Here is a 56,451-nt window from a genome sequence, read left to right as displayed (position 1 = left end):
GTACCGCGCGATGGTCCTGACGCGCACTTTCGACACCAAGGCGATCGCGCTGCAGCGCACCGGCAAGCTCGGCACGTTCGCGTCGGCGCTCGGGCAGGAGGCGATCGGCGTCGGCGTCGCAGCGGCGATGGGCGCCGAGGACGTGCTCGTGCCCTCGTACCGCGACCACGCGGCGCAGTTGATGCGTGGCGTCACGATGGCCGAAAGCCTGCTCTACTGGGGCGGGGACGAGCGCGGCAGCGATTTCGCCGGGCCGCGCGACGATTTCCCGATCTGCGTGCCGATCGCGACGCAAGTCTGTCACGCAGCTGGCGCCGCATATGCATTCCAGTTGCGCCAGGAAGCGCGCGTCGCGGTGTGCTTTCTCGGCGACGGCGGCACGTCGAAAGGCGACTTCTACGAAGCGCTGAACTTCGGCGCGGTATGGAAAGCGCCGCTGGTCGTGGTCGTCAACAACAACCAGTGGGCGATCTCGGTTCCGCGCAGCATGCAGAGCGCCGCGCAGACGCTGGCGCAAAAGGCGATCGCGGCCGGGATCGAAGGCTGCCAAGTCGACGGCAACGACATCGTCGCCGTCCACCACGCGGCGCGGCAGGCGATCGAGAAAGCGCGCAGCGGCGGCGGCCCGAGCCTCATCGAGGCGCTCAGCTACCGCCTCGGCGACCACACCACTGCCGACGACGCGAGCCGTTACCGCGATCCGGAAGTCGTGCAGGAGCACTGGACGTTCGAACCGGTCGTGCGCCTGCGCAATTACCTCGTGCAGCTGAACGCGTGGGATCCGCAGCGGGAAGAACAACTCGTCAGGGAATGCAACGAGGCGGTCAATGCGGCGGTCGAGACTTATCTCGCGACGCCGCCACCGACGCCCGGAGCGATGTTCGATCACCTGTACCGCACGCTGCCCGCGGCGCTGCACGAACAGCGCGACATGGCGCTGCGGTTGGCACCGCAGCAGGGAGGCGGCCATGGCTGAGCTCAATCTGATCGAAGCGATCAACCATGCGCTGGCGCACGAACTGGCCCGGGACCCGGCAGTCGTGCTGCTCGGGGAAGACATCGGCATCAATGGCGGCGTCTTCCGCGCCACTGCGGGCCTGCAGCAGCGCTTCGGCGCGGCGCGCATCGTCGATACGCCGCTGGCGGAAACCGCGATCGCCGGCACTGCGATCGGCATGGCAGCGATGGGGCTGAAACCGGTCGCGGAGATCCAGTTCTCGGGCTTCATCTACCCGACGTTCGATCACGTCATCAACCACGCATCGCGCCTGCGCCACCGCACGCGCGGCAGGCTGTCGTGCCCGCTGGTGCTGCGCTCGCCGTGCGGCGCCGGCATCCACGCGCCGGAGCACCACTCGGAAAGCCCGGAAGCGCTGTTCGCGCACGTGCCCGGATTGCGCGTCGTGATCCCGTCGTCGCCGTCGCGGGCCTACGGCCTGCTGCTGGCGGCGATACGCGACCCCGATCCAGTGATTTTTCTCGAACCGACGCGGCTGTATCGCCTGTTCAAACAGGAAGTCGCCGACGACGGCGAGGCGCTGCCGCTCGACGTGTGCTTCACGCTGCGCTCGGGCAGCGACGTGACGCTGGTCAGCTGGGGCGCGATGGTGCACGAAACGCAGACCGCGGCCGACACGCTGGCGCAGCAGGGAATCATGGCCGAAGTCATCGACGTGGCGACGCTCAAGCCGCTCGACATGGGAACGATACTCGAATCGGTCGGCCGCACCGGGCGCTGCGTGATTGTCCACGAAGCTGCGCGTACGGGCGGTTTTGGCGCCGAAATCGCCGCCAATCTCGCCGAAGAGGGCCTCTACACGCTGCTCGCGCCGGTGCAGCGCGTCACCGGATACGACACGGTGGTGCCGCTGGCACGCCTCGAATACCAGTACCTGCCGAGCGTCGAACGCATCGTCGCGGCAGTCCACAAGACGCTGGAGGGCGCATGAAGATCTTCAAACTGCCCGACCTGGGCGAAGGCCTGCAGGAAGCGGAGATCGTCGAATGGCACGTCGCGGCCGGCGACGAGATCGAGGCGGACCGGCCGCTGCTGTCGGTGGAGACGGCCAAGGCGATCGTCGAGATCCCTTCGCCGCATTCGGGCCGCATCGAGAAGCTGTTCGGCCAGCCGGGACAGATCGTGCATGTCGGCGCGCCGCTGGTCGGTTTTGCCGGCACCGCCGAAGACAGCGACGCCGGCACCGTGGTCGGTGAAGTGCAGGTCGGCCACCAGCTCGCGCAGGAAGCTCCGGCACCTGTCGGCGGCGGCACGGCGGCGATCAAGGCGACGCCTGCAGTGCGCGCGCTCGCGCGCCAGCTCAACGTCGAACTCGAGATGGTCACACCGTCGGGGCCTGACGGCCTGATCACGACGGCGGACGTGCAGCGGGTCGCGAAGATCCTCGCCGACGTCGGGCCGCCGGAGATTCTGCGCGGCGTGCGGCGGGCGATGGCGCGCAACATGGCGCTCGCGCAAAGCGAAGTGGCGGGCGCGACGGTCGTCGACGACGCCGACATCGACGCGTGGCTGCCGGACAGCGACGTCACGATCCGCCTCGTGCGCGCGCTGGTCGCAGGCTGCCGGGCCGAGCCGGCGCTCAACGCGTGGTACGAGAGCCACACGATGGGGCGCCGCTTGCTCGAGAAGATCGACGTCGGCATCGCGATCGACCTCGCCGAAGGACTGTTCGTGCCGGTGTTGCGCGACGTCGCGAACCGCGACGCGAACGACCTGCGCCGCGGCCTGGACCGGATGCGCGCCGACGTCATCGCACGCAAAATCCCGGCCGACGAACTGCGCGGCAACACGATCACCCTGTCGAACTTCGGCATGATCGCCGGCAAGTACGCGGCGCCGATCGTCATGCCGCCGACCGTCGCGATTCTCGGCGCCGGCCGCGTGCACCAGCAGGTGCTCGCGATCGACGGCACCCCGGCCGTGCGCCGCGTGCTGCCGCTGAGTCTCACGTTCGACCACCGCGCCGTGACCGGCGGCGAAGCGGCGCGGTTCCTCGCCGCGGTGATCGCGGACCTCGCACTGCCGGAGTGAATCAGGACGCCGGCGCGTTGAAGGGCAGCTGGCCGCAGGCGCTGATCAGGCGGCGGGGCGTGTCCCGCACTGTCGCGCAGGTCGCTGCCCGCGACGTTCGACCCGCGCGCGGACTGACCGAAAAAGCGCAGGTCGCTGTCGAGTTCCGTTTTGGCGCATGTCGGCAACGGCCGATAATGGTCGTAGCGCCCGGCTGGCGCCGCACCCGCGCTCCATCCCCCGTTCGAGCCCCCAACCTGCCCCAGGGACAAGCATGAATTACGAGACGATCCTGTACGACATGACGGACGGCATTGCCGAGATCCGGCTGAACCGCCCGCACCGGCTCAACGCGGTGACCGCGCAGCTATATGACGAACTCAACGCGGCACTGAGCCGCGCCGAAGCCGACCCCGATGCGCGCGTCGTGCTGCTCACCGGCGAAGGCCGCGCGTTCTGCGTCGGCGCCGACCTCAAGGAACACAAGGCGGGCCGCACGCCGTTCGAGCGCCGCCAGTACCTGCAGGGCGAGCAGAAAGTGTGCAAGCGGCTGTTGCAGCTCGGCAAGCCGGTGATCGCCGCGGTCAACGGCTTCGCGCTCGGCGCCGGAGCCGAAATGGCGATCGCTTCTGACTTCGTGCTGATGGCCGAAAGCGCACAGATCGGCTTGCCGGAAATCTCGATCGGCAACTTCCTCGGCGGCGGCGTCACCTACCTGCTGCCACGCCTCGTCGGGCTGGCGAAAGCGCGCGAGCTGGTATTCCTCGGCGAGCGCATCGGCGGCGCCGAAGCGGTGCGCATCGGACTCGCGAACCGCGCCCTGCCCGACGAAGGCTTCCTCGACTCCGCGCGCGACTTCGCGCGCCGGATCGCGGGCAAGGCGCCGTTTTCGATGCAGCTCGCGAAGGAGCAACTGAACATGGCGGCCGAGCGCACGCTCGATGCCGCGCTGACTGCCGAGCTCGAAGGCATGATGTTCGTCGGCACGACGCGCGACTGGCAGGAGGGCGTGGACGCCTTCGCCGAAAAGCGCGCGCCGGTTTTCCGGGGAGAATGACATGGACCTCGCCCCGCCGTTGCCCAGAACCAGCCCCCTGCACGATTTCCTCGCCCCCGGCTCGATCGCGATCATCGGCGCTTCGACCGATCCCACCAAGCGCGGCTACAAGGCGATGGTCGGGTTGATCAAGGATGGCTACCCGGGCGCGATCTACCCGATCAACCCGAAAGTGGACAATTTGCTCGGCGTCAGGACCTATGCGACGCTCGACGACATTCCCGGCCCGGTCGACCTCGCGCTGATCTGCACGCCGGCCGCGACGGTGCCGGGCCTCGTCGCCGATTGCGGCCGCAAAGGCGTCAAGGGCGCGGCCATCCTCGCGAGCGGTTTCCGCGAGACCGGCCCGGCCGGCGCGCGGCTCGAACAGCAGGTGCTGGCCGCGGCGCGCGAAGGCGGCGTGCGCCTCATCGGGCCCAACACTTCGGGCATGTTCAACCTGCACAAGAAGGTCAATCTGCTCGCGCTGGCGAACGTCAAGCCGGGCAACATCGGCTTCATCTCGCAGTCCGGCAACATGCTGCTGTCGCTGGTGCTCGAAGCCGAGCACAACGGCCATGTCGGCTTCAGCACCTATGTCGGCCCGGGCAACCAGACCGATATCGGCTTCAACGACTATCTGCGCTACCTCGGTGAGGATCCCGACACCCGGGTCGCGACGTTCTACGTCGAAGGCTTCCGCGACGGCCAACGCTTCCTGCATAACGCGCGCGAAATCACCGCCGTCAAGCCGGTCGTCGTGTACAAATCCGGCGCGACCGAGCAGGGCAAGAAGGCGGCGAGCTCCCATACCGGCGCGCTCGCCGGCAGCTACGCGATGACGGTCGACCTGCTGCGGCAGGTCGGCGTCAGCGTCGTGCAGCATTCGAACGAGATCCTGCCGGTCGCCGAAGGGCTGGGCCTGTTGCAGCAGGCGCCGGGCAAGCGCGTGGCGGTGGTTTCGGATGGCGGTGGCCAGGCGACGATCGCCTCCGACCGCATTATCGAAGCCGGGCTGGAGCTCGCAGAACTGGGCGAGGCGACGAAAAAGCGCCTCGGCGCGATCCTGCTGCCGCAGGCTTCGCCGGTGAACCCGGTGGATGTGGCCGGCAGCAGCGACGCCAACCCTGCGCTGCTTGCCGACTGCCTGGCGATCGTCGCCGACGACGACAACGTCGACGCGGTGTTCCTCGTCGGCATGTTCGGCGGCTACCACATCCGTTTTGCCGAGGACCTGCTCGGCGGCGAAATGCGCGGCGCCGAGTCGATGATCGAGCTCGCGCGCCGGATCGACAAGCCGGTCGTCGTGTATAGCCTCTACGCGCCGGTCAAACCGCCAGCGCTGCGCCGCCTGCACGAAGCCGGCCTACCGGTGTACACGTCGATCGAATACGCGGTGCGCGTCCTCGCGGCGCTCGGCGAACGCGGCGTGTATCTCCGGGATGCCGCGAACGAGGCGCCGCTGCCGGCAATGATGCCGAACGATGCGACGCTGGGGATTTTCGCCGCCGCCCAGGCGGAGGCCCGCGACCTGTTCGAGTTCGAAGCCAAGACGCTGTTGCGGGCGCACGGCGTCGACGTGCCCGCCGAAGCGCTGGTGCGCGATCTCGACGAACTCGACGAAGTCGCCGGCCGCTTCGGCGACCGGCCGCTCGTGATGAAAGTCGTGTCGAAGGACATCCTGCACAAGTCCGACGCCGGCGGCGTCAAGCTGAATCTGCACGGCAGGGCGGCCTTGCGCGAAGCCTTCGACCAGATCATCGGCTCCTGCCATGCGTACAAACCCTCTGCCGACATCAAGGGCGTGCTGGTCACGCCGATGGCACGCAAGGGTATCGAAGTCATCATCGGCGTCAGCCGCGACCCGATCTTCGGCCCGGTGCTGATGTTCGGCCTCGGCGGCATATTCGTCGAGATCCTAGAAGACGTCGCCTTCCGCGCGATTCCACTGTCGCGTTATGCCGCGCGGTCGATGGTCGATCAGATCAGGTCGCGCCGGATCCTCGAGGGCGCGCGCGGCGACGCGCCCATCGACAAGGAAGCGCTCGTCGACCTGCTGCTGAAAGTGTCTAGCATCGTCGCCGCGTATCCGCAGCTCGCCGAGCTCGATCTCAACCCGGTGATCCTCTACGAGGACGGGTATGCGATCGTCGACGCGCGCGTGATCGTCAACCAAGCGGTGCTGAACCCGAAGGACGAGGCCTGAAGACGCTGACAATTTTCATCGAGGTGCGCCGCTGCCTCGAAACCCCGGTGCGGACGACGCTCGACGTCGAATCGCGAATCGGGCTCGGCATTGGCGCGCCAGCCCTTACACTCCCACCCTCCGGAAGGCCCCGTCACGTTGCCGGCCTGTTTGCTCCTCCGTACCGTCACGTTCGGCGCGCTGCGCCGGACAGTTTTTCTTCCGCAGGTTTTCAAAGGTTTTTCGATGCACCCCGTCCACGATGTTGATGCGCTCCTCCTGCTCGCCCTGGCCCTGTCTTCGAAACGACGGCCGGCCGAACTCGCCGAAATCATGGCCGCGGCCGATCTGATCCAAGGCTCCATCCCTTCCGAAACGAAACTGGGCGACGCCTTTCACCGCCTCTCGACACACGGCCTGATCGATGAGGTGGACGGCCGCTTCACGCTGACGCCGGACGCGCAGAAGATCATGGCCGGCCAACCGAGGAAAGCCGAAACCGCAGAACGCATCTTCAGCGTGCGGGAAAAGCTCTCGGCGTACGAGCCTGCCGGGAAACACGCTCCGATCGTGCTCACCGAGGAGCAACTGGCGCAAGCGATCCTCACGCACCGCAGCGCGGGACAAGGCGCGGGCAAGAACATGCTGGTGCCGAAACCCAAGACCGCGGACGACGACACGCAACGCCCGGCCAAGCGCCCCGGCCAATGGCGCCGTCCTTTCGCGTCGCGCAAACGCAAGGCTTGAACAGTTTCGGCGGGCAGAACCTGCAGAGAGCGCTTTGCCCGCCCGAGTCGCGTCAATGCGACTGCTGAATCCCGGCGACGACCCAACCCCGGCTGCCGTCGAAAGCTTTCGCGAGATGCCACCGTTCGTCGAACTCGACCGGCGCCGCTCCCGCTTCTTCGCGGATCAGGCCGTGGAAACGCACGCTGACGAGGTGACGCTGCGCCTCCTCGGCGTAGCCGACGACCTCGGCATGCAAGTCGACGACTTCAGTGCGCTGAACGGCGTCGCCGCGCTCCTGGATCTGCATTTGCAGCTCCGCGAACATCTCCGGCGTGACGAACTCACGAAGGTCATCGAGGTTGCGCGCGTCGTTCGCCGCCTGCAAGCGCACGAAGTTGAGCTTCGCCTGGCGCACGAACGCCTCCGCGTCGAATCCTGCGGGAAGCATGCCGACGTCGGAACGCGCAGGCGCAGCCGCAGCCGGTGACGAAGCCGGCCCCGGCATCGAGACCGTGCCGCCGCCCGCCGCCGCTCCGGCATACTGCATCGCCGGCGCTGTCGAGCGTTTGCGCATCACGAGGCGGAAGACGGCGAACGCGGCCATCGCCAGCAGCGCGATCATCAGAATGTTCGCAAGTCCCTCGCCCATGCCCAGATGCGAAGCGAGCGCCGCGAGGCCGAGGCCTGCGGCGAGGCCGGCCAGCGGACCCATCCAGCTGCTCTTCTTTGCGGCCTGCCCCGCCGTCGCGGCCGCATTCGGGGTCGTGTCGGCGCCACGTGCCATCGGCGCCGTGGGAGCCTGCGTCGTCGCATCACGCTGAGTGCCGAAGGATTTTCCGCTGCCGAGACGTTTTGCCTCGGCGTCGGGCAACGCCAGGCCCATGCTCAGCACGAGGGCGAAAAAGGTGAGGAAAACGCGTTTCATGTAGCAGGAACTCCTGTCGATTGAATTCGGGAAAACTGTAGGGCGCCAACGGCCTTCGTGGCGCGTCGGTCGCGCGTCACGCGGCGTACGTGCGCCGGTATTGCCGCTCGAGCCGTCGCACCGCGCCTTTCAACGCGTCATCGATCGACTGCAACCAGTCGCGCGCGATCGCGCTGACCACGACATCCCGCGTGCCGACCACTTTCAGCCTGACCTCACAGCACTTGTCCGGGCTTCCGGCGTCCCGCTCCAGGTCGGACAGGCGCACGGTCGCATGGGGAACGAGCCATGACAGGCGGCGCAGCGCAAAACGCAGCCGGGCCTCGATCGCGTTCCTCAACCGCATGCCGGCAGCGCGGCCGGATTCGATTTGCACCTCCATCGTAATCCTCCTGGGGGGTAATGACCCGACGACAATAGTTCACATCCAACTTCCTTTGAAGCTTAATTTGGCGTAGCTTCACTTCGTAAAAAAGGAAGTCAACGATGTATCCCATCAATTTTCGACACCTCTACTATTTCTGGGTCGCCTCCAAGGAAGGCGGGATCGCGCGCGCTGCGGAGCGCCTCGACATGGCGATCCAGACCGTCAGCACGCAAGTGCGAGAGCTCGAGCATTCGCTTGGTCACACCCTTTTCCGCTCGGCGGGCCGCGGCATCGAGCTGACCGAAGCCGGCGCGACCGCCGTGCGCTACGCCGAGCAGATTTTCCAACTCGCCGAAGCGCTGCCGGCGGCGGTGCGGGAAGCGGCTGCGGAACCCGGCGTGCGGCTCAGCGTCGGCATTGCCGACAGCCTGCCGAAGCTCGCCGTGCGGCATCTGCTGCAGCCGGCGGTGCAGACTCCCGGCCTGCGGCTGCTGTGCCACGAAAGCAGCTTCGACGACCTGCTCGCCGACCTCGCGCGCCACCGGCTCGACGTCGTGCTCGCCGACCGCCCCGCGCCGACGAATCCGAACCTCAGGGTATTCAGCCATCGCCTCGGAAAAGCTTCGCTCGCATGGTATGCACCGGCGACGCTGCTCGACGGTCGCGAAGGTGACTTCCCGGCCTGTCTCGCGCATTTGCCACTGCTGCTGCCGACGACCCACTCTGCGGTCCGGGCGCGGCTCGACGACTGGCTCGCGCGCCACGCAATCCGCCCGAGAATCGTCGGGGAATTCGAGGACAGCGCGCTCCTCGCCACGTTCGGTGAAAGCGGGCTGGGCGCGTTCCCGGCACCCGAATGGTCGTTCGACGAACTGCCGCGGGCGCGCGGACTCACGCTGCTCGGGCGTTGCCCGGACGTCGTCGAACATTTCTATGCAATCCTCGCTCACCGCAAGGTCGAACATCCGGTGGTACGCAAACTGCTGCTTCCCGCCGAGCGGTCCTGACCTGCGCTCCTGAGACGTTCGCTTCCAATTCCGCTTTGATTCCCCGCTTTCGCTGTGCCAGATTGAACTTTCGCAGTTTCGCCTGCACCGGGGCGATATCACGACGCTCGCGGTCGAGGCGCTGCCGGCGAAGTGCTCGCTCGCGCTGATCGACGCCGACCTCACCGAACCGACGTACGTTGCCCTGAAGTTCCTGCGGCCACGCATGGCCACGGGCGGCGTGATTCTGATCGACGACTGCCCGCCCATATCGAGTTGGAAGGCGCGCGACGGATACATCCGGTTCTGCAACGAATAAGGGGTGGAGCAGAAATATCTTTAAGGAATGGGAATTGTCGCGGACTGAGAATCGGACAGGGATGAAGATCCATATCACCCCATCTGATGAAACACGAAGAAGGTCAGACTGCCACGGTTCGGGCACCACCGCGGCGATGCTGCTGCCGGACCGGCGAAACCGGTCCGGCGAACAGGCTGCAACAGCGGCGCTCGCCGCTACTGCCGCTTTCCCGTTCAGGTGTTGCCGCGGCTCGAACCGCCCTGTCCCTGACCAGGCTGCTTTTGGGTGCCCTGGCTTTGCTCTTCCTGCCGTTGACCACCCTGTCCGGCCTGTCCTTGGCCGGGTTGCCGCTGCGTGCCCATGCCCTGCTCGTGTTGCTGCTGCTGACCGCCCTGACCTTGGCCAGGCTGCTTCTGGGCGCCTTGGCTCTGTTCCTGCTGCTTTTGACCGCCTTGGCTGCCCTGACCTTGGCCGGGTTGCTTCTGGGTACCCTGGCTTTGCTCCTGCTGCCTTTGACCGCCCTGACCGCCTTGGCCCTGGCCGGGCTGCTGCTTCTGGATGTCCTGCTGTTGCTGCTCGCTCTGGTTCTGACCACGCTGGTTCTTCTGTTCCATGATTTTCTCCATGTACAGGGCGACGGGAGGTCGCCTGTCGAACTCGTAGCAATGCGCGGGCCTGGGGAAGCGAAGGTTTCCTCATTGCGCTGGCCCCTGGAACGTGTCGGCATCCCCGGACCTGACCTGCCGTCACGACTGCCCGGCGCGGGGCGCGAACTCCTGCCCCTTGGCCTCGAGCGAGCGGATCAGGCCGTCGATCCCGCCGAGGCGTATCTGCTGCGAGAACGTCCCGCGATAATTCGTCACGAGACTGACGCCGGTGACGACGATGTCGAAGATCTTCCATCCGTCGGCGCGCTGCTCGAGGACGTAGTCGACCGTCACCGGCTGTCCCCCCGGCTGACGGATTTCGGTCTGGACTTTGACGATCTTGTCCGACGGACTCATGCGCACCGGGCGAACCTCGACGGTCTGGTCGCGATACTGCGTCAGCGCATTCGAATAGGTCCGCACCAGCATGTTGTAGAACGCGTCCATCAGCCGCTTCTGCTGCTCGGGCGACGCGTCGCGCCAGTCGCGCCCTACTGCCAGCATCGTCATCCGCCGGAAGTTGAAATGCGGCAGCACCACGTGTTCGACGAGCCCTACGACCTCGGTCGTTTCGCCCGCGCGCAGTGACTCGTTGGTCTGGAGGATTTCCAGTACATCGCCGGAGAGCTTGTCGATCAATTGGTCGGGAGCCGGCCCGCCCGCCGAAACGCCGCTTGGCAGGAACGAGAGAACCGAGATGTACAGTGCAAAGAAAGCCGATTTCATGTTGATCACCTCATCGTGAGCAGGCCCGGGAGCAAATCGCTCGGGACATGCGGGTTAATCGGAGGGCTCGGCAACCGAGCGCTCGTCACTTGCGGATTGCGCCGCGGCAGGCACGGACGATGCCTCCTCGTCGCGCTCGAAGTCCTCGTATTCCAGCGGCGGCTTGCCGTCGTGCACCTTGGCGCGGCGCTGCTGCAGATGGAAATTGCGGGTAAAGGTGTATTTGTCCAGCGTGCCTTCGTCGAGCGTCTTCTCGAATCCGAGCAGGCGCGCGCGCTTGTCGGCAATGCGCAGCCCGACCAGCGAATTGCGCGTCGGGACGTGAGCGATCCGCCACACCGGGTCGGCTGCGCCGTCGAGCGGAAGCATCGCCGCGTCGCGCAACGTGCTCGGGCCGAAAAACGGCACGACGAAATACGGGCCCTCGCCCACTCCCCAAACGGCGAGCGTCTGGCCGAAATCCTCATCGTTCTTCTGCAACTCGAGCTCGGACGCGACGTCCAGCAGTCCGAAAATTCCGAACGTCGAGTTCACGAGGAAACGCGCCCAGTCGGACAAGCCGGCGCCGACCTTGCCCTGGAGAAGGTTGTTGAAGCCGATCCAGATATCGGCGAGATTGCCGAAGAAATTGCCGACGCCGGTCTGCACGGGGGTGGGTGCGAACGTGTCGTAGACGGTCGCAAGCGGCCGGGCCACGGCCTTGTCGATTCGCTCGTTGAAGCTGAACACCACCTGGTTGTAGCGCTCGAGCGGATCCTCCGGGTCGCGCGGCACGCTCGCACATCCACCTGCGACCAGAAGCGCACAGGCGATGAGCAGCGCAAATGCCCGGGACCGCGATTGGAATGCTCTCATGCTGATCTCTTGTTGTTCCGTTCGTCACTTGAAAGGCGAAGCTGCCGAGTTTCTTACAGCCAGATACATGCCAGAACGTACAAGCCGTTGATTAGCAATATATTGCTTGGAAAAACCAGGAAATGCACGATAGTGCACGGATGAGGCGAACGTTCAGTTCTGAACGTCGAGCGTTCAGTGATGAACGTTCAGTCCTGCCCGGCGGGAGTTCGCTGAGCTGAACGGGCGTGAGTCACTGCGGCGCTCGGAAGCCCCTCGCGACCACGCAACACTCCGGGAAAACGCACAATTGACGTGAAAAATCTGCTTTGTGGCTCTGCGTCCTTACTCGTCCACGGCAGCGGCTACGTAAAAACGGCGGCCGAGCTCCTGCCCGGCCGCCGTTCGCGAAAGTCGCGCCTCGGATTCAGGAGCAAGCGGGGCGTCGATCTGCACCGGCCTGCGGTGAACCCGGAGCGCGATGTCTCCGCTTAACGAGTCGTCGTCCCGCGATCGGTCGGAGAAGTGTCCTGTCCCCGCGTCGCGTCCGGAGTCGACGGGCTGCGCATGGTGTCTCCAGCGCCCGGCGTCGTGGTTGCCGGCGAGGACGGCGTCACGCTACGTGACTTCGACTCGTCCGTTTCGAACGCCGAAAACTCGCTGATCGGGCGGTCCGTCGGTTCGAGCTCGACATACTGCTCCGATTGGTACTCGGGCTTCGCCTTCAGCTCATCCTCGGTGGCGCTGATGTGCAGCTTGCCGTCCCGGTAGCTCAGTTGATCGAGCGGCACTGCGACTTCCTTGTCGCCCATCCCCATCACGCCACCGGCAGAAATCACTACCTGAATGTTCCGCTCGTCACGGCTGCGCACCACTTCCTTCACGGATCCAATGTCTTTGCCGGTCTGGCTGACGACTTCCTTGCCTTCGAGCTCGCGCGGCGTCATGTTCTGAAGCTGGGTGGCAGCGGCGGTGCTTCCGGTTCCGGCTGCCGCGCCGGTCGTGCCCGACTGGTTCATCTGCTGCGACGTGCCCGATTCGGAGGACTTGTAACTTTTATCCCCTTCCGCCCATACGGGCGACGCGACGAATACGGCAATCGCACTGGCTATCAGCGACTTGCGATAGATCGGGTTCATGGCACTCTCCTCTGTCAAGGTTCTTGATCCGACCGGTCCACCCTGCGCAGGTTACGAAGGGCTCGGAACCGGTCCGAGGTGAGCGTTGCAAAAACCGATCCCGCCTCCGCAATGCGAAGGGAGTTTTCGGCTTCGATGCCGGATTTTCGACTTTAACGGCCGGAACTGCACCCGACCCGAGCGTCACTCCACCGTCACCGACTTCGCCAGGTTTCTCGGTTTATCGACGTCCGTGCCTTTGACGAGCGCGGCGTGGTACGACAGCAGCTGCAGCGACACGACGTGCAGTACCGGCGACAGCATGCCGTAGTGCTCGGGCATCGGCAGGATATGCACGCCTTCGGATTCGGCGATCTCGCTGCCGGCGTCGGCGAAGACGTAGAGTTCGCCGCCGCGCGCGCGGACTTCCTGCAGGTTCGACTTGAGCTTTTCGAGCAGTTCGTCGGCGGGCGCGATCGCGATGACCGGCATGTCGCGGTCGACGAGCGCGAGCGGGCCGTGCTTGAGCTCGCCGGCAGCGTAGGCTTCGGCGTGGATGTACGAGATTTCCTTGAGCTTCAGCGCGCCTTCCATCGCGATCGGCCAGTGGCGGCCGCGGCCGAGGAACAGCGCGTGGTGCTTGGCGGCGAAGCGCTGCGCCCAGGCTTCGATCTGCGGCTCGAGTTCGAGCACTTTCTGCACGGCGACCGGCAGGTGGCGCAGCGCGACGAGGTAGCGCGCCTCCTCGGCTTCGGGCAGGCGGCCGGCGAGCTTCGCGAGCGCAAGCGTCAACAGCGCGAGCGCGGCGAGCTGCGTCGTGAACGCTTTCGTCGACGCGACGCCGATCTCGGGACCGGCGCGCGTGATGAAGCGCAAGCAGGCTTCGCGCACGATCGCCGACTCCGGCACGTTGCAGATCGCCAGCGTGCGCGTCATGCCGAGGCTCTGCGCGTGCTTCAGCGCGGCGAGCGTGTCGGCCGTCTCGCCGGACTGCGAGATCACGACGACGAGCGTGTCGGGATCGGGCACCGAATCGCGGTAGCGGTATTCGCTCGCGATCTCGACGGTGCACGGCACTTTCGCGACCGATTCCAGCCAGTAGCGCGCGACGAGGCCAGCGTGGTAGCTCGTGCCGCACGCGAGCACCAGCACGCGGCGCACGCCACCGAACACGTCCGCAGCCTGGCTGCCGAACAGCTGTGGGCTGATCGAGCCGCCACCGGCGATGAGCTCGAGCGTGCTCGCGAGCGCCTGCGGCTGCTCGAAGATTTCTTTCTGCATGTAGTGGCGGTACTGGCCGAGCTCGACCGCGTCGGCCGACAGGCTCGACACGTGCACATCGCGCTCGACCGGCGTACCGTCGGGCCGGACGATGCGATAGGTATCGACGCGCAGCTCGGCGAGGTCGCCGTCTTCGAGGTAAATCACGTTGCGCGTGACCTGCAGCAGTGCCGCAGTGTCGGACGCGGCATACATGCCGTCCTCGCCGACGCCCAGCAGCAGCGGCGAGCCGCGTCGCGCGACGATCACGCGCTCGGGCTCGGCTTCGGCGATCACGCCGATCGCGTAGGCACCGACGAGCTCGTTCGTCGCGAGCCGCACCGCTTCGAAAAGGTCCGCGCCCGATTCGAGCTTGGCGTGGACCAGATGGGCAATCGCCTCGGTGTCGGTCTCGGATTCGAAACGGTAGCCGCGCGCCTCGAGCGTTTCCTTGATCGCCTCGAAGTTCTCGATGATGCCGTTATGCACGACCGCGAGCCCGCCGGAGATGTGCGGATGCGCGTTGCGCTCCGACGGCACGCCGTGCGTCGCCCAGCGCGTGTGCGCGATGCCGAGCGTGGCCCGGAGTTCCTTTGATTCGGCGAGCGCCGCGAGCTCGGCGACGCGCCCGGTCGAGCGCAGCCGCTTCAATCCGCCGGCGAGCACCGCCAGCCCGGCCGAGTCGTAGCCGCGGTACTCGAGCTTGCGCAGGCCTTCGAGGAGGACCGGGACGACGTTGCCGGTCGCAATCGCAGTGACGATGCCGCACATGATTATTCTCCCGCCTTTTTCTTTACCGGCCGCTTCCAGCCCGGAATGCTGATCTGTCTGGTGCGCGACACCGTGAGCTGGTCTTGGGGGGCGTCTTTCGTCAGCGTCGTGCCGGCCCCGAGCGTCGCGCCGCGCCCGACCCGGACCGGTGCGACGAGCTGGCTGTCGGAGCCGATGAAGACGTCGTCGCCGATCGTCGTGCGGTACTTGTTCGCGCCATCGTAGTTGCAGGTGATGGTGCCCGCGCCGACGTTCACGCGCCGACCGATGTCGGCGTCGCCGATGTAGGCGAGGTGATTGGCCTTCGAGTCGTCGGCGATCGCGCTGTTCTTGACCTCGACGAAGTTGCCCAGATGAACGCCGTCGCCGAGCGTCGTGCCCGGGCGCGTGCGGGCATACGGCCCGATGACGCAGTCGCGCCCGGTCACGGTGTCCTCGACGTGCGAGAACGGCGCGAGACGCGTGCCCGCGCCGATACGGGCGTTGCGGATCACGCAGTTCGCGCCGATGCGCACGTCGTCGGCGAGCTCGACGCGGCCTTCGAACACGCAGTTGACGTCGATTTCGACGTCGCGGCCGCACAACAGCTCGCCGCGCACGTCGATGCGCGCCGGGTCGAACAGCGTGACGCCGTCCTCCATCAGCCGCGTCGCGATGTTGCGCTGGTGGATGCGTTCGAGTTCGGCGAGTTGTGGCTTGCTGTTGACGCCGAGCGTCTCCCACGCCGCGTCAGGCTGCACGCTCGTGACTTCGACGCCTTCGGCGACCGCCATGCCGATGATGTCGGTGAGGTAGTACTCGCGCTGCGCGTTGTCGTTGCCGAGCCGCGCGAGCCAGCCGCGCAGACGCGCGACCGGGGCGACGAGGATGCCGGTGTTGACTTCGCGCACGCGGCGCTCGTCGGCGCTCGCGTCCTTTTCCTCGACGATGCGCACGACGCGGCCGGTGGCATCGCGAAGGATGCGGCCGTAGCCGGCGGGATCGGCGAGTTCGACCGTCAACAGCGCGAGGCGCTCGCCACGCGCCGCGGCTTCGAGCCGGCGCAGCGTCGGCACGCCGATCAGCGGCACGTCGCCATACAGCACCAGCGCCATGTCGCCGTCGGTCAGATGCGGCAAGGCCTGCAGCACGGCGTGGCCGGTGCCGAGCTGCGGTTCCTGCAACGCCCACTGCACCGGAGCATGCTGCAGCCGCGTCCGCACCGCTTCGCCGCCGTGGCCATGGACGACGCAGATGTGCCGCGCCTCCAGCGCTTGCGCTGCCGCAATGACATGCTCCAGCATCGGCCGGCCGGCAATCGGCTGCAGCACCTTGGGCAATGCCGACCGCATCCGTTTGCCCTGCCCTGCGGCGAGAATCACGACTTCCATGAACACTCCGGTAACCATCGAAAACCGCGCGGATTCTATCATGCAGCCCCCGTCCGGCCCGGTTACCATCTGCATCGCCGAAGCCGCCTGCGGCATTTTTGCGCATCGCACCAAAAATAATCGCGAATGCCGCATGCCGCCTGAACGTGCCCGCTAGAATCCCGCTTTTGCACCGCCAAGAGGGCAGGACCGATCATGATGCAAGTCGCCACCCAGTTCATCCAGAACCGCGTCTTCGACGAGATCCAGGTAGGCGATCGCGCGGAGCTGGTGCGGACGCTGCGCCCGGATGACATCCATCTGTTCGCGATCATGTCCGGCGATGTCAATCCGACCCACGTCGATACCGAATACGCGCGCTCGAGCCAGTTCCGCGAAGTGGTCGGCCACAGCATGTGGGGCAGCACGCTGATCTCGACCATCCTCGGCACCGAGTTTCCAGGGCCCGGCACCGTCTATGTTTCGCAGGGGCTGAATTTCTGGCGCCCGATCACGATCGGCGACACCTTGACGATCACCGTGACGTGCCGCGAGAAGTTCGAGCATAACCACCACATCGTCTTCGACTGCCTCGCGCTCAACCAGGACGGGCTGAAAGTCATCGACGGCGTCGCCGAAGTCCAGGCGCCGACCGAAAAGGTCAAGCGCCCGCGGATCTCGCTGCCGGAAGTGACGATTTCCGACCGCGAACTGCGTTATGGCCACCTGTTGTCGATCACCGCCGGCAGGGCGCCGATCCCGATCGCGGTGGCCCATCCATGCGACGCCGAGTCGCTGCGCGGACCGCTGCAGGCCGCTGCGGCCGGGCTCGTCCTCCCGGTGCTGGTCGGCCCCGAGGCGAAGATTCGCGCCGTCGCGGAACAGGAAGGGCTGGACCTGAAAGGCTTTCGCATCGTCAATGTGCCGCACAGCCACGCTGCCGCCGAAACGGCCGTCGCCCTCGCACGCGACGGCGTCGTCGAGGCGCTGATGAAAGGGTCGCTCCACACCGACGAGCTGATGAGCGCGGTACTGTCGAAAGTCGGCGGCCTGCGCACCGCGCGCCGCGTCAGCCATGTCTTCATCGCCGACGTGCCGACGTATCCGCACCCGCTCCTGATCACCGATGCGGCGATCAACATCGAGCCGACGCTCGAGGACAAGGCCGACATCGTCCAGAACGCGATCGACCTCGCGCACGTGCTCGGCCTCGTCGAGCCGAAAGTCGCGATCCTGTCGGCAGTCGAGACCGTGACCTCGAAGCTGCGTTCGACGATCGACGCCGCGGCGCTGTGCAAGATGGCCGACCGCGGCCAGATCCGGGGCGGGCTGCTCGACGGGCCGCTCGCGTTCGACAACGCGATCTCGCTCGTCGCGGCCAAGACGAAGGGCATCAACTCGCTGGTCGCCGGCAACGCCGACATCCTCGTCGTGCCGGACCTCGAATCCGGCAACATGGTCGCGAAGCAGCTCGAATACCTCGCGGACGCGCTGATGGCGGGCGTGGTGCTCGGCGCGCGCGTGCCGATCGTGCTGACGAGCCGCGCCGACACCGCCGAGACGCGCACCGCGTCATGCGCGATCGTGCAACTGATGGCGCACAAGAAGCGCGAGGCAAGACTCGCATGAAAGCGATCCTGGTCATCAACGCGGGTTCGAGCAGCGTCAAGTTCGCGCTGTACGCGACCGAACCGGAACTGGCCGCGAAGCCCGCGCTGTCGGGGCAGATCGAGGGAATCGGCGCGACGCCGATGCTGTCCGCGCAGGACGCCGCGCGCCTTCGCTACCGCGAGCCGGTGCATACCGCGGGGGGGCAGGCCGAGCAACATCGCGACGCCCTCAACCACCTGTTTTCCTGGCTCGCTGCGCACAACCCGACGCTCGACATCGTCGCAGCCGGGCATCGCATCGTGCATGGCGGCGACCTCCACAGCGCGCCGGTGCGGCTGAACGAGTTCGTGCTGGGCGACCTCGACAGCTTCGTGCCGCTCGCGCCGCTGCACCAGCCGCACAACCTGCGCGCCGTGCGCGCAGTGGCCGTGCTGCTGCCCGGCATCCCGCAGGTCGGCTGCTTCGACACCGCTTTCCATCGCACGCAACCCGCGCTCGCGCAGGCGTTCGCGCTGCCGCGCGCGATCACCGCTCGCGGCGTCAAGCGCTACGGCTTCCACGGCCTGTCGTACGACTACGTCGCCCGGCAGCTTCCCGACGTCATCGGCGCGCAGGCGAGCGGCGCGGTGCTGATCGCGCATCTGGGCAACGGCGCGTCGATGTGCGCGCTGCGCGACGGCAGGAGCATCGCCTCGACGATGGGCTTCACCGCCGTCGACGGCCTGATGATGGGCACACGCACCGGCAGCCTCGACCCGGGCGTGCTGCTGTACCTGATGGAACAGCAGCACATGGACGCAAAGGCGCTGACGAACCTGCTGTACAAGGAATCCGGGCTGCTCGGCGTATCCGGCATCAGCCAGGACATGCGCACGCTGCTGGCGTCGCCGGCGCGCGAAGCGAAAGAAGCGGTCGACCTATTCTGCTACCGCATCGCGCGCGAGATCGGCTCGCTCGCAGCGGCAGCGGGCGGGCTCGACGCGCTGGTATTCACTGGCGGCATCGGCGAACACGCCGCGCCGGTGCGCGCGCAGGTCGCCGAACTGTCGGCCTGGCTCGGCGTGAAAATCGACGCGCAGGCGAATGCCGCCGATGCCACCCGCATCGACGCCGCTGACAGCCGCGTCGCGGTCGCGGTCATACCGACGAACGAGGAGCGGATGATCGCGCGCTACACGGCCGAGTTGCTGAAGCTGTAAGCGGCGCGGGTACGTACACACAAACGACAGGGGCGACCCGCAGGCCGCCCCCTTCCAATAGTCCAGCCGCTCGCCTCAGCGCGGCAGCACGCTCTGCCCCATGAGGAACTGGTCGACTTCGCGGGCGCATTGACGACCCTCGCGGATCGCCCACACGACCAGCGACTGTCCGCGGCGCACGTCGCCCGCCGCGAACACTTTCGGCGACGTCGTCGCATAGCAACCTTCGCCGTCGGTCGTCGCCTTCGCGTTGCCGCGGCCGTCCCTGTCGACGCCGAACGCCTCGAGCAGGCTGCCGACCGGGTTCGTGAAGCCCATCGCGAAGAACACCAGATCGGCCCTGACGTCGAATTCCGAACCCGGCACTTCCGCCATCCGCCCGTCCTTCCATTCGAGGCGGACCGCCTTCAAGCCTTCGACCTTGCCGTTCGTGCCGTAGAAAGCTTTCGTCGCGACCGCGAAATCGCGCTCGCAGCCTTCCTCGTGCGACGACGAGGTGCGGAACTTGATCGGCCAGTACGGCCACGTCAACGCCTTGTTTTCCTGCTCAGGCGGCATCGGCATCAGTTCGAACTGCGTCACGCTCGCCGCGCCGTGGCGGTTCGACGTGCCGACGCAGTCCGAGCCGGTGTCGCCGCCGCCGATGACCACGACGTGCTTGCCGGTCGCCGAGATCGGGTTCGGCGCGCCGCCGGCGACCGCCTTGTTCTGCGGAATCAGGAATTCCAGCGCGAAATGCACCCCGTCGAGCTCGCGCCCAGGGACCGGCAGGTCGCGCGGCACTTCCGAGCCGGCGGCGAGGATCACGGCGTCGAACTCCTCCGTGATCGCCTCGGCACTGACGACTTCCTTCGCGTCATTCGCGATACCGGCGGGCAGGTCCGCCGAGCCGACGACGACGCCGGTGCGGAAAGCCACGCCTTCGGCCTGCATCTGCTCGATGCGGCGGTCGATCAGCGACTTCTCCATCTTGAAGTCGGGGATGCCGTAGCGCAGCAGGCCGCCGATGCGGTCGCTCTTCTCGAACACCGTCACGTCGTGCCCGGCGCGCGCGAGCTGCTGCGCGGCGGCGAGGCCGGCCGGGCCCGAGCCGACGACCGCGATCTTCCGGCCGGTCTTCGACTTCGGCGGGCGCGGCTGCACCCAGCCCTCTTCCCACGCCTTGTCGATGATCGCGTGCTCGATCGACTTGATGCCGACCGGGTCGGCGTTGATGTTCAGCGTGCAGGCGGCTTCGCACGGCGCCGGGCAGATGCGCCCGGTGAATTCCGGGAAGTTGTTCGTCGAGTGCAGCACCTCGATCGCCTGACGCCACTGGTTGCGATAAACGAGATCGTTCCAGTCCGGAATGATGTTGTTCACCGGGCAGCCGGTGTTGCAGAACGGGATGCCGCAATCCATGCAGCGCGCGCCCTGCACCGCCGCCTCTTCGTCGGTCAGGCGCAGGACGAACTCCTTGTACTTCTTCACCCGCTCCGCAACCGGCTCGTAGGCCTCGGAAAGACGCTGGTACTCCAGAAATCCGGTGGGCTTCCCCATTTTTTATGCGGCCTCCAGTTGCTTCTGCTTCTGCGCGGCCATTTCGGCCAGCGCCCGACGATATTCGTGCGGCATCACCTTGACGAACTTGCAGCGCCAGGTGGTCCAGTTTTCGATGATCTCGCGCGCATGCGCGCTGCCCGTGTAGCGCACGTGACGCTCGATCAGGCCTTTCAGGATCAGCTCGTCGCCCATCTCGAGATGGTTGATGTCGACCCGGCCGTGCGACTCGAGGTCGTCGCCGGATTCGGAGCCCTTGCGCGCTTCGATTTCTTCCGGCACCGGCTCCAGCGCGACCTGCGCCATGTTGCAGCGCTGCTCGAAAGTGCCATCGGCATCGAGCACATATGCGACGCCGCCCGACATGCCGGCAGCGAAGTTGCGCCCGGTGGGCCCGAGCACGACGACCGTGCCACCCGTCATGTATTCACAGCCATGGTCGCCGACACCTTCGACGACTGCGGTCGCGCCCGAGTTGCGCACTGCGAAGCGTTCGCCGCCGACGCCGGAGAAATACGCTTCGCCTTCGATCGCGCCGTACAGCACCGTGTTGCCGATGATGATGTTCTCGGTCGAAGCGCCGCGGAACGACGCCTGCGGGCGCACGATGACGCGACCGCCCGACAGCCCCTTGCCGACGTAGTCGTTGCCTTCGCCGACGAGTTCGAGCGTCACGCCGCGCGCAAGGAAAGCGGCGAAGCTCTGGCCTGCCGTACCGCTCAGCGTGATATGCACGGTGTCGTCCGGCAGGCCGGCGTGGCCGTATTTCGCCGCGACGCGGCCCGACAGCATCGCGCCGACAGTGCGGTTGATGTTGCGCACCGGCAGCTCGATCCGCACTTTCTCGCCACGCTCGAGCGCCGGCCGCGCGAGCTCGACGAGATGGTTGTCGAGCGCCTTCTCCAGGCCGTGATCCTGCGCCTCGACGTGGCGGCGCGACACGCTCGCCGGCACGTCTGGACGATGGAAGATGCGGCTGTAGTCGAGCCCGCGCGCTTTCCAGTGCTCGATGCCTTGCTTCATGTCGAGCAGGTCGACGCGGCCGATCAGCTCGTCGAACCTGCGCACCCCGAGCTCGGCCATCAGCTCGCGCACTTCCTCCGCGACGAAGAAGAAGTAATTGACGACGTGCTCGGGCTGGCCGGTGAAGCGCTTGCGCAGTTCCGGGTCCTGCGTCGCGACGCCGACGGGGCAGGTGTTCAGGTGGCACTTGCGCATCATGATGCAGCCTTCGACGACCAGCGGCGCGGTCGCAAAACCGAACTCGTCGGCGCCGAGCAACGCGCCTACGACGACATCGCGACCGGTCTTCATCTGGCCGTCGACCTGCACGCGGATGCGGCTTCTGAGGCGGTTCAGCACGAGCGTCTGCTGCGTCTCGGCCAGACCGAGTTCCCACGGCGAGCCGGCATGCTTGATCGAACTCCACGGAGAGGCGCCGGTGCCGCCGTCGTGGCCGGCGATCACGACATGGTCGGCTTTCGCCTTCGCGACGCCGGCAGCGACGGTGCCGACGCCGATTTCGGACACCAGCTTGACCGAGATCGCCGCGGCCGGATTGGCATTCTTCAGGTCGTGGATCAGCTGCGCGAGATCCTCGATCGAGTAGATGTCATGGTGCGGCGGCGGCGAGATCAGGCCGACGCCCGGCACAGAATGGCGCAGAAAGCCGATGTACTCGCTGACCTTGTGGCCGGGCAGCTGGCCGCCTTCGCCGGGCTTCGCGCCCTGCGCCATCTTGATCTGGATCTGGTCGGCGTTGACGAGGTATTCGGCCGTGACGCCGAAGCGGCCGGAGGCGACCTGCTTGATCGACGAGCGCAGGCTGTCGCCCGGATGCAGCTCGAGGTCGCGCGCGACGCGATGCTCGCCGATCAGCTGCGACATGCGCATCGCCTGCGTGACCGGCTTGAAGCGCATCGGGTCCTCGCCGCCTTCGCCGGTGTTCGACTTGCCGCCGATGCGGTTCATCGCGACTGCCAGCGTCGTGTGCGCCTCGGTCGAAATCGAGCCGAGCGACATCGCGCCGGTCGCGAAACGCTTGACGATCTCCTTCGCCGGCTCGACCTCGTCGAGCGGCACCGGAGCCGCCGCGGGCTTGATCTCGAACAGGCCGCGCAGCGTCATGTGGCGCCGTGTCTGGTCGTTGATCAGCTGCGCGTATTCCTTGTAAGTGTCGGACTTGCCGGAACGCGTCGCGTGCTGCAGCTTCGCGATCGCGTCGGGCGTCCACATGTGGTCGTCGCCGCGCACGCGGTAGGCGTAATCGCCGCCGGCGTCGAGCATGTCGACGAGCACCGGGTCATCGCCGAAAGCCCTTTTGTGCAGGCGCAGCGCCTCTTCCATGACCTCGAACACGCCGATGCCTTCGACCTGGCTCTTCGTGCCGGTGAAGTACTTGTCGCACAGCGCCTGCTGCAGGCCGACCGCCTCGAAGATCTGCGCGCCGGTGTAGGACATGTAGGTCGAGATGCCCATCTTCGACATCACTTTCATCAGGCCCTTGCCGATCGCCTTGACGAAATGCTTGATCGCCTTCTCGCCAGCGTCCGCGTCGCCACCGGCAAGCTGCTGCAGCGTCTCCAGCGCGAGATACGGATGCACCGCTTCGGCCCCGTAACCGGCGAGCACGGCGAAGTGATGGACTTCGCGCGCGGTGCCGGTCTCGACGACGAGGCCGGCGCGCGTGCGCAGGCCTTTCGTCACCAGATGCTGGTGGATCGCGGACGTCGCGAGCAGCGCGGGGATCGCTGCGGTCTGCGCGTCGACCTTGCGGTCGGACACGATGAGGATGTTGAAGCCTTGCAGCACCGCGTCTTCAGCTTCGGCGCACAGCGTCGCGAGCCGCGCCTCGACGCCTTCCTTGCCCCACTCGACCGGGTAACACACGTCGAGCTCGGTCGAGCGGAAGCGGCTGTCGGCGTACGCGGCGATGTTGCGGATCTTCGCCATGTCGGCGAAGTCGAGCACCGGCTGCGTGACTTCGAGGCGGTACGGTGGGTTGATCTCGTTGATCTCGAGCAGGTTCGGCCGCGGCCCAATGAACGACACGAGCGACATCACGAGCTGCTCGCGGATCGGATCGATCGGCGGGTTCGTGACCTGCGCGAAGAGCTGGCGGAAGTAGCTGTAGAGGGTCTTTTCCTTCGCCGACAGCACTGCGAGCGGCGAATCGTTGCCCATCGAGCCCGTCGCCTCTTCGCCGGTCTTGCCCATCGGCTCGAGGATGAACTTGATGTCTTCTTGGGTGTAGCCGAACGCCTGCTGGCGGTCGAGCACCGACGCGGGGCACTGCGGCGCGCCGGCATCGGCAGGCGCCTGCAGCTCGTCGAACTTGATGTTGATGCGCTGGATCCACTCGCGATAGGGCTTCGCCGTCGCCAGCGACTCCTTGAGCTCGCGGTCGTCGATGATGCGCCCCTGCTCGAGGTCGATCATGAACATCTTGCCCGGCTGCAGGCGCCATTTCTTGACGATCTTGCTGTCCGGGATCGGCAGCACGCCGGATTCGGACGCCATGACGACGAAGTCGTCGTCGGTGACGAGATAGCGCGCCGGACGCAGGCCGTTGCGATCGAGCGTGGCGCCGATCTGGCGGCCGTCGGTGAAAGCGACTGCGGCGGGGCCGTCCCACGGCTCCATCATCGCCGCGTGGTATTCGTAGAACGCGCGACGGCGCTCGTCCATCAGCGTATGCGACTCCCACGCTTCGGGGATCATCATCATCATCGCGTGCGCGAGCGAGTAGCCGCCCATGACGAGGAGTTCCAATGCGTTGTCGAACGACGCCGAGTCGGACTGACCCGGGTAGATCAGCGGCCAGATCTTCTCGAGATCGGCGCCGAGCAGCGGCGACGAGACGCCTTTCTCGCGCGCGCGCATCCAGTTGTAGTTGCCGCGCAGCGTGTTGATTTCGCCGTTGTGCGCGATGTAGCGGAACGGATGCGCGAGGTTCCACTTCGGGAACGTGTTCGTCGAGAAGCGCTGGTGCACCAGCGCCAGCGCGGAGACGGCGCGCGGATGGGCCAGGTCGTCGTAGTATTCGCCGACCTGGGTCGCGAGCAGCAGACCCTTGTAGTTGATCGTTCGCGCCGACATCGAGACGACGTAGAACTCCTTGCCGTGCTTGAGGTGCAGCGCATTGACCGCGTTCGCGGCGCGGCGGCGGATGACGTAGAGCTTGCGTTCGAGCGCGTCGGTGACCGTGACATCCGGGCCGCGGCCGATGAAGACCTGGCGCATCACCGGCTCCTTGGCCTTCACGGTCGGCGACATCGGCATGTCACGATTGACCGGCACGTCGCGCCAGCCGAGGACGACCTGGCCTTCGGCACGCACCGCGCGGCGGATCTCTTCCTCGCACGCCAGGCGCGACGCCTGCTCTTTCGGCAGGAACACCATGCCGATGCCGTACTCGCCGGCGGGCGGCAGCGTCACGCCCTGCTTCGCCATATCCTCGCGGTACAGCACATCGGGGATCTGGATGAGGATGCCGGCGCCGTCGCCCTGCAGTTCGTCGGCGCCCACCGCGCCCCGGTGATCGAGATTCTTGAGGATCTCGAGCCCTTGCGTGATGATTTCGTGGCTCTTGCTGCCCTTGATGTGGGCAATGAAACCCACGCCGCAGGCGTCATGTTCATTGGCCGGGTCGTACAGACCCTGCTTTTGGGGGAGATCCATCTCGTTGTTCCTCGACACGACATATTTGCCGGACAAAACCGGCGTTCATCGGGCGACGGGGCGCCGCATGCAAAAAACGCACCAAAATTGTGCAGACGTCAAAAAAAGCCGGGTGCACTCGCACACCGGCTCTGTTCAGCCCGTGCGCACGCACACGGCCGCTACGTACCATTCAGCGGGCTAAAGAATATACCTGCCTGAAACTCGTGATTCAAGAGTTTTTTGCGCTGCGGTAAGACTATGATGATTCAATGAATTTCGCCCACCGCGAAGAGCCGGCGATGCTCCTTGATCGCATAGCGATCCGTCATGCCGGCGATGTAGTCCGCGATCGCGCGCGGCTGGTCGGCGTGGGCGCGGAGCTGGTACTGCGGCGGCAGCAGCCGGACGTCGCTCATGAAGGCGTCGAACAGGTCGCGCACGATGCGCCGCGCCTTGTCGGTCATCCGCAGCACCTGGTAGTGCAGATAGAGCTTTTCGCGGAGAAAGGACTTCAGTTCCCGAAGCTGCGGCAACAGCGCGTCGGAGTACGCGACGAGAGCCGGCGCCCGGTGCACGTCGGTAAGGGTGACGATGCCGGCGGCAGCGATGTTCGAACGCGTCCTGTCGATCAGGTCGAGCGCCATCGCGTTGATCATGCGGCGGATCGTCTCGTGGATCAGCTTGCGCCCGGCGAGCCCCGGCCACTGCGCTTCGACTTCCCGCCGGCGGGTCGCGAAGATCGCGACCGCGTCAAGGTCGGCGAGCGAGATCAAACCCGAACGCAGACCGTCATCGACGTCGTGGTTGTTGTACGCGATTTCGTCGGCGAGGTTCGCGAGCTGCGCTTCGAGCGAAGGCTGGGTGCCTTCGATGAAGCGCTGCCCGAGCTCGCCGAGCTGCGCGGCATGGGTCCGTAAACAGTGCTTGAGGATGCCTTCGCGCGTTTCGTGGGTCAGGTTGAGCCCATCGAACGCCGCATAGTGCTCCTCGAGCACGTCGACGGTGCGCAGCGACTGGAGATTGTGCTCGAACCCGCCGTATGCCTTCATGCACGCGTTGAGCGCGTCCTGCCCGGCGTGGCCGAAAGGGGTATGTCCGAGGTCGTGCGCGAGGGCGATGGCTTCGGCGAGATCCTCGTTGAGCGCCAGCACGCGCGCGATGGTGCGCGTGATCTGCGCGACTTCGATGCTGTGCGTGAGCCGCGTGCGAAAAAGGTCGCCCTCGTGATTGACGAACACCTGCGTCTTGTATTCCAGCCGGCGAAAAGCCGTGCAGTGAACGATGCGGTCGCGGTCGCGCTGGAACTCGCTGCGTATGCCGGGCGACGGCTCCGCGTGGACGCGTCCGCGCGAATTGCCCTCGCTGACGGCATAGGGCGCGAGCGCGATCACCCGCAGCGCGCCTCGATCGACGCGCCGATCAGGTCCGGCGCCGCGCCTGCATGAAGCACCGCCTTGCCGATCGAGCGCAGCAGGACCAGGCGCAGGCGCCCCTCCTCGACTTTCTTGTCGTTCGCCATCAGCTCGAGATAGGTCGCGACCGGCAGCGGCGGCCCGAGCACTGGCAGCCCGGCGCGCACGTGCAGCGCTTCGATGCGCGCGACCTCGGCAGCGGTCAGCCAGCCCAGCCTGCGCGACAGCTCCGCAGCCATCATCGTGCCGGCGGCGACGGCTTCGCCATGCAGCCAGTTGCCGTACCCCATGCCGGTCTCGATCGCATGGCCGAACGTGTGGCCGAGGTTCAGCAGCGCGCGCTCGCCCTGTTCGGTTTCGTCCGCCGCGACGACTTCGGCCTTGTTCGCGCACGAACGCTCGATCGCGAACGCGAGCGCTTCGGGTTCGCGCGCGAGCACGCGCTCGATGTGCGCTTCGAGCCAGTCGAACAGTGCCGGGTCGCGGATCAGCCCGTACTTGATCACTTCGGCGAGGCCGGCTTTCAGCTCGCGGTCCGGCAGCGTGTCGAGCGTCGCGGTGTCCGCAAGCACGACGCGGGGCTGATAGAACGCCCCGATCATGTTCTTGCCGAGCGGATGGTTGATCGCGGTCTTGCCGCCGACCGACGAATCGACCTGCGACAGCAGCGTCGTCGGGACCTGGATGAACGGCATGCCGCGCTGGTAGGTCGCCGCGGCGAATCCGGCCATGTCGCCGACGACGCCCCCGCCGAGCGCGATCAGCGTCGTCGAGCGTTCGCAGCGCGTCGCCAGCAGCATGTCGAAGACGAGATTGAGCGTCTGCCAGTTCTTGTGCGATTCGCCATCGGGAAGGGTGACGACGTCCACCCTGACACCGTCCGCCTCGAGCGCGCGCTGCAGCCGCGCCAGGTAAAGCGGACCGACGACGTCGTTCGTGACGATCGCGACCCGCGCAGTCCTGAGGAAAGGCCGGATCAGGCCGGCGTCGTCGAGCACGCCCGGTCCGATATGGATCGGGTAGGCCCGATCACCGAGGGCGACGTTCAGTGTTCGCATGTTTTCTTGTGGAAATTCTGGATCGCTTTCTCGACCTGCCTGACCATTCCGCCCGGGTTGCCGCGCCCGCCATCGACGATGATGTCGGCGACTTCACGATACAGCGGATCCCGTTCGCGATACAGGCTCTCGATGCGCTCGCGCGGATTCGACACCTGCAGCAGCGGCCGGTTGCGGTCGTTGCGTGTGCGCTCCCACAGCACCTGCGTCGGCACGTTCAGGTATACGACGATGCCGCGCGCCGCCAGAACGGCCCGGTTCGCCGGATCGAGCACGACTCCGCCGCCGGTCGCCAGGACCAGTCCCGTCTCATGGGTGAGCTCGTCGAGGAGCTGACTCTCGCGACGCCGGAAACCCGCTTCTCCCTCGATTTCGAAGATGGTCGGGATCTTCACGCCGGTGCGAGCCTCGATTTCGTGGTCGCAGTCCACAAAGCGCATCTGATGCCGCCTCGCATACTCGCGTCCCACGGTGGTCTTTCCGGCACCCATCATGCCCACGAGAACGACTAACACCAAACCAGCATCCGGTACGTTGCGGGATCGGGCCCGCGCCCAGTGACGAGCACGCGAGCCTAACGCAGCGTCAGTGAGTCCGCAACTATCCGCGGCGTGATGAAGATCAGCAGCTCGGAGCGGTTCGAGATCTTCGTCGTGTTGCGAAACAGCGCGCCGACGACCGGGACTTCGCCGAGCAGCGGGATGCGCGCCACCGAATCGGCTTCCTCTTCCTCATAAATGCCGCCGATGACGACCGTTCCGCCATTTTCGACGAGCACTTCGCTCTGGATGTTTTTTGTATTTACGGACGGAACCGTGAACCGGGGGTCGAATACCGGCCGGTCCTTGTGGACTTGCACGAAGAGCTGGACGCGCCCATCCGGTGTTATCTGCGGCTTCACTTTCAGCGACAGCACGGCTTTCTTGAACGACACGCTCGTCGCACCGGAGCTCGTCGACTCCTGATAGGGGATCTCGGTACCCTGCTCGATCGAGGCTTCGACCTGGTTCGCGGTCAACACGCGCGGGCTCGAAATGACCCTGCCGCGCCCGTCCGACTCGAGGGCCGACAGCTCCAGGTTCAGGAAACGGGTCGCAGCGTTGTTCCACAGCACTGCGGACAGCACACCCGACCCGGCGGGCGCAGGGAGGTTCACGTTCAGTCCCCCCGGGACGTTCGTCACCGTGCCTGCGACCACCTGGCCGGCATTCGCAGCCGTGCCTTCGAGACCGCCGCCGACCGTCGCCCGCCTGATCGGCCGGCCGTTCGCGTCGAAGCCGACGGTCCTGCCGCCGACGCCGCCGACGCCGAGGCGCACGCCGAGGTCGCGTGAAAAGTCCTTGTTCGCCTCGACGATCCGCGCTTCGATCATGACCTGGCGCGGCAGCAGGTCGATTTCTGCGACGAGCCGCCGGATCGCATCGAGGCGCGAAACGACATCGGTGACGAAGATCTTGTTGCTGCGCTCGTCCATCACGACGCTGCCGCGCTTCGACAGCATCGTCTGGTCCTTGCTCTTCAGGAACTCGAAAATCTCCTTCGCCTTGTGGTAATTGATCTGGAAGCTCTCGGTCTGGACCGGTTCGAGGTCGCCGATCTGGGCCTGCGCTTCGAGCTGCAGCTTCTCGCGCATCGCGAGCTCTTCGCTCGGCGCGATCCAGATCACGTTGCCCGTCTTGCGCATGTCCAGGCCCTTCGCCTGCAGGATGATGTCGAGCGCCTGGTCCCACGGCACGTCCTTCAGACGCAGCGTGAGATTGCCCTGGACGGAGTCGCTGGTAATGATGTTGAAGTTCGTGAAGTCCGCGATGACCTGCAGCACCGACCGGACGTCGATGTTCTGGAAATTCAGTGACAGCTTCTCGCCGCTGTACTGGCCGCGTCCGCCCTGGACCAGCTTGTTCGGGTCCTCGACGACGCGCCGCACTTCGAGGACGAACTGGTTGTCGCTCTGGTACGCGTTGTGCTCCCACAAGCCGGTCGGCGCGACCAGCAGCCTGACGTTGTCGCCTTGCGGTTGGGCGGTCATCGACGTGACCGGAGTGGCGAAGTCGGTGACGTCCGAACGCCGGCGCAGATGTTCGGGCAACGACGCCCCGAGGAACTCGACGACGAGATTTTCGCCTTGCCGGCGGATGTCGATGCCGGTGTCCGGACTCGACAGCTGCACGACGATGCGCGCTTCGCCGTCCTTGCCGCGGCGGAAAGTGATATCCCGGATGCTCCGGGTTTCAGCTGCGGCATCGTGCGCTTTCGGCGCCGCGAAGTTCGCCAGCGCCTGCGACACTGGCGTCGAGGCCACGGCATCGGGCGTGATCGGCGAAAGCGTGATGATGACGTCGCGCCCCTCGACGCGCGCCTCGTACGGCGTCGCCCGAGTCAGGTTGAGCACGAGCCGCGTGCGGTCGCCCGCCTGGACGATGTTCGCGCTGCGCAGGTCCCCCTGGCCGATGTCCTGCTGCGTGCGCCCGAGTCCGTTCACGGTGCCAGGGAAGTCGAACGCGATGCGGGGCGGGGTCGCTACGCTGAAACTCGGCGGCAGGCTCGCAGGCGCTTCCTTGAGCGTGAGCCGGACATAGACGCTTCCGCCCTGCTGGGAAACCTCCATGCCCTCGATCCGGTTCGACATCTCGGCCACGGCTGCCGGTGCCTGGGCGAGCGCCATCGGGACGGCCACCAGCAGCGCCAGCACTGCGTAAAACAGCGCCATCATGCTCTTGCGTTTCATCGTTTCGCCTCCTGGCGCTCCTGCAACAGCAACTTGCTGGTGCGTTCCACCCAGTCGCCATCCAAGTCTTCAACGAGTTCTTTGAGGGTGAGGTCGGCGTCGGAAATGCCGCTCACCACACCGAAGTTCTGCCCCAGGTAGTTGCCGACCCTGACCTGATAGAGGCTCTTGTCTACCCGTACCAGCGCGTGCACCCGCTCGCCCTGCCTCATCACGCCGACGAGCTCGAGCGACTCGAGCGGAAACGCCTCCAGCGGCTCGCGGCGGCGGTTCAGGTCCGGTCCGCTGCCGGGCCCGCTTTTCGTTTCGGGCTCGAGCCGTTCCGGGGCGAACGGCGGTGTCCTGTCGGCCACCGCATACTCGACGACGGGAAAAGGCCTGACTTCGGGAAGCGGCTTGACCGCGCCGCGCATCCCTTTTTCCTGCTCCGTCATCCAGCTCCGGATGTCTTCCTGGTCGCTCGAACAGGCTGCGAGTGCCGTCACGCAGGCGAGAATCAGAAGGCGCTTCATAGGCTTCTCACTTGCGTCCCTTGGCGCTCTCGGCGGCCTTGGCCTGCTGCCGCTGCCGGGCGAGTTCCTCCTCGTCCAGGTAGCGGTAGGTCGTCGCCCGGGCGTCGAGCTTGAGCGTTCCGTCCTTCTGCCCCTCGATCGCGATGTTGTTCAGCGTCACGATGCGAGGCATGCTCGCGACGTCCTCGGCGAACGTCCCCAGGTCGTGATAGGCGCCGACGATGCGCACTTCGATCGGCATCTCGGCGTAGAAGTCCTTGACCACTTCGGCGCCGGGCTTGAACAGCTCGAACTGCAGCCCGCGGCCAAGCCCGGCCTGATTGATGTCGGACAGCAGTGAGTCCATTTCCGCGCGGTTCGGCAGCTGCTTGAGGAGCGCGCCGAACTGGCGATCGGTTTCCTCGAGCTGAAGCTTGTAGGCGTCGAGATTGACGGCCAGCTTCTTCTTCGAGACCCAGCTCTGCCGCAGCTCGGCCTCCTCGGCCTCACGCGTCTCGAGCAGCGCGGCCTGGTCGCGCCAGTCGAACCACCAGGCTGCCGCGATCGTTGCGACCAGCAGCGCGACGAAGACCGCGATGCGTGGCGCGAGCGGCCAGGCACCCGGATCGTTCGGGTCGAGCCCGCGGAAGTCCTGGGACAGGCGTTCGAAGTCGATTTGCCGCAGGCTGTCGAGTTTCACGGCTTCGCCTTCTTGTCTTCTTCGGCCGGCGGGCTTTCGATGCCGATGTCGAGCGCGAACTCGCTGACGCGCCGATTGTTCAGCGTGGCCGATTTCACTTCGACCAGCCCCGGCTGCTCGAGGAACGGCGAGCCGTCGAGATTGCGCATCAGGTGCGAGACACGCGAGTTCGACTGTGCATACCCGAGCAGCCCGATCTTCGGCCCGTTCTGCTTGATCGATTTCAGATACACGCCCTCCGGCATGTGCACGGCGAGTTCGTTCAGCAGGTGCACGGACTGCGCGCGCGTGCCCTGCAGCGACTCGATTACCTGCTTGCGCGCGACGAGCGCGTCGATCTGCTCGCGCAGGCGCTTGATCTCGGCGATTTCGGCGTCGAGTTTCTTGATTTCCGCGCTGAAGAAAGCGTTCCTTTGCTCCTGGCGCTCGACGCGATCGACCATCACGGCATGTACCAGCAGGCCGATTGCCAGGCCTGCGCTGACCATCAGCGCGGAGAAGACGTAGAACTGCTGGCGCCGCTCGCGGCGCTTCGACTCGCGGTGCGGCAGCAGATTGATTCGAATCATGGATCGAATCTCCGAAGCGCCAGCCCGCATGCGACCATCAGCGACGGGGCATCGGCAAGCAGGTTCCTGGCCCTTACGCGCGGCGACAGCGCCATGGCGGCGAAGGGGTTGGCGACGGTGGTGTCGACCTGCGTTCTGCTGCTCACGACTTCCGGCAGCCCCGCAATGGCGGCACAACCGCCCGCCAGCACGATCTTGTCGACCTGGTTGTACTGGGTCGAGGTGAAGAAGAATTGCAGCGCGCGCGAGACTTCGAGCGCGAGGCTGTCCATGAACGGGCGCAGCAGGTCGCGCTCGTAATCTTCCGGCAGCCCGCCGGCGCGCTTCGCGGCTTCGGCGTCCTCCGGGCTCATGCCGTACTGCCGGGCGATTTCCTGCGTGAGCTGGTTGCCGCCGAACGCCTGCTCGCGGAAATAGATCTGCTGGCCATTGCGCAGCACCGTGACACCCATGACGTTGGCGCCGATGTCGACGACCGCGACGATCAGGTTCACCGCGCCTCCGGGCAGCTGTCGGGCGACGAGATCGAAAGCCGCTTCGGCGGCGAAGGAGTCGACGTCCACCACGACCGCCTTGAGGCCCGACGCCTCGACCACCGCGACGCGATCCTCGACTTTTTCCTTGCGCGACGCGGCGATCAGCACCTCGACTTCGTCCGGACTGCCGGGCGACGGGCCGACCGTCTGGAAATCGAGATTGACTTCGTCGAGCGCGAAAGGAATGTACTGGTTCGCCTCCGACTCGACGTGGATCTCCATTTCCTGGTCTCGCAGTCCGGCCGGCAGAATCATTTTCTTCGTGATCACCGCGGACGCGGGCAGCGCAACCGCGACCTGCTTGATGCCGGAGCCCATGCGCCGCAGCGCACGCCGGATCGACTCGCTGACGCCTTCGATGCTGTTGATGTTGCCGTCGACGACCGCGTCGCGGGGCAGCGACTCGATCGCGTAGCGCTCGATCCGGTAGCCTTCCTTCTCGCCCCCCGACAGCTCGACCATCTTCACTGATGAAGATGAGATATCGAGCCCAGCCAACTGGCGCACCTTAGGACGAAACAGGGATAGGTCGATCACAAGGGAAAAGCCTTGAATTTCTTTACGTTACGCACGATCGTCGAACAGATTCCGGGATGCTAGCAACAAGGATGGGAGGTGTAAAGAAGTGTAACCCGGAATGGGCGAAAGGGCGGCCGGAACCGGCGCGCGAGCGGGCGATCGTATAATCGCTTCCCCACACCCTAATCTGGACTTTCGATGCGTTGGGTTTTCTATCCCGTTGCTGCGCTGATCGTTTTGGTCGTTCTCGGCGTCGCAACCCTGGGAGCGATGTCTGCACTGGCCTGGCCGAACCTTCCGTCGCTGCGGGCGCTGACCGATTACCGCCCCAAAATCCCGCTCAGAGTATATACGGCGGACGGCCACCTCCTCGGCGAATTCGGCGAGGAACGGCGTGCGGTCGTGCGCATCGACGCCGTCCCGATGCAACTCAAGCAGGCGATCCTCGCGGCGGAGGACGAGCGCTTCTACGAGCATCCGGGGATTGACGTGATCGGCATCGGTCGGGCAGCGCTGGCGAACGTGGTGTCCGGCGGGCGCGGCCAGGGCGCTTCGACGATCACGATGCAGGTCGCGCGCAATTTCTTCCTTTCGCGCGAAAAGACCTACAACCGCAAGCTGTATGAAATCCTGCTCGCGCTGAAGATCGAACGCAGCCTGACCAAGGACCAGATTCTCGAGCTGTACATCAACCAGATCTACCTCGGACAGCGGGCCTACGGCTTCTCGACCGCGTCCAGGACGTACTTCGGCAAGTCGCTGCAGGAGCTGACGCTTCCCGAGTCGGCGATGCTCGCCGGACTGCCGAAAGCCCCTTCCGCGTACAACCCGATCGCGAACCTGCGCCGCGCCACGCTGCGCCAGCAGTATGTGCTGCGCCGCATGGTCGAAGCCGGCTACATCGACAACGAAACCTACGAAAAAGCCCGCGATACTCCGCTGCAGATCACGACTGCGCGCTCGACGACGAATCCGATGCGCGGCGATTACGTCGCGGAGATGGCCCGGCAGATCGCCGTCGAGCAGTTCGGCGATGAGGCCTACCATGCCGGCATCCGCATCATCACTACCGTGATGCACGAGGATCAGGCCGCGGCCCAGCGCGCAGTGCGACAGGGCGTGCTCGATTACGACCGGCGTCGTGGCTACCGCGGCCCTGAAGGCTTCGTCGATCTAAGTGGCGTCGCAGCCGACGACGAGGAGCGCCTCGACGAGTTGCTGTCGGAGTTCGAGGAGTACGACGACCTGCTCCCGGCGCTGGTTCTCGAGGCTTCGCCGAAGCGCGTTCGCGTCTATCGCCACGGCGAAACGATCACGATCAGCGGCAGCGGACTGAGTTTCGCGGCGCCGATGCTCAACCAGCGCGCACCGCAGAGTCGGCGGATCCGCCCGGGGGCGGTCGTGCGCGTCCGCGACAACGGCGAGAAAGGCTGGGAAATCCTGCAGGTACCCGAAGTCCAGGCGGCGCTGGTGTCACTCGACGCGAACACCGGCGCGGTTCGGGCGCTGATCGGCGGCTTCGACTTCGGTCACAGCAAGTTCAATCACGTGACGCAGGCCTTGCGCCAGCCGGGCTCGAGCTTCAAGCCGTTCATCTATTCGGCCGCGCTCGAACGGGGTTTTTCGCCGAGCAGCGTCGAAGACGACGCGCCGCTCTTCTTCCCCGCCGGCGTCACCGGCAGCAAGGACTGGGAACCGCGGAACTACGACGGCAAATACAACGGGCCGATGACGTTGCGCGACGGCCTGGCGCGCTCGAAGAACATGATCTCGATCCGCGTGCTGCAGTCGATCACGCCGCACTATGCACAGGACTACATCACGCGCTTCGGCTTCGACGCACAGCGCCATCCGCCGTACCTGACCATGGCCTTGGGGGCAGGCAGCGTGACGCCCTGGGAAATGGCGGGAGCGTATGCCGTGTTCGCCAATGGCGGCTACCGCATCGATCCGTACATCGTGAAGGAGATCATCGACGGCGACGGCCGCGTGGTGGCGAAAGTCGATCCTCCGATCGCCGGCGAAAGCGCCCCGCGCGTCATCGACCCGCGCAACGCGTGGCTGATGAATTCGATGCTGCAGGACGTGATCCGGCGCGGCACCGGCACCCGCGCCCTGGTGCTCAAGCGCGGCGATCTCGCTGGCAAAACCGGCACCACGAACGACTACGTCGATGCGTGGTTCACCGGCTACAACCCGGATCTCGTCGCCGTGAGTTGGATGGGCTACGATCAGCCGCGCAATCTCGGCCGTGGCGAAACCGGCGGTTCGGCAGCGCTGCCGATATGGGTGAACTACATGCGCACGGCGCTCAAGGGCGTCCCGGAGAAGGCCCTCGCGCGGCCCGACGGACTGCTCGCGATCCACTTGGCCGGCAGCGGCCGCGAAGAGTACATCTATCGCGAGAACCTGCCCCCGCAGCCCCTGGAGGTTCCGACGCTGCCGGTCGGCCTCTTCCCGCCGGCCGAAGCGCCCGACGAAGCGGTGCCGGTGGCGCCGATGCAAACTCCGTACAACGCTCCCGCCCCGGTCGTCGAACGCACGCCGACGCCTGTAAACCCTTAAGCAGCGGCGTCTTTTCAGTCGGCCGAAAGGCTGACAGCAACGCCGGACTGCTGCCGCACCAGGTCGGACAGCATCGCGTACAGTTCCGCCCCGTCGCGCGTCGCCAGCCAGCGACCGCTGTCGGGGCGGAAGTGGAAGCCTCCCGATTTCGCCGCGACCCAGATCTCGCGCGCCGCCGTGTGGCGGTTGATGATCATCTTCGTGCCGTTCTCGAATTCGATCTCAAGCACGCCGCCAGGCTTCGGTTCGATGTCGATGTCGGCGCCGCAGTTGTCGAGGGCGGCTTCGATGCGTGCGAGTTCCGCATCGGCAAGGGCGTTGAATGCGGACTCTTCCATGATCTCTCCTTCTGTTAGGATTCCCGTTTTTCCAATCGGCGACACCATGCGAGCGACTCTCATTGCGGCCGTGCTGGGCAGCACGCTGTTCCTGTCCGGATGCGGCATCAAGGGGCCGCTGTACCTGCCCGAAATTCCGGTCGCCCCGCCGCAGCCGGCGCCCGCAGTCGACGCCGATCATAGCAAAGCCCCTTCCGCCCCGGCCGACTCGAAATGAATTCCGACTTTCCGATCCCCACGCTGCGCCCCGGCTCCGCCGGGCTGCAGATCGAAGACGTTCCGCTCACGGCGATCGCCGAACGCTTCGGCACACCGACCTACGTTTATTCGCGCCAGGCGCTCGAGCAGGCTTTCGACGCGTACCGTCGCGCGCTCGCCGGACGTCGTGCATTGGTGTGCTACGCCGTCAAGGCGAACTCCAACCTCGGCGTGCTCGCAGTGTTCGCGAAACTCGGCGCCGGGTTCGACATCGTTTCGGGCGGGGAGTTGTCGCGCGTGCTGGCGGCGGGCGGCGACCCGCGCAAAGTGGTGTTTTCCGGCGTCGGCAAAAGCGGGGCCGAGATGCGCCAAGCGCTCGCAGCCGGCATCCGCTGCTTCAACGTCGAATCCGAGGCCGAGCTGGAGCGGCTCGACATGCTCGCCGGCGAGCTCGGAGTGCGGGCACCGATCGCGCTGCGCGTGAACCCGGACGTCGACCCCAAGACCCACCCCTACATTTCCACCGGGCTGAAGAACAACAAGTTCGGCGTCGCGTTCGACACCGCGCTCGCGTTGTACCGCCGTGCCGCGGGAATGGCGAATGTGCGCATCAGCGGCATCGCCTGCCACATCGGGTCGCAGCTGCTCGATTCCGCGCCGATCGCCGAAGCGGCCGAAAAAGTGCTCGGACTCGTCGATGAGCTCGCAGCGGAAGGGATCCATCTCGACCACATCGATCTCGGCGGCGGCCTCGGCATTCGTTACCGCGACGAGGCGCCTCCGTCGGTCGCCGCGTATCTCGCCCCGCTGCTGCGCCTGCTCGACCGTCGCAGTGAGGAAATCTGCTTCGAGCCGGGCCGCTCGCTGATCGGCAATGCGGGGCTGCTGCTGACTCGCGTCGAATACCTGAAGCCGGGTGCGGAGCGGAATTTCGCGATCGTCGACGCAGCAATGAACGACCTCGCGCGCCCGGCCCTGTACGACGCCTATCACGAAGCGGTCGCGGTGGCCCCGCGCGACGTGCCGGAATGCAGTTACGAGATCGTCGGGCCGATCTGCGAGAGCGGCGACTTCCTCGCGCACGACCGCCCGCTGGCGGTCGCGGCCGGCGACCTGGTCGCGCTGCTGTCGGCCGGCGCGTATGGCATGGCGATGAGCTCGAACTACAACACGCGCCCGCGCGCCGCCGAAGTCATCGTCGACGGCGCCCGCACGCACCTCGTGCGACAGCGCGAAACAGTGGCGGCGCTCTACGCGCTGGAGTCGCCGCTACCCTGAAAGCGGGCCGCGCCCCGACTCTTCGATCAGCGCGCGGCCGAAGGCTTTCCAGGCCGGCCCGCCATGCGTGTGCAGGCCCGTTTCGGCACTCTCGGTCATCGTGCGCAACATCAGCACCGCAAACGCGAACAGCTCGCCCCGCGCCTTGAGCTGCGGGTCCGGATCGTGCAACAGCGCGTTGGTGTGCTCGGGGCCGCCTTCGAGCGCCTCGCGCGCGAGCCGGCGCATCGCTGCCGCGTCCGCCCAGTCGAGCCCGAGGAGGATGCCGCGTTTCAGGATCTCGCGCTCGAGCTCGATCGCATCGCGCTCGAAGTGCTCGAAGCCGCTCATCGCGCCGCCCTCCCGCTGACGCTTCCGTCACCGCGCGCACTTCCCCGCCGCTCACTGTCCCGCGAGATCATCGAGGCAGCGCGCGAGCGCATCGTCCCATCGCGGCATGACGATGCCGAACCGCGCCTGCAGTTTGCTCGCGGTGAGGCGTGAATTCACCGGCCGCGCCGCCGGCATCGGATACGCGGATGACGGAATCGGCGTCACCGCGGCGACTTTCAGGCCGACGCCGGGCAGCTGCGCTCGTGCGCCGGCGAAAATCGCCTCGGCAAAACCGTGCCAGCTGGTTTCCCCGCGGGACGCGAGGTTGAACACGCCCGACGAGAAGCTGTGCTGTTGCCGCTCCGCCTGCGCCCGGGCGACCGCGAGCGCCGTCGCATCGGCAATGTTGCGCGCCCAGGTCGGAGCGCCGATCTGATCCGCGACGACCCGCAGAGTGTCACGCTCGGCGCCCAGGCGCAGCATCGTGCGCACGAAATTGCCGCCGCGCGCCGCGAACACCCAGGTCGTGCGGAAAATCAGGTGATCACAGCCGCTGTCGCGAATCGCCACTTCGCCGGCGAGCTTGCTTCGGCCGTAGGCGTTGATCGGCGCGACCGGATCGTCCTCGTCGTACGGCGCGGACTTCGTGCCGTCGAACACGTAGTCGGTCGAATAATGCACGAGCAGCGCGCCGTTGCGCTTCGCGATGCGCGCGAGCTCGCCCGGCGCGATCCCGTTGATCACCGTCGCCGCGGCTTCGTCGGTTTCGGCGCGGTCGACGGCCGTGTAGGCCGCGGCGTTGACAATGACGTCCGGCTTGATCTCTTCCATCAGCGAGGCGAGCGCAGCCGGCCGGGACAGGTCGCAGCGGCTGCGGTCGAGCGCTATCACGTCGCCGAGCGGCATCAGGCTGCGCGCGAGCTCCCAGCCGACCTGGCCGTTCGCGCCGGTCACCAGCAGCTTCATTCGAACACCTCGCACGTGGCGAGCAGCTTGCCTTCGCGGTCCTTCCCCGACAGCAGCGGCGGGACGTCGAGCGGCCACTCGATGCCGACCGCCGGGTCGTTCCACGCCAGGCAGCGCTCGTGCTCCGGCGCGTAGTAATCCGTGGTTTTGTAGAGGAAATCGGCCGATTCCGACAGCACGACGAAGCCGTGCGCGAAACCGGGTGGAATCCACAGCTGGCGGTGGTTGTCTTCGGACAGCTCGACGCCTGCCCAGCGGCCGAAGGTTGGCGACGCCCGGCGCAGGTCGACGGCGACGTCGAACACCGCGCCGCGCACGACTCGCACGAGCTTGCCCTGCGGTTGGCGGATCTGGTAGTGCAGGCCGCGCAGCACGCCGCGTGCCGAGCGCGAGTGGTTGTCCTGCACGAAAGTCTCGTCGAGGCCGGTCGCGTCGCGGAAAGCCCGCGCGTTGAAACTCTCGAAGAAGAAGCCGCGCGCATCGCCGAACACTTTCGGCTCCATCAGCAGCACGTCGGGAATCGAAGTCGGAGTTGCCTTCATCAGAACACCCGCTCGTCGAGGAGTCGCTGCAGATAGTGGCCGTAGCCGTTCTTCGCCAGCGGCCGGGCGAGCCCCTGCAGCTGGTCGGCGTCGATCCAGCCCGCGCGCCATGCGATTTCCTCCGGACACGCGATCTTCAGCCCCTGGCGCTTCTCGATCGTCTGGATGAAGAGGCTCGCGTCGAGCAGGCTTTCGTGCGTGCCGGTGTCGAGCCACGCATGGCCCCGCCCCATGACTTCGACGTCGAGCGCGCCGGCCGCGAGATACTCGCGATTGACGTCGGTGATCTCGAGTTCGCCGCGCGCGCTCGGCCTAAGCGAGCGCGCGATGTCGACGACGCGCTCGTCGTAGAAGTACAGGCCGGTCACCGCGTAACGGCTCTTCGGCCGCGCCGGCTTCTCCTCCAGGCTCACCGCCCGGCCATCGGCATCGAATTCGACGACGCCGTAGCGCTCCGGATCGTGCACTGGATACGCGAACACGGTCGCACCCTGCGCCCGCTGGCCCGCTTGCCGCAGCGAGTCGGAGAACTCATGGCCATAGAACAGGTTGTCGCCGAGCACCAGCGCCGAGCGGCCGCCGGCGAGGAACTCCTCGCCGATCAGAAAGGCCTGCGCGAGCCCGTCCGGGCTCGGCTGCACCGCATACCGCAGGCTCAGCCCCCAGCGCTTGCCGTCGCCGAGCAGCTGCTCGAAACGCGGCGTGTCCTGCGGCGTCGAGATGATCAGGATGTCGCGGATGCCGGCCAGCATCAGTGTGCTGAGCGGGTAATAGATCATCGGCTTGTCATAGACCGGGAGCAGCTGCTTGGATACCGCCAGGGTGGCCGGATGCAGCCGGGTGCCGGAACCGCCGGCGAGGATGATGCCTTTGCGTGCGCTCATCGCGTCAAGTCCTTCCTATCGTTGGCCATAGTTGCGGTCGACCCACTCGCGGTACGCGCCGCTCTGCACGTGCGCGACCCAGTCCTGATGGTCGAGGTACCACGCGATGGTCTTGCGGATTCCCGATTCGAACGTCTCGACGGGCCGCCAGCCGAGTTCGCGCTCGATCTTGCGCGCGTCGATCGCGTAGCGCCGGTCGTGTCCGGGCCGGTCGGCGACATAGGTGATCAGACGCGCATGCGGGCCGGCGGGGTCGGGCCGCAGCTCGTCGAGCAGCGTGCACACCGTATGCACGATGTCGAGATTGGGCTTCTCGTTCCAGCCGCCGACGTTGTAAGTCTCGCCTGCGCGCCCGCGCGCGAGCACTTCGCGGATCGCCGCGCAATGGTCGCCGACGTACAGCCAGTCGCGCACGTTCTGCCCGTCGCCATAGACCGGCAACGGCTTGCCGGCGAGCGCGTTGGCGATCATCAGCGGGATCAGCTTCTCGGGGAACTGGTACGGGCCGTAGTTGTTCGAGCAGTTCGTCGTCACCACCGGCAGGCCGTAGGTGTGGTGCCAGGCGCGCACGAGGTGGTCGGATGCGGCCTTGCTCGCGGAATACGGACTGTTCGGCTCGAAGCCTTTCGTCTCGGTGAACGCCGGGTCGGTGGGGCCGAGCGAGCCGTACACTTCATCGGTCGACACGTGCAGGAAACGGAATCCCGCTTTCGCGTCGCTGTCGAGCCCCAACCAGTACGCGCGCGCCGCTTCGAGCAGCGTGAACGTGCCTTCGACGTTGGTGCGCACGAACGCGGCCGGCCCGTGGATCGAGCGGTCGACGTGGCTCTCGGCGGCGAAATGCACGATCGCGCGCGGGTGATGTTCGGCCAGCAGGCGGTCGAGCAGCGCGCGATCGCAGATGTCGCCGTGGACGAACACGTGGCGCGCGTCGCCTGCCAGCGAAGCGAGGTTCTCGCGGTTGCCGGCGTAGGTCAGCGCATCGAGATTGACGACCGGTTCGTCGGTCTGGCCCAGCCAGTCGAGCACGAAGTTGGCACCGATGAAGCCGGCGCCGCCGGTTACCAGGATCATGGAACTCCCCTATGGACGGAATCGCCGTCCGCGCGGCCAGCGTAGAATGTCGGGCCCGCGAACGATCAGGAGGCCGAATTGTATCCTGCCGACAAGCGGCACGCGCCGCGCCGGCCGTCAAAGCACCGCAATCCGACGTTTTATTGATGACAATCGCATTGTTGCGCACGCTTTGCGCGATGTTCCTCGCCGGCTGGCTCGCCACCGCCCACCCTTCCCCCGCTTCCGCGCTGCCGGAGCCGGTCGCGCAGGCCCTCGCGGCCGCGCACATTCCACAATCGGCCGTTGCGCTGTGGGTGCAGGCCGTCGACAGCGGCGAGCCGCAACTGCGCGTGAACGCCGAGCGGGCGATGAATCCGGCGTCCGTGATGAAGCTCGTCACCGCGTTCGCCGCGCTCGAGCGCTTCGGCCCTGCGCACGTGTGGACGACTCGCGTCGCGGCCACCGGGACGATCCGCGCCGGCGTGCTCGAAGGCGACCTTTACCTGATCGGCGGCGCGGACCCGCTGCTGAGCGCCGAGCGGCTGTGGACGCTGCTGCGCAAGGTCCGCGCGCTCGGCATCGAGACGATCCGCGGCGACCTCGTGCTCGACGGCTCGGCGCTGAGGTTGCCGCAGCACGACCCGGCAGCGTTCGACGATCGCGCGCTGCGCCCATACAACAGCGGTGCGCACGGCCTGCTGGTGAACTTCAACACGCTGCAGCTGACGCTGCTGCCCGCGGGCACGCCGGGCGAGCCGGTCACGGTCGCGGCCAGTCCGCCGCTGAAAGGGCTCGAACTCGACAACCGCATCGTGATCACAACGGGCGAGTGCGGCGTGTGGCACCGCGACCTCGACGCGGCGCTCGAAGCCGCGCCCGGTGGTCCGCGCCTGGTGCTGCTCGGCAGCCTGTCGGCGAGCTGCGGCCAGCGCGACTGGGCGACGGCGCCGCTGCCGCCGGAACGCTTCGGCGTCGCCGCCGTCGCCGCGCTGTGGGCGGAACTCGGCGGCAAGGTCGAAGGCGTCGCGCGGCCGGGCACAGCGCCCGTCGAGGCCACATTGCTGCTGACCGGCAGCTCGCCGCCGCTCGCGGACGTCGTGCGCGAGATGAACAAATGGTCGAGCAACGTCATCGCGCGCGAGCTGATCGCGACTCTCGGCGCGACCGACGCGGCATCGCCCGACATGGTCGCCGGCGGCGCGGCGCTCACGTGGGCGCTGCTCGACGCCGCGGGCATCAGCACGGCCGGGCTGCTCGTCGAGAACGGCTCCGGCCTGTCGCGCAGCGAAAGCGTCAGCGCCCGCACCCTCGGTGAAATGCTGCTCGCCGCATGGCGCCGGCCGTACATGCCGGAATTCATCGCCGCGCTGCCGGTCGCCGGCCTCGACGGCACCGCGCGCGGCCGGCTCCACGACAGCCCGGCACGCGGCCACGCGCATATCAAGACCGGCTCGATCAACGGCGTGCGCGCGATGGCCGGCTACGTGCTCGACCGAAACGGGCGCCGCCATGTCGTTGCGATGCTGGTCAACGATGCCGCGGCAGGCAGCAGCCACGCGGCGCAGGACGCGCTGCTCGAATGGGTGTGGGACGCGCGCTGAGCCTCGCCTTCCTGCCGCCGCCTCGTGCTGTCACCCCGGCGGCATCGGCATCATGCCGCGATGCAGGAGGCTCCACCACCCGCGCGCCACGCGATAGACGACCCACAGCCCGGCGAGGGCGACGAGCGCCAGCGCGAGCGGGATGCCGATGATCGTAAAGGCCAGCAGCAGGCCCGCGACGATCCACAGCGCCGCGAACCAGAACGTGCGGATCTGCCAGCGGAAATGGCTTTCCAGCCACGTGCCGCGGACTGCGCCGCGCTTGAGATAGTTCAGCACCACGGCGACGATCGACGGCACGCTGGCAACGAAGCTGCCGATGATCGTCGCGCTGCCGACCACGCCCGTGACCACCGCGAACGCGTGCAGCGCGTAGATCAGGTGCGTCAGCGTGACGAGGTTGCCGAGATCGACAGTGCGGACGGGGCCGCCGTCAGGGGAATACTGGCTCATGCGGAACTCCTTTGCTGTTGAAGCGCATCGAGGATGCGACTGCCGGCGGCGCGCTCCGTTCGCGCAGCCCCCCGATTTGTCCCCGCTACAGGCCGAGCTCGTCCCACATCGCGTCGACGCGCGCCTTCACCGCGTCGTCCATGACAATCGGCCGACCCCATTCGCGTGTCGTCTCGCCCGGCCACTTGTTCGTCGCGTCCAGCCCCATCTTGCTGCCGAGGCTCGCGACCGGGCTCGCGAAGTCGAGGTAGTCGATCGGCGTGTTGTCGACGAGCACCGTGTCGCGCGTCGCGTCGACCCGCGTCGTCAGCGCCCAGATCACTTCCTTCCAGTCGCGGATCGCGACGTCGTCATCGACGACGATGATGAACTTCGTATACATGAACTGGCGCAGGAAGCTCCAGATGCCGAACATCACGCGCTTCGCGTGGCCCGGGTACTGCTTCCGGATACTGACCACCGCAAGCCGGTACGAACAGCCTTCCGGCGGCAGATAGAAATCGACGATCTCCGGATACTGCCGCTGCAACAGCGGGACGAACACTTCGTTCAGCGCGAGGCCGAGCATCGCCGGCTCGTCGGGCGGCTTGCCAGTGTAGGTCGAATGGTAGATCGGGTTGCGGCGCATCGTGATGCGTTCGATCGTGAACACCGGGAACTCGGAGACCTCGTTGTAATAGCCGGTGTGGTCGCCGTACGGCCCTTCAGCCGCAGTGTCGCCCGGGTGGATCACGCCTTCGAGCACGATCTCGGCCGACGCCGGCACCTGCAGGTCGGAGCCTATGCACTTGACCAGTTCGGTCTTCGCGCCGCGCAACAGCCCGGCGAACTGGTATTCCGACAGCGAATCCGGCACCGGCGTCACCGCGCCGAGGATCGTCGCCGGGTCGCAACCGAGCACGACCGCGACCGGGAACGCTTCGCCCGGATGCGCCTGCTGATGGTCGCGAAAATCCAGCGCGCCGCCGCGATGCGCGAGCCAGCGCATGATCACCCGATCGCGGCCCAGCACCTGCTGGCGGTAGATGCCGAGGTTCTGCCGCTTCTTGCCCGGCCCGCGCGTCACGACGAGCCCCCACGTGATCAGCGGCGCGACGTCACCCGGCCAGCAATGCTGGATCGGCAGTCGCGCCAGATCGACGTCCGCGCCCTCCCACACCACTTCCTGGCACGGTGCCGAACGCACTTCCTTCGGCGCCATGTTCAGCACCTGGCGGAACACCGGCAGCTTCTCCCACGCGTCCTTGAACCCTTTCGGCGGCTCGGGCTCCTTGAGGAACGCGAGCAGCCTGCCGACTTCGCGCAGTGGCGTCTGCCAGTCGCCGTCCGCGAGCTCCTCGCCCATGCCGAGCGCGACGCGTTGCGGCGTGCCGAACAGATTCGCGAGCACCGGCATCGCCTGCGCGACCCCGCGCGTCACCGGCTGCTCGAACAGCAGCGCCGGCCCGCCGGCACGCAACACTCGGTCGGCGATCTCGGTCATCTCGAGATGCGTGTCGACGGCAACGGTGATGCGTTTCAGCTCGCCGCGCTCTTCGAGCTGGGCGATGAAGTCGCGGAGGTCGTGGTATTTCAATGGAAAACTCCCTGCCTGCAGTCCGGCCTGCGTAGCTTGCACCGAATGCCCCTCGATCGCGGAATCTGCGGGATGCATTTCGGCCATGCGGTAACAGGCGGTCAAATCCGCTTCACCCGTTCCGGGTATTGCGCGACTTTCTCGTCAGCCGTCAGCAACGTGAAACCCTCGACAATGGCCTGGGCCACCAGCAGACGATCGAAAGGATCCTTGTGGATCGGCGGCAGACGCTCGATGCCGAGCGCGTGCTCGCCGGAAATGACCAGCTCACGATAGCCGTTGTCGAGCAAGCCTTTGCGCAGCCGGAACGGGTCGACGCGAAAATCCTCGCGCCCGAGGCCGCACTTGATCGCGATTTCCCACAAGCTCGCGGCGCTGAACCACAGCGCATTGCGCGGATCGTCGATCAACTCGCACGCCTTGCGCGAAAGCCGGTCCGACGCACCGGCAGCCCACAGCAGGACGTGGGTGTCCAGCAGCAGATTCATGCGCCGCCGCCGAAAAGAGCTTCGATCTCGGCGCTACCCATCGTGTCGAAATCCGCAGGCACGTCGATCTCGCCCGCTAGGAAACCGCGCCGCCGCATCGCCGAAGCCTCCGGCGCATCGATCGCTATCACCCGCACCAGCGGCTTGCCGGCCCGCGCGATAACGAACGGCTCGCCGTTCGCGGCCTGCTCGACGAGGCGCGACAGATGGGTTTTTGCTTCGTGAATATTGACGGTGCGCATGGGGGGAACTCATCTTGACCAACTTCAGTTAGTTTAACCCTGCGTATCCGCTCGCCTCAACTTTCCTGCAACGAATCCGGAAGCTTCTGCCGGAATTCTCCCCCGTTGGACCCTCGTAAAAAGACCCCGGCCTTTCGCAAGGCACCGGGGTCTCCCACATCATCTCAAGGCCTTCCGCGTCTGCGAATACCTTTGCAAACGCACTAATTCCCGGTTTCCGTCTGAGTGGTTTCCGGAAGCTGCGCGACGGTAATCACGAAGTTCTGCCGAACAACCGTGCCCTTCCCATCAGTAACCGTAACCACAATGTTGTGTGGGCCCGCGGCCGACGTTGCGGGGATACCTGAAATCACACCTGAATTGTTATCAATCGAGAAGGTGGAAGCGGTGGGTTCCATCGTCCACTTGTAGGGCGGCGTTCCCCCCTCTGCGACGACTGCAGCCCGATAAGGCAGACTTACTTGTGCGGACGGTAACGCTGACGTCTCGATCGCGAGGAGACCGGTGGCGGGTGCGATCGTCATCGCAAACTCCTTCGTCACCGACTGAACCACCGTGCTGGAATCGGAGACTCTCAACGCGAAACGGAACGTCCCATTCACGACCGGTGTGCCGGTAACAACCCCGTCCGTCGATACTGTCAGCCCGCCCGGAGGAACACTGCCCGGCACGAACTCCCATTGATAGGGCGGGACGCCGCCCGTCGCGGAGAGAATCGTTGCATACGGACGTCCTTCGACCGCGGCGGGAAGACCCGTCGGCGTCGCGATTCCGAGCGCTTCTTGGCCGACGGAAATCACAACAGGAACGGAAAAGCGATTGCGAACTGCCTCGGCAATCCCGTTATCGACGTTGTTGTCGAAACGGTCGGCCACAACTTCGATCAGCAAAGTGCCGGTGGCACTTCCGCTGACGACGGCAAAATCAGCCTGTCCGTTCGTCGTACGGGCTAGGACCCACTTGCGGCTGCCACCATCGGTCGGCGAACGCAGCAAGGCGTCGTCGTCTACGGTCACAGTCGTGTCATTGACGATGATGGCGTAAAGGTTGCGCACTCCGGCAGCGGGGTCTGCAACGCGCTGGCCGGCCTCGTCGAGAACTTGCGCCTGAACCTGCAGTTGCGTCGCGCCGTTCGTGTTCTGCGCGAAGAGGAATCCGGGGGCGCTCCGGTTGATGCGGACCTGCGACGCCTTGCCGGTTGCTTGGCCGACGTTGATCTGCAGCTGCGTCGTCACTTCCTTGTTGCTTTGCGGGTCGGTGACTGCGCAGGTGATCGTCGCCGTGCCCGCGGTGTTGCCCGCGTGGAAATGGAAGCTCGCCGCGCCGGCGTTCGAGCCGAGCGTCACCGAGCGGAACGCGGTCGGAACCTTGATCGTCGTGCCACCGACGTCGACTTCGGTCTCGTGATCGGGATCCCCATCGAGGTAGTACAGAGCACCCTGCTCGAGGCCCTGCGGCACGACGTTGCAGGAGAAGATGTTTTCGCCACCTGGAATCGGGTCGTTCGTGCCACCCCGGCGTGCCGACACGTACAGGGTCGTTGTATAAGGCGCGTCCACACCGATGGCCGGTCCGACGCCGGCGATGTTCAGCGGCAGCGAAGTATGGTCGGCGCGCAGCGAGATCTGATATTCGTTAGTCGGGGTGACGTTGCCCGAACCACCGCCCCCGCCTCCACCACCCCCGCCACCACACGCAACCAGCAGCGATGCCGTGACGCCGAGCGCCAAGCCCCTGAATATCCCTTTTGCCATTGAACGCACTGAACCCCCTTCGAGAAATTGCCCGCAGCCGACCTGTAACAAATCGTGAATCGGCCGAAATTGGACCGCATATTACCCACATTTGCAACCGCGATGGCGGCTGCATCAAGGCATGCGCGGGGGATGCGGAACGGACCGGGAGGTTCAGCGGTGGCGGTTGATGGCGTCGCGTGTGTCGAGGGCAGCGCGGCGGGCGGCGGCGGCGAAGTCGTGGTCCGCGCCGGCGTACAGGATCGCGCGCGACGAGTTGATCATCAGCCCGGTGCCGTCCGCGCTGCGGCCCGCCTCGACGGTCGCGGCGATGTCGCCGCCTTGCGCGCCGATACCGGGCACGAGCAGCGGCAGGTCGCCGACGAGCTCGCGCACGCGCGCGATCTCGTTCGGGAAAGTCGCGCCGACGACCAGGCTGCAATTGCCGCTCGCATTCCACTCGTCGGCAACGAGGCGGGCGACGCGCTCGAAGAGGCGCTCGCCGCCGCCGACGTCGAGGAACTGCAGGTCGCTGCCGCCGGGGTTCGACGTGCGGCACAGCAGGATCACGCCCTTATCGGCGTATTCCAGATAGGGTTCGACCGAGTCGCGACCCATGTACGGATTGACCGTGATCGCGTCGGCGCCGAAGCGCTCGAACGCCTCGACGGCATACTGGCCGGCGGTGCTGCCGATGTCGCCGCGCTTCGCGTCGAGGATCACCGGGGTGCCGGGATGGCGCGCGTGGATGTGCGCGATCAGCGCTTCGAGCTGATCCTCGGCGCGCTGCGCGGCGAAGTACGCGATCTGCGGCTTGAAGCAGCAGACCAGATCGGCCGTCGCGTCGACGATCTCGCTGCAGAAACGGAATATGGCGTCCGGCTGGCCGTGCAGGTGCGCGGGGAAGCGCGCCGGATCGGGATCGAGGCCGACGCACAGCAGACTGTTGCGCGCGCGCCAGGCGGCCCGGAGGGCGGTCATGAAATGCATGGAAGCGTCCAGAATGGTCCGGGCCGAATGATAAGCCGGCGAGCGCCTCGCGCGCACCGCCGGCTCATCGTTGCGCTGCGCCGCGAAAGACGTTGGGTGCTGCGCAACACGGCGCCGTCTGGGGCCCGGCCCAACCCGATCAGGTTTCGATCTTCAGGATTTTCTTCGCTTTCTCGAGCGAGTCGAGCGCTTCCTGGTGCTTGCCGGCCTTGTGCAGCGTTTCGCCTTCGGCGCGCAGCTGCTTCACTTCGGTCATCTGTTCGGCAGTGAGCGCCGGCGGTTTCGCCAGTGCTTCGTCGATCTTTTTCATCTCGACGGGACAGTGGAACGCGAACGCGCCGCCGGACAGCGCCATCGCCAGCAGGCCCGCAATCAGGCTCTTCTTCATCATGGTCTCCTTGGGGATCCGCGCGGTTTTCCGCGCCGTCGTTCGACCGTGTGATCGCGGTCGGTTAACCCTAGATCAGGCCGCGGGAAACGCAACGTAGTCGATGACGAGCGCGACGAACAGCACCGCGCCGACCCAGTTGTTGTGCAGGAACGCCCTGAAGCAGCGCGCCCGGTCACGATCGCGGATCAGCGTGTAGTGGTAGATCGCGATCCCCGCTGCGACCGCAATTCCGCCGAAGAACCACGGCCCGCGTCCCGCGGCGACGCCGACGGCGGCGATCAGGCCGAACGCAACCGCATAGCACAGCATCACCGCGGCGACGTCGAAGCGGCCGAACGTGATCGCGGAAGTCTTGATGCCGATCTTCAGGTCATCGGGACGATCGACCATCGCGTATTCGGTGTCGTACGCGACCGCCCAGAAGATGTTCGCGAGGAGCAGCAGCCACGCGATCGCCGGCACTTCGCCCTGCAGCGCGGCGAACCCCATCGGGATGCCGAAACCGAACGCGATGCCCAGGTAGGCTTGCGGGATCGCGAGGAAACGCTTCGTGTAGGGGTAGCTCACGGCGAGAAACAGCGCCGGCAGCGACAACCACCGCACCAGCGGGTCGAGCGGCAGGATCAGCACGAACGACACCAGCGACAGCCCGGCGGCGAGCAGCAGCGCCTCGCGAATCGTCACCGCGCCGGTCGCCAGCGGCCGCGTCCGCGTGCGCTCGACGTGGCCGTCGAAGTCGCGGTCGGCGTAGTCGTTGATGACGCAGCCCGCCGATCGCATCAGCGCCGTGCCGAGAACGAAGATCGCGACCACGTGCAGCGGCGGAACCCCGTCGGCGGCGAGCCACAACGCCCACAGCGTCGGCCACATCAGCAGCAGGATGCCGATCGGCTTGTCGAGACGCATCAGCCGCAGGTACAGCGGCAGTCGGCCGGACAGCGTGGCGGGAGCAATCATCATGTCGGCAACTCCAGAATCGTGGGCAGGAACACTTCGCTGACCAGCAACGCGCGGCCGCGCAGGCCGAACAGCGACCGGCGCGCCCACAGCCCAGGGGGCGGGCGGTGCGGCGCGACCGCGGCCGAAGCGCGATGATAGCGCGCGTCCCGGCGGTCGAGACAGGTGCAGGCCAACGGCTTGCGGCAGATGCGCGGATCGGCGAACAGCGCGGCGCCGAGCGGGCGTGAGCCGAGCCCGTGGAACAGGATCCACGCTCCGCGCACGTTGTGCCGCGGCAGGATGCTGCGCGCGAACACCACCGGGATGCCGTCGGCGACGAGCAGCACTTCGCGCAGCCACGTAAGTTCGCCGCGGCGCAGCCCGAGCAGCGCAGCCTCGTCCGGGTGCGGGACGGCGAGGCGCTGGGCGAGCACGTCAACTGAAAACAGGCTGCAGCGGCTGCGGATGCGCGCGGTCAGCGAACCCGGATCGGTGAGCCAGGGGCGCAGCTGCGGGAGCACCCTGGCGCGCGGCGGGCGTTTGATCCAGGTTTCGGAGCGAGGTCGGATGCGCATGTAAAAGGACGGCGGCAGGACGCCGTGGTGGCGCCCGCATGATACCGGGAATGGCAGGCCGTCCCAATCGCGAGACCTCGCAGACCGGGCGGGGCAACCAGGCGAGGCGGTGAGCTGACCTCAGGCCCGCAGCAGCCCTTCGCGGCCGCCGAGCCAGCGCTCCATCAGGCTTGCCGCAGTCTGCGGCGCTTCGTCGAGCAGCCGTTCGGCGAGCGTGCGCGCCGCTTCGAGCAGATCGGCGTCGCGTTCAAGGTCGGCGTAGCGCAGCAGCGGCGTACCGCTCTGGCGCGCGCCGACGAATTCGCCGGGGCCGCGGATGTGCAGGTCCTCGCGGGCGATCGCGAAACCGTCGCTGTGTTCGTAGATCACTTTCAGGCGCGCGCGGCCGTTTTCCGACAGCGGCTGCGTGAACAGCAGGATGCATACGGAGTCGGCCGTGCCTCGCCCGACGCGGCCGCGCAGCTGGTGCAGCTGCGCGAGGCCGAAGCGCTCGGCGTGCTCGATGACCATCAGGCTCGCGTTCGGCACATCGACGCCGACTTCGATAACTGTCGTCGCGACCAGCAGATGCAGCTCGCCTGCGGTGAACGCAGCCATCGTCGCCGATTTTTCTTCGCTCTTGAGGCGTCCATGGACGAGGCCGATCCTGAGCTCCGGCAGCGCGGCGGTGAGCGTCTCGAACGTCTCGAGCGCGGTCTTCAGCTGCAGCGCCTCCGATTCCTCGATCAGCGGGCACACCCAGTATGCCTGGCGGCCGGCCAGACACGCGTCGCGCACGCGCGCGACGACTTGGTCGCGGCGCAGGTCGGAGACGAGCTTGGTGAGGATCGGAGTTCGCCCCGGCGGCAGTTCATCGAGCACGGTGACGTCCAGATCGGCGTAGTAGCTCATCGCCAGCGTGCGCGGAATCGGCGTTGCCGACATCATCAGCATGTGCGGATGGCTGCCGTCCGCCCCCTTGTCGCGCAGCGCGAGACGCTGGCGTACGCCGAAGCGGTGCTGCTCGTCGACGATCGCGAGGCCCAGCCGCGGCAGCAGCACAGGGTCCTCGATCAGCGCGTGCGTGCCGACCGCGAGCAGCACTTCGCCGCTCGCGAGGCGCGCGAGCTCGGCGTCGCGTTCGCGCTTTTTGCGGCTGCCTGACAGCCACGCGATGTCGACGCCGAGCGGCTCGAGCCACGCCGCGAGCTTTTTCCAGTGCTGTTCCGCAAGGATCTCGGTCGGCGCCATCAGCACTGCCTGGAACCCGTTCTCGGCCGCCTGCAGCATCGCCAGCGCGGCGACGATCGTCTTGCCGCTGCCGACGTCGCCCTGCAGCAGGCGCTGCATCGGGTGTGGCATGGCCAGATCGTGCGCGATCGCGGCGACCGCACGAGCCTGCGCGCAGGTAAGACGGAACGGCAGTTGCGCGAGCAGCGCATTGCACAGGCCCCCGCTGGGTTGCAGGGCCGGCGCGCGATGCGTACGACGAGCGTTGTACGCGCGCCGCAGCGACAGCTGCTGGACCAGCAGTTCCTCGAACTTGATGCGCCGCCAGGCCGGGTGGGCGCGGTCTTCGAGCGCGGCCGCGTCGACGTCCGGCGGCGGGTGGTGCAGCGTGTGCACCGCATCGGCGAAATTCGGCACCCCGAGCCCGGCGAGCACCGCGTCGGGCAGGTATTCGTCGAGCGGCACGGCGTGCAGCGCGCGGGCGATGAGCTTGCGCAGCGCCGACTGCGCGAGCCCGGCGGTGGTCGGGTAAATCGGTGTCAGCGCCTGCGGTAGCGGCTCGTCGTCAGCGACGGCATGCACGCGCGGGTGCACCATCTCGTCGCCGAAAAAGCCGCCGCGCACTTCGCCGAAAAGCCGCACGCGGCGGCCGGCGGCGAGCTGCTTTTGCTGCGACGGGTAAAAATTGAGCCAGCGCGCAACGAGCATCCCGGATGCATCACGAACGCGGGCGACGAGTTGCCGGCGCGGCCGCAGCACGATCTCGCTCGACACGACCTCGCCTTCGATCTGCACTGCGGTGCCGCCTCGCGCCGCAGCGATCGGCGTCACCCGGGTCTCGTCCTCGTAGCGCAGCGGCAGGTGCAGCACCAGATCCTGCGGCCGGCGCAGATCCAGTCTCGCGAGCCGACTGGCCAGTTGCGGGCCGACACCGGCCCATCCAGCCAGCGCCGGTCGCGTTGCAGCATCAGGAGGCGACGGACTTTCGCGGATCAGCCAAGCACCAGTATCGCGTCAGCCTCGACGAGCGCGCCTTTCGGCAATTCCTTTACGCCGACCGCGGCCCGCGCCGGGTACGGTTCGGCGAAGTAGCGCGCCATCACTTCGTTCACCTTGGCGAAGTTCGCGAGGTCGGTGAGGTAGATCGTCAGCCGCGTCGCGTCGGCGAGCGAACCGCCGGCCGCTTCGGCGACCGCCTTGAGGTTCTCGAACACACGCACGGTCTGCGCTTCGAACCCCTCGGCCATCTGCATTGTTGCCGGATCGAGGCCGATCTGGCCGGAGCAGTAGACGGTGTTGCCGGTTCGTACGGCCTGCGAATAGGTGCCGATCGCGGCGGGAGCGTTGGGGGTCGAAACGATGCTGCGGCTCATGGGCGGTATCCTCGAGGGGTGGGTGCCGGGCGACTCACAATGAGGCGATTGTAAGCCAGGTCGGCTGGAGGCTACATCACGAGCGGTTTCACGGTCCCTTCCGCTCGTTGCCCTTTTCACCCTTTTCACCTTTTTCGCCCTGCGCGAGGGCTCGCACGAGTGCCGCTTCGGCAACCGTGATGCCGCAGCGTTCGGCGATCGCCTCGACGTCGAGTCCGCGTCGCGCAAACACCAGCGCCTCGTCGTACTCAGGCGAGCCGCCCGCTTTGGCGACGCCGCCGTGGAACTGCTCGTGCTGCGCCTGCAGCCGGGCAGTCAGGCTGGCGACCTCGCGGCGCTGCTCGGCGAGTTCCGCGCGCAACTCGGCGACGTCCCGGCGCAACTGCTGCACCTCCAGCTCGACCTGGAAACCGTCGTGCCGCGCCGACGGCTGCGGCCGCTCGACGAAGGCCTTTTCGCCCGACGCGCCGTCGCCTGAAGCCGGACGGCGCGAGCGGTTCCGCCGCGCCTGGTACAGGCGGATCGCGACGTAGACGGCTGGCAGTGCGGCGGCGAGCCCCAGGATTTCGTTGGTATCCATCCCGGACTACCTCGCCGCCCGTGCGGACGGCCGCCGATACTGCGGCACGGCGTGACGCCGTTGGGAGCATGACGCGTGGATTGTCGCGGATAATGCGGACCTCGTCCCCCTGAAACAACGCACCTGCCGACTCATATGACTTTCGACCTCGCTCTGATGCTGCTCTTCTGGCTGAAGAAACTCGTTTCGGCCTTCCTGCTGCCGCCGCTCGCCCCGCTGCTGCTCATCGCGCTCGGCCTGCTGCTCGTCCAGCGCTGGCGCCGCACCGGCCTGGCGCTCGCGTGGACGGGGCTCGTCGCAGCGCTGCTGCTCGTCTGGCCCGCCACCGTCGGCTGGATGCTCGCCGGGCTGGAGACCGATCCGCCCCTGACGGCGACCTCCGCCCGCCCCGCCGAGGCGATCGTCATCGTCGGCGGCGGCAAGCGGCGCCACGCACCCGAATACGGCGGCGAAACCGTGAACCGGCTGACGCTCGAACGGCTGCGCTACGGCGCACGCCTCGCGCACGGACTGCGCCTGCCGGTGCTCGTCAGCGGCGGAGCGCCGACCGGCGAGCGCCCGGAAGGCGAGCTGATGAAAGCCGCGCTCGAAACGGACTTCGGCATTATCCCGCGCTGGGTCGAGGCCAGCTCGCTCGACACCGGGCAGAACGCGGAATTTTCCGCGCCGCTGCTCAAAGCGGCCGGCGTGCGCCGTGTGCTGCTCGTCACGCACGCTGCGCACATGCGGCGCGCCCGGGCCGAGTTCGAGGCTCGCGGCATCGAGGTGATCGCCGCGCCGACCGCCTGGCTCGGCAGGCACGACGCGAACGACCAGGTGCTGACCGCGCTGCCGAGCGCGACCTCGGCTTATGCCGGCTGGTACGCCGCGCACGAATGGCTGGGGCTGCTCGCGCTGCGCCTGTCGCGCTGAACGCCACGGCGAGGATTGTGGCGTTCCCGCGCCAACTTCCGCAAATCCGATCCCGCGAAGGCGGCTGCGAGCCGGGCCTGGAGGTCGCGAATCCGCAGCGCGCGTCGGTGATGTTCTGTCCGCGAGCGTTGTCGTCAGGCCGCCCTGCCCCGCGCGAGCGCGCTCGCGATCTCTGCGACATGGCGGCCCTGGAACTTCGCCATCTCGATTTCGACCGGGCTCGGCATGCGGCTGCCGTCGCCACCGGCGATCGTCGCGGCCCCATACGGCGAGCCGCCGAGGATCTCGTCCATCCCCATCTGCCGCTTCTCGCTGTAAGGCAGGCCGACGAGGACCATGCCCTGGTGCAGCAGCGTGATGTGCGTCGACAGGATCGTGCTCTCCTGCCCGCCATGCTGCGTCGCGCTGCTGGTGAACACGCTGCCCACCTTGCCGATCAGGCTCCCCTTCATCCATAACCCGCCCGTCTGATCGAGGAAATTGCGCATCTGCGCGCACATGTTGCCGAAGCGCGTCGGCGTGCTGAAGATGATCGCGTCGGCTTCGGGGAGCTGCTCGGTCTTCGCCACCGGCACGTGCGCGAACGCCTGCTGCGCCGCTTTCGCCCCGGATTTCTCGAGCACTTCGTCGGGCACCAGTTCGGGAACGCGGAACAGGCCGACTTCGGCCCCGGCAACGCTTCGCGCGCCTTCCGCGACCGCTTCCGCCATGCGGAAGATGTGACCGTACATGCTGTAGAAAATGATCTGGACTTTCATGTCGCAGCGCTCCGTCATGGGAAAGGCAGGATGGCAGGGCACTCCTGCCGTTAGGCCAGCGTAGTCAACGGATCCGCCACGTTCAACTGCTGCAACGACGGGACTGCGTGCCGCCGCGGTTCGAGTCTGCGGATCGCATGAACCACACGCGGCCGGCATGGGTCTTCTATGGGAACCGCCAAGGACGCGCGAACGAAGCTCCCGCGCTGGGGGCAGTGGCGTCCCGCCCCTACCGCCCTATCGCCGCATCCTTATCTCACGTCGAGGAGAGCAGATGAACCCGAATGCATCGACATCCCCGCAGGACCCGCTGTCCATCGAAACCGTCGTCGTGCCGCAGGCGAGCGATCTGGGCGGCGGCTTCAAGGTGATGCGCGCGCTGCCGTCGGTGCGGCGGCGCATGGTCGGGCCTTTCGTCTTTCTCGACCAGATGGGCCCGGTGGAGCTTGCCGGGGGCAGCGGTCTCGACGTCCGGCCGCATCCGCACATCGGCCTCGCGACGGTGACTTATCTCTTCGACGGCGAGATCCTGCACCGCGACAGCCTGGGCAATGTGCAGCCGATCCGGCCGGGCGAGCTGAACTGGATGACTGCGGGACGCGGCATCGTGCATTCGGAGCGCACGCCGCCCGAACTGCGCCCGTCCGGCTCGCGCCTCGCCGGGCTGCAGGCATGGGTCGCGTTGCCGGCGCGCGACGAGGACAGCGAACCCGCGTTCGCGCACCACGGTGCGGCGGAACTGCCGGTCATCGACGCGCCGGGCCTGAGCGTCCGGCTGATCGCCGGCGAAGCTTTCGGCACGCGCTCTCCGGTCGCGACGCACTCGCCGCTGTTCTACGCCGACGTCACGCTCGCCCCGCCAGCGCGCCTGCAGGTGCCGATCGAGCACGTCGAGCGCGCCGCCTATATCGTCGCGGGTTCCGTCGTCATCGACGGCGTGACGCATTCGGCAGGCCAGTTGCTGGTCCTGCGGCGCGGCGCCAAAGTCGTCATCACCGCCTTGTCGGCGACGCGCCTGATGCTGCTCGGTGGCGAGCCGCCCGACGGCCCGCGCCACGTCTGGTGGAACTTCGTGTCGAGTTCGCGCGAGCGCATCGAGCAGGCGAAAGCCGACTGGCGCGCCGGCCGCTTCGCGCCGGTGCCGGGCGAGACCGAATTCATCCCGCTGCCGGACAATCGCCCGCCCCTGGTGCGCTATCCCTGATC

At 66.7% G+C, this 56,451-nt stretch carries 53 protein-coding genes (1 of these 53 only partly in view); 16 read left to right on the top strand and 37 right to left on the bottom strand.

The annotated features are described in order from the left end of the window. The 6 genes from pdhA to GO608_RS10970 all read left to right on the top strand — a co-directional run. A protein-coding gene (pdhA, locus tag GO608_RS10995) for a pyruvate dehydrogenase (acetyl-transferring) E1 component subunit alpha (RefSeq protein ID WP_169199617.1) crosses the window boundary here: on the top strand, nt 1–976 show its 3' portion. The gene continues 113 nt to the left of window position 1, outside the view; the window shows 976 of its 1,089 coding nt (coding positions 114–1,089); its start codon lies off the left edge, out of view; its stop codon occupies nt 974–976. Then, nucleotides 969–1,949, top strand: a complete 981-nt coding sequence (locus tag GO608_RS10990) for an alpha-ketoacid dehydrogenase subunit beta (protein WP_169199616.1) — start codon at nt 969–971, stop codon at nt 1,947–1,949. Before pdhA ends, GO608_RS10990 begins: the two co-directional genes overlap by 8 nt. Next, nucleotides 1,946–3,049, top strand: a complete 1,104-nt coding sequence (locus tag GO608_RS10985; RefSeq protein WP_169199615.1) for a dihydrolipoamide acetyltransferase family protein — start codon at nt 1,946–1,948, stop codon at nt 3,047–3,049. The genes GO608_RS10990 and GO608_RS10985 overlap by 4 nt, the downstream gene beginning before the upstream one ends. A gap of 253 nt (nt 3,050–3,302) precedes the next feature. Next, nucleotides 3,303–4,085, top strand: a complete 783-nt coding sequence (locus GO608_RS10980) for an enoyl-CoA hydratase/isomerase family protein (protein WP_169199614.1) — start codon at nt 3,303–3,305, stop codon at nt 4,083–4,085. A 1-nt stretch (nt 4,086) separates the two neighbouring features. Continuing rightward, on the top strand, nt 4,087–6,270 hold the full coding sequence (locus tag GO608_RS10975; protein WP_169199613.1) for an acetate--CoA ligase family protein: 2,184 nt from the start codon (nt 4,087–4,089) through the stop codon (nt 6,268–6,270). A 138-nt stretch (nt 6,271–6,408) separates the two neighbouring features. Continuing rightward, entirely contained in the window at nt 6,409–6,996 is a 588-nt protein-coding gene (locus GO608_RS10970) for a hypothetical protein (RefSeq protein WP_247003053.1), read from the top strand. A 52-nt stretch (nt 6,997–7,048) separates the two neighbouring features. On the opposite strand, the gene GO608_RS10965 is transcribed toward GO608_RS10970, so the two are convergent. Both GO608_RS10965 and GO608_RS10960 read right to left on the bottom strand, forming a co-directional pair. Then, nucleotides 7,049–7,903: a Tim44 domain-containing protein gene (locus tag GO608_RS10965; protein ID WP_169199612.1), complete on the bottom strand. Its 855-nt coding sequence runs from the start codon at nt 7,901–7,903 to the stop codon at nt 7,049–7,051. Between the two features lie 76 nt (nt 7,904–7,979). Further along, nucleotides 7,980–8,285, bottom strand: coding sequence for an HPF/RaiA family ribosome-associated protein (locus GO608_RS10960; RefSeq protein ID WP_169199611.1), 306 nt, complete (start codon nt 8,283–8,285; stop codon nt 7,980–7,982). Nucleotides 8,286–8,389: 104 nt separating this feature from the next. On the opposite strand from GO608_RS10960, the gene GO608_RS10955 reads away from it, so the two are divergent. After that, nucleotides 8,390–9,277, top strand: a complete 888-nt coding sequence (locus GO608_RS10955; RefSeq protein WP_169199610.1) for a LysR family transcriptional regulator — start codon at nt 8,390–8,392, stop codon at nt 9,275–9,277. Between the two features lie 513 nt (nt 9,278–9,790). On the opposite strand, the gene GO608_RS10950 is transcribed toward GO608_RS10955, so the two are convergent. From GO608_RS10950 to glmU, 6 genes are all read right to left on the bottom strand, one after another. Continuing rightward, nucleotides 9,791–10,171 (bottom strand): hypothetical protein, encoded by a 381-nt coding sequence (locus tag GO608_RS10950; RefSeq protein WP_169199609.1) that lies wholly within the window; start codon nt 10,169–10,171, stop codon nt 9,791–9,793. 132 nt (nt 10,172–10,303) lie between these two features. Then, nucleotides 10,304–10,930: an MlaC/ttg2D family ABC transporter substrate-binding protein gene (locus GO608_RS10945; RefSeq protein WP_169199608.1), complete on the bottom strand. Its 627-nt coding sequence runs from the start codon at nt 10,928–10,930 to the stop codon at nt 10,304–10,306. A gap of 54 nt (nt 10,931–10,984) precedes the next feature. Continuing rightward, nucleotides 10,985–11,785, bottom strand: coding sequence for an MlaA family lipoprotein (locus GO608_RS10940; protein WP_169199607.1), 801 nt, complete (start codon nt 11,783–11,785; stop codon nt 10,985–10,987). A gap of 470 nt (nt 11,786–12,255) precedes the next feature. Further along, nucleotides 12,256–12,903 (bottom strand): PRC-barrel domain-containing protein, encoded by a 648-nt coding sequence (locus tag GO608_RS10935; RefSeq protein ID WP_169199606.1) that lies wholly within the window; start codon nt 12,901–12,903, stop codon nt 12,256–12,258. Nucleotides 12,904–13,086: 183 nt separating this feature from the next. Beyond that, nucleotides 13,087–14,913 (bottom strand): glutamine--fructose-6-phosphate transaminase (isomerizing), encoded by a 1,827-nt coding sequence (gene glmS / locus GO608_RS10930; protein WP_169199605.1) that lies wholly within the window; start codon nt 14,911–14,913, stop codon nt 13,087–13,089. Nucleotides 14,914–14,915: 2 nt separating this feature from the next. Further along, a complete protein-coding gene (glmU, locus tag GO608_RS10925; RefSeq protein ID WP_169199604.1) occupies nt 14,916–16,283 on the bottom strand; it encodes a bifunctional UDP-N-acetylglucosamine diphosphorylase/glucosamine-1-phosphate N-acetyltransferase GlmU in 1,368 nt (455 codons plus the stop codon). Here glmU and GO608_RS10920 point away from each other — a divergent pair. Genes GO608_RS10920 through GO608_RS10910 form a run of 3 tightly spaced genes read left to right on the top strand, consistent with a single transcriptional unit; the run spans nt 16,282 to nt 19,072 of the window. After that, nucleotides 16,282–16,440, top strand: coding sequence for a hypothetical protein (locus tag GO608_RS10920; protein WP_169199603.1), 159 nt, complete (start codon nt 16,282–16,284; stop codon nt 16,438–16,440). The genes glmU and GO608_RS10920 overlap by 2 nt on opposite strands. A 38-nt stretch (nt 16,441–16,478) precedes the next feature. Continuing rightward, on the top strand, nt 16,479–17,891 hold the full coding sequence (locus tag GO608_RS10915) for a bifunctional enoyl-CoA hydratase/phosphate acetyltransferase (protein ID WP_169199602.1): 1,413 nt from the start codon (nt 16,479–16,481) through the stop codon (nt 17,889–17,891). Continuing rightward, nucleotides 17,888–19,072 (top strand): acetate/propionate family kinase, encoded by a 1,185-nt coding sequence (locus GO608_RS10910; protein ID WP_169199601.1) that lies wholly within the window; start codon nt 17,888–17,890, stop codon nt 19,070–19,072. The genes GO608_RS10915 and GO608_RS10910 overlap by 4 nt, the downstream gene beginning before the upstream one ends. 75 nt (nt 19,073–19,147) lie before the next feature. On the opposite strand, the gene GO608_RS10905 is transcribed toward GO608_RS10910, so the two are convergent. The 10 genes from GO608_RS10905 to GO608_RS10860 all read right to left on the bottom strand — a co-directional run bounded on the left by GO608_RS10905 (nt 19,148) and on the right by GO608_RS10860 (nt 33,304). Further along, nucleotides 19,148–20,611 (bottom strand): glutamate synthase subunit beta, encoded by a 1,464-nt coding sequence (locus GO608_RS10905; RefSeq protein ID WP_169199600.1) that lies wholly within the window; start codon nt 20,609–20,611, stop codon nt 19,148–19,150. Nucleotides 20,612–20,614: 3 nt separating this feature from the next. Next, a complete protein-coding gene (locus GO608_RS10900; RefSeq protein WP_169199599.1) occupies nt 20,615–25,291 on the bottom strand; it encodes a glutamate synthase-related protein in 4,677 nt (1,558 codons plus the stop codon). Between the two features lie 248 nt (nt 25,292–25,539). Then, entirely contained in the window at nt 25,540–26,664 is a 1,125-nt protein-coding gene (locus GO608_RS10895) for a deoxyguanosinetriphosphate triphosphohydrolase (RefSeq protein ID WP_169199598.1), read from the bottom strand. After that, complete coding sequence (gene aroB, locus GO608_RS10890; RefSeq protein WP_169199597.1) at nt 26,661–27,743, bottom strand: 3-dehydroquinate synthase; 1,083 nt, start codon at nt 27,741–27,743, stop codon at nt 26,661–26,663. The genes GO608_RS10895 and aroB overlap by 4 nt, the downstream gene beginning before the upstream one ends. Further along, a complete protein-coding gene (locus GO608_RS10885; RefSeq protein ID WP_343316878.1) occupies nt 27,731–28,237 on the bottom strand; it encodes a shikimate kinase in 507 nt (168 codons plus the stop codon). Before GO608_RS10885 ends, aroB begins: the two co-directional genes overlap by 13 nt. A gap of 80 nt (nt 28,238–28,317) precedes the next feature. Continuing rightward, the gene (locus GO608_RS10880) at nt 28,318–30,471 is read right to left on the bottom strand and encodes a type IV pilus secretin PilQ (RefSeq protein ID WP_211159496.1); all 2,154 of its coding nucleotides are present in this window, start codon (nt 30,469–30,471) and stop codon (nt 28,318–28,320) included. Then, the gene (locus tag GO608_RS10875) at nt 30,468–30,983 is read right to left on the bottom strand and encodes a pilus assembly protein PilP (RefSeq protein WP_169199595.1); all 516 of its coding nucleotides are present in this window, start codon (nt 30,981–30,983) and stop codon (nt 30,468–30,470) included. Before GO608_RS10875 ends, GO608_RS10880 begins: the two co-directional genes overlap by 4 nt. Nucleotides 30,984–30,990: 7 nt before the next feature. Beyond that, on the bottom strand, nt 30,991–31,662 hold the full coding sequence (locus GO608_RS10870) for a type IV pilus inner membrane component PilO (RefSeq protein ID WP_169199594.1): 672 nt from the start codon (nt 31,660–31,662) through the stop codon (nt 30,991–30,993). Then, entirely contained in the window at nt 31,659–32,231 is a 573-nt protein-coding gene (locus tag GO608_RS10865; protein WP_169199593.1) for a PilN domain-containing protein, read from the bottom strand. The genes GO608_RS10870 and GO608_RS10865 overlap by 4 nt, the downstream gene beginning before the upstream one ends. Continuing rightward, nucleotides 32,228–33,304 carry a pilus assembly protein PilM gene (locus GO608_RS10860; RefSeq protein WP_169199592.1) on the bottom strand — a complete coding sequence of 359 codons (1,077 nt, stop codon included), beginning with the start codon at nt 33,302–33,304 and terminating at the stop codon, nt 32,228–32,230. The genes GO608_RS10865 and GO608_RS10860 overlap by 4 nt, the downstream gene beginning before the upstream one ends. Nucleotides 33,305–33,484: 180 nt before the next feature. Here GO608_RS10860 and GO608_RS10855 point away from each other — a divergent pair, with 180 nt between their 5' ends. Continuing rightward, the gene (locus GO608_RS10855; protein ID WP_169199591.1) at nt 33,485–35,851 is read left to right on the top strand and encodes a penicillin-binding protein 1A; all 2,367 of its coding nucleotides are present in this window, start codon (nt 33,485–33,487) and stop codon (nt 35,849–35,851) included. 14 nt (nt 35,852–35,865) lie between these two features. Here GO608_RS10855 and cyaY read toward each other — a convergent pair whose 3' ends face one another. After that, nucleotides 35,866–36,189: an iron donor protein CyaY gene (gene cyaY, locus GO608_RS10850; RefSeq protein WP_169199590.1), complete on the bottom strand. Its 324-nt coding sequence runs from the start codon at nt 36,187–36,189 to the stop codon at nt 35,866–35,868. Nucleotides 36,190–36,235: 46 nt separating this feature from the next. Here cyaY and lptM point away from each other — a divergent pair, with 46 nt between their 5' ends. Together lptM and lysA are read left to right on the top strand one after the other, a co-directional pair. Then, nucleotides 36,236–36,406, top strand: a complete 171-nt coding sequence (gene lptM / locus GO608_RS10845; RefSeq protein WP_169199589.1) for an LPS translocon maturation chaperone LptM — start codon at nt 36,236–36,238, stop codon at nt 36,404–36,406. Next, nucleotides 36,403–37,665, top strand: coding sequence for a diaminopimelate decarboxylase (lysA, locus tag GO608_RS10840; RefSeq protein WP_169199588.1), 1,263 nt, complete (start codon nt 36,403–36,405; stop codon nt 37,663–37,665). The genes lptM and lysA overlap by 4 nt, the downstream gene beginning before the upstream one ends. Here the strand turns inward: lysA and GO608_RS10835 are convergent. The 5 genes from GO608_RS10835 to rfbB are packed head-to-tail and all read right to left on the bottom strand — an operon-like array spanning nt 37,657 to nt 41,443. Next, the gene (locus GO608_RS10835) at nt 37,657–37,995 is read right to left on the bottom strand and encodes a hypothetical protein (protein ID WP_169199587.1); all 339 of its coding nucleotides are present in this window, start codon (nt 37,993–37,995) and stop codon (nt 37,657–37,659) included. The genes lysA and GO608_RS10835 overlap by 9 nt on opposite strands. Nucleotides 37,996–38,046: 51 nt before the next feature. After that, nucleotides 38,047–38,943, bottom strand: a complete 897-nt coding sequence (rfbD, locus tag GO608_RS10830) for a dTDP-4-dehydrorhamnose reductase (RefSeq protein ID WP_169199586.1) — start codon at nt 38,941–38,943, stop codon at nt 38,047–38,049. After that, nucleotides 38,940–39,485 (bottom strand): dTDP-4-dehydrorhamnose 3,5-epimerase, encoded by a 546-nt coding sequence (gene rfbC / locus GO608_RS10825; RefSeq protein ID WP_169199585.1) that lies wholly within the window; start codon nt 39,483–39,485, stop codon nt 38,940–38,942. The genes rfbD and rfbC overlap by 4 nt, the downstream gene beginning before the upstream one ends. Continuing rightward, entirely contained in the window at nt 39,485–40,369 is an 885-nt protein-coding gene (rfbA, locus tag GO608_RS10820) for a glucose-1-phosphate thymidylyltransferase RfbA (RefSeq protein ID WP_169199584.1), read from the bottom strand. The genes rfbC and rfbA overlap by 1 nt, the downstream gene beginning before the upstream one ends. A 15-nt stretch (nt 40,370–40,384) precedes the next feature. Continuing rightward, entirely contained in the window at nt 40,385–41,443 is a 1,059-nt protein-coding gene (gene rfbB / locus GO608_RS10815; RefSeq protein WP_169199583.1) for a dTDP-glucose 4,6-dehydratase, read from the bottom strand. Between the two features lie 146 nt (nt 41,444–41,589). Here rfbB and dacB point away from each other — a divergent pair, with 146 nt between their 5' ends. Next, nucleotides 41,590–43,026, top strand: coding sequence for a D-alanyl-D-alanine carboxypeptidase/D-alanyl-D-alanine endopeptidase (gene dacB / locus GO608_RS10810; protein ID WP_169199582.1), 1,437 nt, complete (start codon nt 41,590–41,592; stop codon nt 43,024–43,026). A gap of 30 nt (nt 43,027–43,056) precedes the next feature. Here dacB and GO608_RS10805 read toward each other — a convergent pair whose 3' ends face one another. The 12 genes from GO608_RS10805 to GO608_RS10750 form a co-directional block, all read right to left on the bottom strand. Continuing rightward, nucleotides 43,057–43,479: a DUF4870 family protein gene (locus tag GO608_RS10805; protein ID WP_169199581.1), complete on the bottom strand. Its 423-nt coding sequence runs from the start codon at nt 43,477–43,479 to the stop codon at nt 43,057–43,059. An 85-nt stretch (nt 43,480–43,564) separates the two neighbouring features. Continuing rightward, complete coding sequence (ubiD, locus tag GO608_RS10800; RefSeq protein WP_169199580.1) at nt 43,565–45,055, bottom strand: 4-hydroxy-3-polyprenylbenzoate decarboxylase; 1,491 nt, start codon at nt 45,053–45,055, stop codon at nt 43,565–43,567. 101 nt (nt 45,056–45,156) lie between these two features. Continuing rightward, on the bottom strand, nt 45,157–45,543 hold the full coding sequence (locus GO608_RS10795) for a type II toxin-antitoxin system VapC family toxin (RefSeq protein WP_169199579.1): 387 nt from the start codon (nt 45,541–45,543) through the stop codon (nt 45,157–45,159). Next, nucleotides 45,540–45,785: a type II toxin-antitoxin system Phd/YefM family antitoxin gene (locus tag GO608_RS10790; RefSeq protein ID WP_169199578.1), complete on the bottom strand. Its 246-nt coding sequence runs from the start codon at nt 45,783–45,785 to the stop codon at nt 45,540–45,542. The genes GO608_RS10795 and GO608_RS10790 overlap by 4 nt, the downstream gene beginning before the upstream one ends. A gap of 203 nt (nt 45,786–45,988) precedes the next feature. After that, on the bottom strand, nt 45,989–47,515 hold the full coding sequence (locus tag GO608_RS10785; RefSeq protein WP_247003051.1) for a putative Ig domain-containing protein: 1,527 nt from the start codon (nt 47,513–47,515) through the stop codon (nt 45,989–45,991). Between the two features lie 177 nt (nt 47,516–47,692). Then, on the bottom strand, nt 47,693–48,508 hold the full coding sequence (gene pyrF / locus GO608_RS10780; protein ID WP_169200514.1) for an orotidine-5'-phosphate decarboxylase: 816 nt from the start codon (nt 48,506–48,508) through the stop codon (nt 47,693–47,695). A 139-nt stretch (nt 48,509–48,647) separates the two neighbouring features. Then, nucleotides 48,648–48,899 (bottom strand): hypothetical protein, encoded by a 252-nt coding sequence (locus GO608_RS10775; protein WP_169200513.1) that lies wholly within the window; start codon nt 48,897–48,899, stop codon nt 48,648–48,650. Between the two features lie 72 nt (nt 48,900–48,971). Beyond that, the gene (gene ubiA, locus GO608_RS10770) at nt 48,972–49,856 is read right to left on the bottom strand and encodes a 4-hydroxybenzoate octaprenyltransferase (RefSeq protein ID WP_169200516.1); all 885 of its coding nucleotides are present in this window, start codon (nt 49,854–49,856) and stop codon (nt 48,972–48,974) included. Continuing rightward, nucleotides 49,856–50,413 (bottom strand): chorismate--pyruvate lyase family protein, encoded by a 558-nt coding sequence (locus GO608_RS10765; protein ID WP_169200512.1) that lies wholly within the window; start codon nt 50,411–50,413, stop codon nt 49,856–49,858. Before GO608_RS10765 ends, ubiA begins: the two co-directional genes overlap by 1 nt. Before the next feature lie 120 nt (nt 50,414–50,533). After that, entirely contained in the window at nt 50,534–52,570 is a 2,037-nt protein-coding gene (gene recG / locus GO608_RS10760) for an ATP-dependent DNA helicase RecG (RefSeq protein WP_211159634.1), read from the bottom strand. Nucleotides 52,571–52,614: 44 nt separating this feature from the next. Beyond that, a complete protein-coding gene (locus tag GO608_RS10755; RefSeq protein WP_053420378.1) occupies nt 52,615–52,995 on the bottom strand; it encodes a RidA family protein in 381 nt (126 codons plus the stop codon). Nucleotides 52,996–53,083: 88 nt separating this feature from the next. Beyond that, entirely contained in the window at nt 53,084–53,575 is a 492-nt protein-coding gene (locus tag GO608_RS10750) for a DUF2802 domain-containing protein (RefSeq protein ID WP_169200511.1), read from the bottom strand. Nucleotides 53,576–53,710: 135 nt separating this feature from the next. Here GO608_RS10750 and GO608_RS10745 point away from each other — a divergent pair, with 135 nt between their 5' ends. Continuing rightward, on the top strand, nt 53,711–54,487 hold the full coding sequence (locus tag GO608_RS10745; protein ID WP_169200510.1) for a YdcF family protein: 777 nt from the start codon (nt 53,711–53,713) through the stop codon (nt 54,485–54,487). Between the two features lie 134 nt (nt 54,488–54,621). Here the strand turns inward: GO608_RS10745 and wrbA are convergent, their stop codons facing one another. Further along, on the bottom strand, nt 54,622–55,245 hold the full coding sequence (gene wrbA, locus GO608_RS10740) for an NAD(P)H:quinone oxidoreductase (RefSeq protein WP_169200509.1): 624 nt from the start codon (nt 55,243–55,245) through the stop codon (nt 54,622–54,624). Nucleotides 55,246–55,519: 274 nt separating this feature from the next. Here wrbA and GO608_RS10735 point away from each other — a divergent pair, with 274 nt between their 5' ends. Continuing rightward, nucleotides 55,520–56,449 carry a pirin family protein gene (locus GO608_RS10735; RefSeq protein WP_169200508.1) on the top strand — a complete coding sequence of 310 codons (930 nt, stop codon included), beginning with the start codon at nt 55,520–55,522 and terminating at the stop codon, nt 56,447–56,449. Nucleotides 56,450–56,451 lie beyond the last annotated feature (2 nt).

This window comes from Aromatoleum buckelii, assembly GCF_012910785.2.
GTDB lineage: Bacteria > Pseudomonadota > Gammaproteobacteria > Burkholderiales > Rhodocyclaceae > Aromatoleum > Aromatoleum buckelii.
This window is presented reverse-complemented; position numbering and strand designations above follow the sequence as displayed.

Bases quoted from the DNA above. Each gene is read 5' to 3' on its own strand.
- rfbA (WP_169199584.1), bottom strand. From the start codon at position 40,369: ATGAGCGCACGCAAAGGCATCATCCTCGCCGGCGGTTCCGGCACCCGG.
- aroB (WP_169199597.1), bottom strand. From the start codon at position 27,743: ATGCGAACACTGAACGTCGCCCTCGGTGATCGGGCCTACCCGATCCAT.
- GO608_RS10880 (WP_211159496.1), bottom strand. From the start codon at position 30,471: ATGAAACGCAAGAGCATGATGGCGCTGTTTTACGCAGTGCTGGCGCTG.
- GO608_RS10950 (WP_169199609.1), bottom strand. From the start codon at position 10,171: ATGGAACAGAAGAACCAGCGTGGTCAGAACCAGAGCGAGCAGCAACAG.
- GO608_RS10940 (WP_169199607.1), bottom strand. From the start codon at position 11,785: ATGAGAGCATTCCAATCGCGGTCCCGGGCATTTGCGCTGCTCATCGCC.
- GO608_RS10910 (WP_169199601.1), top strand. From the start codon at position 17,888: ATGAAAGCGATCCTGGTCATCAACGCGGGTTCGAGCAGCGTCAAGTTC.
- ubiA (WP_169200516.1), bottom strand. From the start codon at position 49,856: ATGATTGCTCCCGCCACGCTGTCCGGCCGACTGCCGCTGTACCTGCGG.
- pyrF (WP_169200514.1), bottom strand. From the start codon at position 48,508: ATGCATTTCATGACCGCCCTCCGGGCCGCCTGGCGCGCGCGCAACAGT.
- GO608_RS10900 (WP_169199599.1), bottom strand. From the start codon at position 25,291: ATGGATCTCCCCCAAAAGCAGGGTCTGTACGACCCGGCCAATGAACAT.
- GO608_RS10975 (WP_169199613.1), top strand. From the start codon at position 4,087: ATGGACCTCGCCCCGCCGTTGCCCAGAACCAGCCCCCTGCACGATTTC.
- GO608_RS10885 (WP_343316878.1), bottom strand. From the start codon at position 28,237: ATGATGGGTGCCGGAAAGACCACCGTGGGACGCGAGTATGCGAGGCGG.
- dacB (WP_169199582.1), top strand. From the start codon at position 41,590: ATGACAATCGCATTGTTGCGCACGCTTTGCGCGATGTTCCTCGCCGGC.
- cyaY (WP_169199590.1), bottom strand. From the start codon at position 36,189: ATGGAAGAGTCCGCATTCAACGCCCTTGCCGATGCGGAACTCGCACGC.
- GO608_RS10855 (WP_169199591.1), top strand. From the start codon at position 33,485: ATGCGTTGGGTTTTCTATCCCGTTGCTGCGCTGATCGTTTTGGTCGTT.
- GO608_RS10790 (WP_169199578.1), bottom strand. From the start codon at position 45,785: ATGCGCACCGTCAATATTCACGAAGCAAAAACCCATCTGTCGCGCCTC.
- GO608_RS10875 (WP_169199595.1), bottom strand. From the start codon at position 30,983: ATGAAGCGCCTTCTGATTCTCGCCTGCGTGACGGCACTCGCAGCCTGT.
- GO608_RS10755 (WP_053420378.1), bottom strand. From the start codon at position 52,995: ATGAGCCGCAGCATCGTTTCGACCCCCAACGCTCCCGCCGCGATCGGC.
- wrbA (WP_169200509.1), bottom strand. From the start codon at position 55,245: ATGAAAGTCCAGATCATTTTCTACAGCATGTACGGTCACATCTTCCGC.
- GO608_RS10965 (WP_169199612.1), bottom strand. From the start codon at position 7,903: ATGAAACGCGTTTTCCTCACCTTTTTCGCCCTCGTGCTGAGCATGGGC.
- GO608_RS10990 (WP_169199616.1), top strand. From the start codon at position 969: ATGGCTGAGCTCAATCTGATCGAAGCGATCAACCATGCGCTGGCGCAC.
- rfbD (WP_169199586.1), bottom strand. From the start codon at position 38,943: ATGAAGCTGCTGGTGACCGGCGCGAACGGCCAGGTCGGCTGGGAGCTC.
- GO608_RS10865 (WP_169199593.1), bottom strand. From the start codon at position 32,231: ATGATTCGAATCAATCTGCTGCCGCACCGCGAGTCGAAGCGCCGCGAG.
- GO608_RS10765 (WP_169200512.1), bottom strand. From the start codon at position 50,413: ATGCGCATCCGACCTCGCTCCGAAACCTGGATCAAACGCCCGCCGCGC.
- GO608_RS10920 (WP_169199603.1), top strand. From the start codon at position 16,282: ATGAACACTCCGGTAACCATCGAAAACCGCGCGGATTCTATCATGCAG.
- GO608_RS10985 (WP_169199615.1), top strand. From the start codon at position 1,946: ATGAAGATCTTCAAACTGCCCGACCTGGGCGAAGGCCTGCAGGAAGCG.
- lysA (WP_169199588.1), top strand. From the start codon at position 36,403: ATGAATTCCGACTTTCCGATCCCCACGCTGCGCCCCGGCTCCGCCGGG.
- glmS (WP_169199605.1), bottom strand. From the start codon at position 14,913: ATGTGCGGCATCGTCACTGCGATTGCGACCGGCAACGTCGTCCCGGTC.
- GO608_RS10735 (WP_169200508.1), top strand. From the start codon at position 55,520: ATGAACCCGAATGCATCGACATCCCCGCAGGACCCGCTGTCCATCGAA.
- GO608_RS10835 (WP_169199587.1), bottom strand. From the start codon at position 37,995: ATGAGCGGCTTCGAGCACTTCGAGCGCGATGCGATCGAGCTCGAGCGC.
- glmU (WP_169199604.1), bottom strand. From the start codon at position 16,283: ATGGAAGTCGTGATTCTCGCCGCAGGGCAGGGCAAACGGATGCGGTCG.
- rfbB (WP_169199583.1), bottom strand. From the start codon at position 41,443: ATGATCCTGGTAACCGGCGGCGCCGGCTTCATCGGTGCCAACTTCGTG.
- GO608_RS10750 (WP_169200511.1), bottom strand. From the start codon at position 53,575: ATGGATACCAACGAAATCCTGGGGCTCGCCGCCGCACTGCCAGCCGTC.
- GO608_RS10905 (WP_169199600.1), bottom strand. From the start codon at position 20,611: ATGGGGAAGCCCACCGGATTTCTGGAGTACCAGCGTCTTTCCGAGGCC.
- GO608_RS10955 (WP_169199610.1), top strand. From the start codon at position 8,390: ATGTATCCCATCAATTTTCGACACCTCTACTATTTCTGGGTCGCCTCC.
- GO608_RS10745 (WP_169200510.1), top strand. From the start codon at position 53,711: ATGACTTTCGACCTCGCTCTGATGCTGCTCTTCTGGCTGAAGAAACTC.
- GO608_RS10805 (WP_169199581.1), bottom strand. From the start codon at position 43,479: ATGAGCCAGTATTCCCCTGACGGCGGCCCCGTCCGCACTGTCGATCTC.
- GO608_RS10935 (WP_169199606.1), bottom strand. From the start codon at position 12,903: ATGAACCCGATCTATCGCAAGTCGCTGATAGCCAGTGCGATTGCCGTA.
- GO608_RS10945 (WP_169199608.1), bottom strand. From the start codon at position 10,930: ATGAAATCGGCTTTCTTTGCACTGTACATCTCGGTTCTCTCGTTCCTG.
- GO608_RS10980 (WP_169199614.1), top strand. From the start codon at position 3,303: ATGAATTACGAGACGATCCTGTACGACATGACGGACGGCATTGCCGAG.
- rfbC (WP_169199585.1), bottom strand. From the start codon at position 39,485: ATGAAGGCAACTCCGACTTCGATTCCCGACGTGCTGCTGATGGAGCCG.
- GO608_RS10795 (WP_169199579.1), bottom strand. From the start codon at position 45,543: ATGAATCTGCTGCTGGACACCCACGTCCTGCTGTGGGCTGCCGGTGCG.
- GO608_RS10960 (WP_169199611.1), bottom strand. From the start codon at position 8,285: ATGGAGGTGCAAATCGAATCCGGCCGCGCTGCCGGCATGCGGTTGAGG.
- lptM (WP_169199589.1), top strand. From the start codon at position 36,236: ATGCGAGCGACTCTCATTGCGGCCGTGCTGGGCAGCACGCTGTTCCTG.
- GO608_RS10915 (WP_169199602.1), top strand. From the start codon at position 16,479: ATGATGCAAGTCGCCACCCAGTTCATCCAGAACCGCGTCTTCGACGAG.
- GO608_RS10775 (WP_169200513.1), bottom strand. From the start codon at position 48,899: ATGATGAAGAAGAGCCTGATTGCGGGCCTGCTGGCGATGGCGCTGTCC.